Raw genomic sequence first — 57,671 nt, 5'->3', positions numbered from 1 at the left:
CGGTTCTGCTCGCGCTGAATGGTTTTGCGAATAATGTTGGCCACGCTGCGGGAGCTGATGGCCAGCTTCTGTTCGCGGTTTGTCAGCTCTTCGGTCAGGCGGCTGAGCTCAATCTCCATCTGCTCGATCGCTTCCACCGGATCATCGGTGCGGATAATATCCTGGCGGATACGCTCGCGCAGATGCTGGTAGACGGCAACGAAGAACTGAATTTTGCGCTCCGGGCGCTTCGGATCTTCCGAGATACGCAGCACGTCGCGCAGATGTTCGTTATCGGCGACCGCCAGACGCAGCGCACCGAGCGCCTTATCCGACATGGAGCGCAGCTCGTCGGCGGAGAGATAGGCCAGCTCGCGGCGGTGCAGACGACGCTCGACGCCGTTGTCTTTCACCAGGCGCATCACCGCGCACCAGCCCGCCTTGGCGGTCACTACCTGCTCGCGCATTTCGCAGTAATCGCGCTCCAGCTTGCGCAGTTTGCGGGTCAGGTTGTCCATTTCCGCTTCGCAGAAGGTCAACGCTTTCTCCAGCTGATTGCGACGGGAGCGGTTATTGCTCAGCTGCATGTGCAGCTCATCGCGACGCGCACGGGCACGCTCTTCCGCGCCGGCATCGGCGCGCACGCCAATGTCCTGCAGCTCTTTATACAGATCGTTGAGCAGCTCTTTCTTGGTGTCATACGAGCTCTTCAGCGAGGCCAGCACCTGATTGTACTGGCTAAGCTGCGCCGCATGGGCACGCATCGCGTCGCGCGCGCGGCTGCGTTCGGTTTCCGCCTGCTCCAGGCGCTGGCGCAGTTTCTCGTTGAGATCGCTGTTGCCGCTGAGCATTTCCGCCGAATCGGAGTAGCTGAAGTGGGCCCGGCGCTGGACGACTTCCGCCAGGGCAAAAGCCTGCTGGCGCGCATCGCGCTGGGTCTGCTGCGCATAGGCGTAATCTTCTTTCAGCTGCTCAAACTGCTCCGGATCGCTCTGCAGCACCGAAACAATCGGCTCCAGCTTCGCCAGCTGGTTGCCGTGCTGCTGAATAAAGCGCGCGGCCTCCTGCGCTTCGTCCAGACGTTCCTGGATCTCGTCCACGCGGTCGGCCAGCGTATCATCCGCCAGCAGATTCAGGCGCGGCAGCAGGCGGTTGAGCGCCGACACGCCCTCTTTCGCCTGCTCATACTGCACGCGGTTCTGTTGGTTATCGCTTTCATGGGCGCTCAGCGCGCGCTCCAGCTCGCCGCGGCGGCTGTTGAGTTTGCGGATCTCTTCTTCCGGATCGTCCTCAAAGGCCACTGCCAGATGGCTGCCAATGAAGCGGCTAAAGGCCTGATGCAGACGCTGAGTTTTCTGCACGTCAAACGACAGGGTCGCAAAACGCTCGGACAGCGATTCACGCTCGGCATGCAGGGTTTCAATGCGGTTTTCACGCGCGGCGCGGCCAAACAGCGGCAGCGACGGGAAGCGCGAATAACGCCACTGGCGGTCGGCGATCTTCACCACCACCGCTTTTTCCAGCTCATCCACGCTGAATACGCTATCGTCAAAGGACTGCGGATCGCCTTCGATCAGATAGAGATCTTCCGGACAATCTTCCAGTCCTTCAAGCTGCTCGGCAACCTGCGACAGATCCGGCACCACGATGGCATGGCGCGACGGACCGTACAGCGCGGAGAAGTACGGCGCATCGTCAAGGCTGACATCATCGTAGATCTCGGACAGCAGAACGCCGCCGAACCGTTCCGCCAGCGCGTTGAGGCGCGGATCTTCCGAACCGCCCGGCTGGCTGAGACGCTCAATTTCTTCGTCGATGGCGCGCTTGCGGGCGCCGACCTCGTCACGTTCAACGATAGCTTCGCGCTCGCGCTCCAGCAGCTGCTGCAGGTATTCGGTAACCTCCTGGCCGGACTCAAACTGCTCGCCGCTCTGCTCGCACAGCTGGTTAAGGCTGTTCTGCGCCGCCAGCCAGACCGGCGCCCGGCGCATCAGCGTCTGAGTGCGTGACTGCAGCTGCTCCAGTTCCTGGCGCAGGGTCATGCGCTGTTCCTGCGCGTTAGAAACGCTGTCGGCCAGCGAAGCGATGCGCGCTTCCAGCTCCTGATGCAGCGTTTCCAGATCGTCGATATCGTAGCGTTTGCCCTGGCGTTTGCAGAACTCAGCCAGCTGGCGCTCGGCGTCCTGCTGCTCGCGCAGGCGCTGCTCCAGCTCGTTGAGGCGGCTACGCAGCCCCTGCGCCTGCTCGGCCTGGTGACGCTGGTTCACGCCGTCGCGCAGCAATTCGCGCGCCACGTCCCAGGCTTCATTGCGCGCCAGCGGGCCGTTAATCGCCGCCACCAGCTGGTAGGCCTGTTCAAACTGGCTGTGCGCGGTTTGCGCCACGCTCATTTTCTGTTCCAGCGACAGCATTTTCTCCGTCGCTTCCTGCTCTTTCGCCTGGAAGGTTTCCAGCCACTCGTCGGCGCTCTCCGGCGTCAGATCCGGCAGATGACACAGCGCCTTCGCGCGCTCCAGCGCCTGCAGCGCCTGGTTATACTGAATGGCGCGGGTCTGCTGCACGTCGAGCGCCTGCTGATAGTCGGCGAGCTGGTTTTTCAGCTCATCCACTTCCAGCTCGGCGGCCTCGGCGCGGGCTTCGTTCTCTTCCTCGCGATCGATGGCTTCCGCCACCACTTCGTTCTGCTCTTCCAGACGGATCTGCAGCTCGTCGAGATCCGCTTCGTAGCGCTCGATTTTTTCCTGCTGACGCAGTGCGGTCTGCACCAGGTTCAGGTGGTCGCTGGCGGCCTGGTAATCCGCTTCCAGATCGCCTTCTGCGCCGTTATGCTCCTGCAGCTCGCGGGCCATGTCGACGTGCTTATACTGCTCTGCCGCCAGCTGTGAACGGGAGGTAAAGAGATCGCGACGATACTCCAGCGCCTTATCAAGATGAATGCGCCGCTCGTTGGCGTGACGCATATAGTCCGCCGCCACGTAGTTGGTGGCTTCGCTGATCAGGTGTTTGAACAGATCGCGATCGGACTGGGTGACGCGGATCGCCTCGAGGGTCATGCGGTTTTCCCGCAGCGCCGCTTCCATATCCTGGAATGCCTTACGCACGCCGCTGTTTTCCGGCAACAGGTAGTCGCGCAGCGAGCGGGTAATGGTGCTGGAGATCCCGCCGTACAGCGAGGCCTCGATCAGGCGATAGTATTTACTTCGATCGGAGGCGGAACGCAGACGACGCGCCACCACGCCCAGGTCGAACATCAGCGAGTGATACTCGGTGATCGAGTTGAACTGCTTAAACTGGACCCCTTCCATCGCCTCGAGCTTGTCTTTCAGCTCATTGAGACTAACCACGCGCGCCTGGCGATCGTTCAGCGTTTCGGTTAACAGCTGGGTCGGCAGGATAGCGGTGGGCAGCCCCTGAATGGCGAAAGGCTTGATGTCGACTTTGCGATCGCGCCCGGCAACCTGCTGCAGACGCACGCCGACCACCACGCGCTGATGGCGCGAGTTGATGACGTCGAGCACGGAGTAACAGACCCCGGCGCGCAGCTTCCCGTGCAGGCCTTTATCGCGTGAGCCGCTGGTGGCCCCCGCTTCGGTGGTGTTACGGAAGTGCAGCAGGGTTAAATCGGGGATCAGCGCCGTGACGAAGGCCGCCATGGTCGTCGACTTACCGGCGCCGTTCCCCCCGGAGAGGGTGGTGACCAGTTCATCAAGATCAAAGGTCCGGGCAAAGAAACCGTTCCAGTTAACCAGCGTCAGCGAGCGAAACTTACCGCGTTCAATCATTACTCTTCCTCCCCGCTATCCGGCTGGTTCTCTTCATTCTCATCATTGAGCTGCAGGTGATTTTCCAGGGCCATCGCTTCCCCGTCGCGGATCAGGCGGCGCTGCGCCTCGCGTGGGTCGTCGCCGGCGCGCACATCGGCGCCAAAGCGGAATACCGATTCGGTAATACGGAACTTGCTGCTGTCATGGCCCATAAACCACACCATCCCCAGACGGCGCAGGCGGTTAAGCGACGCGCGCATTTTTTCCTGCAGCTTCTGGCGGTCCAGATCCGAACCGGTGGAACGGTTGTTGACCAGCTTCAGCAGCCTGGATTCATCCGCCAGGGTCAGCAGCTCGTCATACAGCTCCTGCTGGGTGAAAATCCCTTCATTTGCCAGGCGCTCCGGGCTGAGATAGAGATAGCAAAGAATTTTGCCCACCATCATATCCAGTTCGGACAGCACCGAGCGTGAAATCAGGGTTGTGGAACGCGGGCGCAGGTAGAAGAAGCCCTCCGGCGCGCGGATCAGCTCGACGTTATAGCGAGCATAAAACTCTTCCAGATAATCCTGGAAATCCATCAAAAATGCGTGATTATCCAGCTCGTCGAGGCCGATATGTCGGCCCGCGCGCAGGGCGCTGTCCAGCGCCGGAAATAACGGATTGGCCAACGCCTGCGCCAGCTTAACCGGCATCACTTGTTCAATATTTGTCAATGACATGCGCCTGTACCTTGGCTCCGTAATCATTAATCGGCTGCCATTTGGCTGGCAGTCCGGTGAAATCTGCCTGGGCGACGCCCAGCTGTACCGCCTGATCCACGACGATCCGCGCCACGTCAAAGTGACGCCCGCGCGGATATTGCGCCAGGAACTCCCGCGCCACCAGGCCGAGATCCAGCGGTATTCCTTTCTCTTTATAGACCGCCAGCTGCGCTTCGATCAGCGCCGCCAGCTGCTCGCGAATTTCGTTAAACTCTTCAAATTCAAGGTCCGCAGGCAGCTCGCCGGTGACCTCTTCATCGCGCAGGGCCATCTCCTCGTCGCGCATATCCAGCAGACGGTCGGCGTTGGCGTAAGTCAGCGCCCACGGCTCATCAAAATAGGTCTGTACCGACTGGCGCAGACGCTGTGCGAAGACGCGGTTCTTATCCATATCGATAGCGGTACGGATAAACTTGTGCACGTGGCGGTCATAGCCGATCCACAGGTCAATCGCCTGCTGGCCCCAGCTGACGATGCGGTCGAGCTTGCTTTGCAGATCGAACACCAGCCGGTCGACAAAATGGAGATCGTCGCGCGCCATGGTCGAATCCTGAATGCGCAGCAGATTCGCCTGCAGCTTATCCCCCGCCGCATCCAGCGTATCCTGCAGTTCACGCAGGGTGCCGGAAGTTTCCGACAGCAACAGTTCACAGCTGGAAATCGCCGCGCGCCAGTCTTTGTTCAACAGTTGCGCGATATCGTCTTTCACCAGCTGCTGCTGCTCATCCATGATGCGCTGCGTCAGGTCGATGCTGTCGAAAATTTCCGCCACCGAATACTTCAGCGGGGCAAAAACGTTGCGATGCCAGTGAAACTCATCGCCGCCCTCTTCTGCCGCGTCCGCCGCGCGCTTCAGCTCGCCGGCGACGATCGACAACTGCATCGAGAGACGCAGCGTCGAAAATTCGCGCTGCCGGATATAATAATCGGTGATCCCGATCCCCAACGGCGTCAGACGATAGATTGCATTGCCTTCGGTAATTTCGCTGGTAAAGCGGTTCAGCAGACGCTGGCGCACCAAATCGTTGATGGCGTTATTGGCGCGCTGGCTGATGGTTTCGCTGGTCTGCTCAAACGCATCACTCACGTGGCGGAACGCATCCACCAGTTCTCCCTCGCTCATTTCTCCTTCCAGCCGTTCGCCATTCAGGGTGGCGATCGCCAGCAGGAAAGAGAGCCTGTCGACCGGCAGCGAGATAGAAAAATCATTTTTCCTGGCCCAGGCAACCAGTTCGGGGACTGTCTGGGAAAATTCACTCATACTTTATCCTTGCATCTGCGGCTATGAGCCTGGCTCTTAAGCGCGGTGACATGAATATAACGGCCCAGGCTGAGGTACGGCTCCTGACGACAGTAGCGCGTCTCCAGCTCCAGCAGCGCCGCATAGCTGTCATGCTGTTGGCGTTTTTCACGCAGATAATCATGAAACACCCGCACGCCGGTTTTGCTGACAATTTGCCAGCCAATCTCTTCCAGCCAGTGATAAACCTGCTGCGGCTCACGCGGATAATCCGGCGACAGCGTGCGTTTTTTCTTTTTTGGCATGCCCAGTTGTACGTAATCGAAATTACCGGCAACCATATTGTGCATCAGCAGGCCGTTAGCATTGTAGAACATCAACGACAAGCCGCCGCCAGGACGCAGCGTCGACCACAGGGTACGCAGCACCGCCTGGGGCTCCGCCACCCACTCCAGCACCGCATGAAACAGTACCAGATCGACCGGGCTTTCCAAGTGCTGCGCAATATCCTGAGCCGCGCATTGTACAAAATGCATGTTGTCGATCACACCTTTATCGACAGCAGCCTGGCGGGCGCGGGCCACCATTTCAGCAGAGAGATCGCACAGCGTCACGTGATGGCCCAGTTGCGCCACTTTAATGGCCGTTTGCCCTTCGCCGCCGCCGGCATCCAGTACCCTCAGCGGTCCCGGCCCCAGCTGCGCCAGCAGCGGCTCCAGATCCTGCCAGAGGATTGCCTGGCGCAGCTGGCCTTTTGTGGTGCCGTAAATATTGCGCGAAAACTTTTCAGCAATGTCATCGAAATTGCGATCCTGCACGGGCGACTCCACAAGCCAACACAAAACCGCTATTTTGTCATACCCGCGCCGAGAATGAAGCGATCTGTTATAAGATCCGAACATAACTTTGGTTATATGGTTAAAAAAGGAACCATCTGGCATGCTTTTCACGCTAAAAAAGATCGTCGGCGGTCTGCTGCTGCCGCTTCCTGCCCTGCTGTTGCTGATCGGTATCGGGATCGCCCTGTTATGGTTCAGCCGCTTTCAACGTACCGGGAAGCTATGCGTGAGCCTCGGCTGGCTGCTGCTGGCGCTGCTGAGCCTGCAGCCCGTGGCAGACAGCCTGCTTAAACCGATAGAAGATCGCTATCCCACCTGGCGCGGCGAGCAGCCGGTGAGCTACGTGGTGGTGCTGGGCGGCGGCTATACCTGGAACCCGGAGTGGGCGCCAAGCTCTAACCTTATCAGCAACAGCCTGCCGCGCCTGACGGAGGGCATTCGCCTGTGGCAAGAGAATCCGGGATCGAAAATGATCTTTACCGGCGCGGCGGCAAAAACCAACCCCGTCAGCACGGCGGAGGCCGGGGCGAGAGTGGCGGAGAGCCTCGGCGTACCGCGCAGCGATATCATCGTGCTCGATAAGCCGAAAGATACGGAAGAGGAAGCGCTGGCGGTGAAGGGCGCCATCGGTGACGCGCCCTTCCTGCTGGTCACCTCGGCGTCACACCTTCCGCGGGCGATGATCTTCTTTCGCCATGCCGGTCTGGACCCGCTGCCCGCACCGGCTAATCAGATGGCGATCACGTCACCGCTCAATCCGTGGGAGCGGGTCATTCCTTCTCCGGTGTGGCTGATGCACAGCGACCGGGTCGGCTATGAAACGCTCGGTCGCGTTTGGCAATGGCTGAAAGGCAGCTCAGGCGAGCCAGGGCAGGAGTGATTTTGCGGCGAGGTCGAAACGGGCGCGGTCAAAGCGCCCGGTATTGACCAGACTATCCACCTCATCCCACAGCAGGTAAAGCCAGCGCCGCCAGACAAAGGCCTCGGAAACCGGCGCCTGCTGCAGGTAGCGCCATAGCAGCTGCTCGGCCTGGCCCCCCTCCGCGAGACGGAACAGTTCGTACTCCCGCGGCGCCCACAGCATCATCCCCGGGCCGACCATCGCCAGCAGCTGGTCGCTGCGCGGATCTTTCAGCATGCAGCGCAGGGTGAAATTGCCGTGCACCAGCACGGCATTATCATTGAAATCGCGGAACAGCTCAGGCAGACACTCGCGAGAGCGGAACAAAACCCGCTTATCCTGCATGGTCAGGCCGGTGTCCTGATACAGGTTCAGGGTGCTCCACAACATCGCCACCCGCTGCCGGTACCAGTTCGGCCACAGATTGTCCTGGGTATTATCGACCATCCCCACGCAGCCGCCGCTGTCCTGACGATGCCAGGCCAGCAGCGCCTCGACGATCTGCTCCTGCAGCTGCTCCCAGCGCGCCGGGGTGCGGGTGGGCGCCTCCACCGGGACGCCGCGCAGGCGCTCAAGCAGCAGCACGTCCGGCCCGGGATGCTCTTCATGCGTCATCACGCCGTAGACCACCGGCATGCGCACCGTACCGCTGCGCGCCAGAGTGGAGATCTTCCAGGCCAGCTGCCGCGCCACCCCGGGCGTGGTGAAACTTCGCGCCAACAGCGGCATCGGATTTCCCTGCGCGTCATACAGGGACCACAGCGCCGTAGCGGCTTTTTCACTGACACACTCCACCCGGCTCAGCTTTTCGCCAAGCAGGTGACTGAGTTCGGTTCGCAACTGTTCCATTGTCGATTACCCCTATGATCACTACTGATTTCATAATGAGCGCCCGCACCTGGGTTGTCATCGGATAAGATCAAAAATGGGCAAAAAAAGCATAAAACTGGTGGGGATATCCCCTCCTGCAAGGAGGGGACAGAGGACTAGCGCAGTTCAGCGCGGACGCGCGCCAAATCTTCAGGGGTATCGACGCCGGTGCCGGGCACTTCGGCCGCCACGGCGACGTGGATCTTCTCGCCATACCACAGCACCCGCAGCTGCTCGAGCATTTCAATCTGCTCCAGCGGGCTTGGCGCCCAGCTGACGTAGCGGCGAATAAAGCCGGCGCGATAGCCATAGATGCCGATGTGGCGCAGCAGAGAATCACCAATGGCGTCGCGGGAGTGGGCAAAGCGATCGCGATCCCAGGGAATGGTGGCGCGGGAGAAATAGAGCGCATAGCCCTGCGCATCCATCACTACTTTGACCGCATTTGGATTAAACGCCTCTTCCGCATCGTGGATCGGTACCGCCAGCGTCGCCATTCCGCTGGTGCTGGCAGCCAGATTCTCCGCCACCTGGCGGACGATAGCCGGGGGGATCATCGGCTCATCGCCCTGGATATTGACGATGATGGTGTCATCGCTGAACGCGCACTTCTCCACCACCTCCGCCAGCCGTTCGGTGCCGGACTGATGGTCGGCGCGGGTCATGCAGACCTCGCCGCCGGCGGCTTCAACCGCCCGGGCGACATCTTCGTGATCGGTGGCGACAATAATGCGTTCCGCGCCGGATTCGCGGGCGCGCTCCAGCACATGGACAATCATCGGCTTGCCGTTAATGTCCTGCAGTGGTTTTCCCGGCAGGCGCGTGGAGGCGAAACGCGCAGGAATAATGACCACGAAACTCATGAGTGACTCTCTTCTACCGCCAGCGGACGCGCTTCTGTCTCCAGCAGCACAGGGATGCCGTCGCGGAGCGGAAACGCCAGACTATCAAGTTTGCAAATAAGTTCTTGCTTATCCTGACTGTAATACAGCTTACCGTTACAGACCGGGCAGGCGATGATTTCAAGTAAACGGTGATCCATGTTTCCTCCTGATGGACCGGATAGATTTCTCAGCAGCATAACACAGGAAGGTCGGCGCCGGGATCAATCGGCATCGATTTCCCACCCCTGCGTCTGGCCGACAAACAGCCCTTCCGGCAGGCGTCGGCACAGGATCCGCTCTGCCGATTGCCAGCGTGCGAAATCGTTGATCGCCCGGCGCAGCCCCTGCTCCAGACCACGGGTGATCTTCACCCCATCCTCCAGCCACAGGGCGAAGATCTCCAGTTCCCGGCTTTTGCGATGTATTTTACTGTCCATCCGCCCGACCAGTTTTCCCCGGTGCAGCAGAGGCAGTACGAAGTAGCCATACTGACGCTTCGGCGCAGGGGTATAGCACTCCAGGCGATAGCTGAAGTTGAACAGCTGCTCAGCGCGTTTCCGATCCCAGACCACCGGGTCGAAGGGCGAGAGCACGGCGCTATGGCTGGCGGTAAGTTTACCGCCGGGCGCGGACTCCAACTGCGCCAGCGCATCGCGATGCAGCCACATCTCGCCAAGCGCTTCCACGTTGGCCGGGGTCACCAGACCCTCTTCCTGCCAGGCCGCCAGCAGACCCGGTAGCGCCGGCTGACGTAAACGATAGTAATCCGCCAGCCACTGGGGACGAAAGATGCCGAGGCTGCGGGCGCTGTTGCGCAGCATAATGGCCTCTGCGGCGTCGCGGGACAGCGCATCGCGCTCGTCGTCCCAGTACGGCATCACCCGCCGGGTTAAATCATACACGCGGTGAAAGTTGCGCCGCTCTACCACCATCACTTCCCCGGCGGTAAACAGCCCTTCCAGGTGGCGCTTATGCGGTTTCCACTCCCACCAGCCGCTGGCGCCTTTGCGAGGGTGGGCAAAATCCGCCGAGCGAACCGGCCCGTTTTGGCCGATATGCGCCACCATCTCTGCAATACTGCCGGCATGCTCCTCCATCCACGCGCGATGATATTTCCAGCCCATCTTATCGGGGTTCAACATCCGGTGGCGCACAAGGGCGAAATCGCTGCGCGGCAGAAAACAGGCTTCATGCGCCCAGTATTCCATCAGCTCGCCGTTGCGCAGCGACTCATCCAGCCAGTGCTGCGGATAGCTGCCGAGGCGGCTGAACAGCACCAGGTAGGGGCTGCGGGCCACCACGTTGATGGTATCGATTTGCAGCAGCGACATCTGCTGGATGGTAGAAAGGATGTCATTTGGGCGAGCGCGACGCCGGGGCTTTTTTAATAACCCCTGCGCCGCGAGATGGAGGTGGCGCGCCTCATTAAGCGATAGTTGCAATACCGACATGCAGGTTCTCCGTCAGGATTTCCAGCACAGCGGCGAGCAAAACCGGCGCGTCGGTTAACGTTGCGCCAACATCGCTAAGTCCGCAAGCAACCGCTGTGCGCGTTCATCGGCCATTATGGCGTCGACCGGTAAATACCACCAGTTCGCAGCGGCGAAATCGCGACATTTCACGGCGTCTTTTTCGGTCATCAGCAGCGTCTGCCCGGCGGTTACCAGGGCGGCGACATCGGCCTGGCTCAGCGCCTGATGGTCCGCCAGAGCCACGGTTTTGACGGGTTGGACGCCGCAGCTTTCGAGGGTGGCGAAAAAGCGCGGCGGATGGCCGATGCCGGCCATTGCCACCATGTTAGTGAAGGTAGAGACATCGCGACGTTCACCGGTGAGCAGGTTGACCGCCATCCCGGGACGCAGCTGCATCGGGATCTCTCCCGGACGCGCCACGCCGCCGTTGACGATAACCGCATCAACGCTTTGCAAGCGCGACGCCCGCTCGCGCATCGGCCCGGCAGGCAGCCACCAGCCGTTGCCAAAGCGGCGCACGCCGTCGATGACGACAATTTCCCGGTCCCGCGCCAGCTTATAGTGCTGCAAACCATCGTCGGTCACGATAATCTGCAGATCGTGCGCGCTGAGCAGCGATTTCACCGCGTCGCTGCGCAGTGGGGAGACAGCCACCGGCGCGCCGGTGCGCTGATGGATGAGCACCGGTTCATCGCCTGCCTGCGCCGTACTGGTCCGGTCAGTTAACACCAGCGGGTAGCGTTCGGCTTTACCGCCGTAGCCGCGGGAGACCACCCCAACGCGAATGCCGCGCTGTTGCAGCTGCTCCACCAGCCAGATCACCACCGGCGTTTTACCATTGCCGCCGGCGGTCAGGTTACCGACCACCACCACCGGCACCGGCGCGCGCCAGGCTTTTTTCCACCCCAGCTGATAACTGAGGCGAATCACCGCGCTCACCAGGCCATACAGCCAGGAGAGCGGCAGCAGCAGGCGCCACAGCGGCGATTCACCGGACCAGATGCGTGCGATCATTCGCCGAATTGCATCTTATGCAGCTGGGCGTATACGCCTTTATGCTCCAGCAGGTCGTGGTGCGTACCGCGCTCCACAATCCGCCCGTCTTCAACCACCACGATCTCATCAGCCTGCTCAATGGTTGACAGACGGTGGGCGATAACCAGCGAGGTGCGGTTTTTCTGCAGCTCATCCAGCGCCGCCTGAATCGCACGTTCGGACTCGGTATCCAGCGCCGAGGTGGCTTCATCGAGGATCAGGATCGGGCTGTTACGCAGTAGCGCACGGGCGATAGCAATACGCTGGCGCTGGCCGCCGGACAGCATCACGCCATTTTCGCCGATGATGGTATCCAGGCCATTGTCCATCTTGTTGATGAAGTCCATGGCGTAGGCCATCCGCGCAGCCTCTTCAATTTGCTCGCGGCTGTACTCTTCGGTACGGGCATAGGCGATGTTATTAGCGACGGTATCATTGAACAGGTGCACGTTCTGTGAAACCAGCGCGACCTGGTCGCGCAGCGAGCTCAGCTTGTACTCGCGCAGGTCGTGGCCATCCAGCAGGATCTGCCCGTCGTCGACATCGTAGAAGCGTGTGATCAGGCTGGCGATGGTCGATTTACCCGACCCGGAGCGTCCCACCAGCGCCACGGTTTTCCCTTCCGGGATATCGAGATTGATATTGCGCAGCGCGGCCACTTCGCGACCCGGATAGGTAAAGGTGACGTTCTCGAACTTGAGATTGCCTTTCGCCCGCTCAATGACGCGCGTACCTTCGTCTTTTTCCTGCTCGGAATCGAGGATCGCAAACAGCGTCTGGCATGCCGCCATCCCGCGCTGGAACTGGGCATTGACGTTGGTCAGCGACTTCAGCGGACGCATCAGCGCAATCATGGAGGAGAAGACCACGGTAATGGTCCCGGCGGTCAGGGTATCCATCACGCTCGGGAAGCTGGCGGCGTACAGGACAAAGGCCAGCGCCAGGGAGGCGATAAGCTGAATGATCGGGTCGGAGATAGACGAGGCGGAAACCATCTTCATCCCCTGCAGGCGCATTTTATTGCTGACCTTATCAAAACGTTTGGTTTCCACTTCCTGGCCGCCAAACATCAGCACCTCTTTGTGCCCTTTCAGCATCTGCTCGGCGCTGGTGGTGACCTGCCCCATCGTGTTCTGCATATTCTTACTGATATTGCGAAAACGCTTGGAGACCACGCGGATTGCTACCGACACGATAGGCGCCAGTACGATCAGGATCAGCGACAGCTGCCAGCTGTAATAGAACATCATCACGAACAGGCCGATAATCGATGCCCCTTCGCGGACCACGGTGATCAGCGCGCTGGAAGAAGAGGAAGCGACCTGCTCGGAATCATAGGTGATACGTGACAGCAGCGTCCCGGTAGACTGCTTGTCAAAGAATGCCACCGGCATACCCATCATGTGGCCGAACAGGCGACGACGCATGGTCATCACCACTTTGCCGGAAACCCAGGAGATACAATAGCTCGAGATGTAGCTGGTGATCCCACGCAGCACCATCAGCCCGATAACCACCAGCGGCATCCATAGCAGCACTGAGCGATCCGTTTTACCAAAACCATCATCCAATAACGGTTTAAGAAGCGATAACATGAAGGTGTCACTGCCCGCGTTAAGCACTAACGCCACCGCCGCTACGATTAGCCCGGCTTTAAACGGTGCAATAATCGGCCAAAGTCGGCGGAAGGTCTGCCACGTGGAGAGATCTTTATCGTTCTGCATTCAATAAACCAGCTTGTGTTGAAATAGCCGCATATTCTACCCGTTATCGGCGGGCGCGCCAAACCACTGATGATACCAACGTGGTAAAACTTGATCCCGTAAGCTATGGATTTGCCACCCTTCTGCAGAAAAAACCACCGTTATCTGCCCATGCTGCGGCGTGGCGAACCAGCGATACCCCCGCTGGCGATAACGCTGAACGACCTTGTGCGAGGGCATCCGCCACGCATTGTAGCGCGAAGCGGAAACCAGCGCGGCCGCGCCATCCACCCGCCGGATCAGCAGTTCGCTGGAGGAGGTGTTGCTGCCGTGATGGGGAACCTGAATAAGTGTAGACGCCAGATGCTGCCAGTAGCGGCTGATCATCGCCTGCTCCGCCTGACGTTCTATATCGCCGGTCAGCAGGATGCTGGAGCGACCGTCATCGATCCGCACCACGCAGGAGTGATTGTTTCCCTTTGCCGTGCTGCCCGGCAGCGGCCACAGCGCCTGGAAAGTGAGTCCCTGCCACTGCCAGCGCTCGCCGCGATGGCACGGCAGATGACCCGACTAGCCTGGCGGGCTGCGCACCCACGCCTGCGGCCATGCCTGCAGCACCGATTCGAGGCCGCCGCGATGGTCAAGATGCTCGTGGCTCAGCATAATCCCCTGCAGCTGCAGATGGTGCCAGCGCAGCCACGGGATAATCACCTGTCGACCGCTGTCGCCCTGCGGCCATGCCGGCCCGGTATCGTACAATAACGCCTTGCCGTAACGCTCGATCACCATCGCCAGCCCCTGCCCGACATCCAGCATCGTCACCTGCCATTGGTCCGCGGGCGGTTGCCGGCTGAATGGCCGCGTCAGCAAAAACAGCACGCTCAGACACAGCGCCGGCGAATGTCGCCAGCTCTGAAAACGCCAGCCCATCACCAGCAGCCACGGCAGGCTACTGATCCAGAGCCAGCGGGCATCCAACGTCAGCCAGCCGTCCGGTAAACGTCGTAACCCCCAGAACAACACCGCCAGCACGCGATCGGCTGCCAGCCAGATCAGCGACGCCACCATCTCCGGTCCAGTGAGATGCAGCAGCATTCCGGCGAGAATGAGCGGCACCGCCAGCAGGGTCACTAACGGTACCGCCAGCAAATTGGCGGCCATCGATGTCAGGCTTATACCGTGGAAGAGCAGCAGTTGCAGCGGCATCAGCAGCAGCGTCACGCCAGCCTGCAAATGCGCGAGGGCGAACAGGGCTTTCCACGGCCAGCGCCAACGGCTGTCAGGCAGCGGTAACCACTGGTACCAGAAGATCAGCCCCGCCACGGCGAAGGCGGATAGCCACAAGCTTTGCGACAACACCGCTAACGGATCGGCAACCAGTATCGCCCCCAGACAGCAGAGCCACACCTGCCACGCCGTCCAGCGTTGACCCGACAAACGTAAAGCACAGCAGACCGCAAGCCCTACGCAAGTGCGCAGGGCCGGCGGCTGCATACCGGTCAGCCAGGCATAGCCGACGGCGCCCGCCAGTCCGGCCAGCAGCGGTAGCCGCCAGCCGATCCAGCGCCCTGGTAAAAGGGACTGTAATCCACGCAGCAGGAGCACGATCAGGGAAGCCGCGAGGGCAATATGCAAACCGGAGATAGCCATCAGATGGGAGGTGCCTGTGTTCTGCATCAGGACTTTTATCTCCGCCGGCAGCGCCAGCCGCTCCCCCATTCCCAGCCCCAGCATCACCGGATGCCAGGGATAAGTCTGCAATCGCCGGGTCAGCGACGCCAGGTAGCGGGCGCGCAGACTGCAGCGGGTATCCAGCGCGGAAGCGGCGACGATCCCCCCGCTCAGCGGCCGATGCTGAGCCAGCGCATAGCGCTGGCTGTCGAAGCCCCCGTCATTGAGCTGCCCATGCACCGGCCGCAGGCGCAGCGTCATCATCCAGCGCTGCCCCTCGCAGACGGGCGCAGGTGCAAGTTCCCCGTATAAAGTCACGCCAACCGGAGGGAACAGGAAGCGACCCGCCAGGCGCACAATCTGCCCGCGGTGCAGGGTCTGACCATCCGTCTCGTGAAGGATCACTTCCGCCTGACGGACGGCGCCGGTGAGGTGCTGCGTTGGCCACAGCGCCTGATACGCGCTTAAAACTCCCCAGACCATCAGCAGAAGCGTCACCGCCACAACGGCGACGACCGTCCCGCGCAGACGGGTCAGCAACATCGCCAGTACGCCGGCGACCGCCAGAATGCCCGACCCCGGCAACGCGGGTAGCCAGAGTAGCGGCAGTATTGCGATGATGGCGCATCCGGCAAGCCATGGTAGACGCATAAACACCTCCCTGTGAGCGGGCAGTGTTACGCAAAGCGAGGCTGGCGTCCTGGGGCAGTATTCAGGCGCGCGCGCAGCGTTCCAGACAATCGTCACGCTTGCAGTCAGGCACTTTTGTTTTGCGAGGCGGGACGCAAATGGCGGGTACAAAAAAAGCACCCAAAGGTGCTTTTATCGTCAGGCAGGTTGCACGTCGTGCAACTCACCCTTCATAAATATTGGCGCGGTCACGTAATTCTTTCCCGGGCTTAAAGTGCGGAACGTACTTACCTTCCAGTTCGACTTTATCACCAGTTTTCGGGTTACGTCCGGTGCGAGGTGCTCGATAGTGCAGAGAGAAGCTGCCGAAACCGCGGATTTCAATGCGCTCACCTTGAGCAAGCGTTGAGGCCATATGTTCCAGCATTTCTTTAACAGCATCTTCCACCGCTTTCGCCGGAATGTGAGATTGCTGGCTGGCAAGTCTTTCAATCAATTCTGACTTGGTCATTATTCCTCCGGTTTCCTTCAAGGCAAAAATTAGCTAACAGCTTAAACAAGGGCGGCCGTAGCCGCCCTTTGTGCTTGATTACAGGACGAATCCTGCAATCTGTCAAGTAAACTCGTCACTATTCAGGTTGTTATTACCTGAATGACAAAGATTACTCGCCTTTCGCTGCTTTGAACGCTTCAGCCATGGCGTTGTTGGAGAAGTTCGCGTCTTCCTGCTTGTTCACGGTAGCGATAGCGTCTTTTTCTTCCGCTTCGTCTTTCGCACGTACAGACAGGCTCACTACGCGGTTCTTACGATCCACGCCAGTGAATTTCGCTTCAACTTCGTCGCCAACGCTCAGAACCAGAGTTGCGTCTTCAACGCGGTCACGGGATGCTTCAGAAGCACGCAGGTAACCTTCTACGCCGTCAGCCAGTTCTACGGTTGCGCCTTTAGCGTCAACTGCAGTCACTTTACCAACAACGATAGCGCCTTTCTTGTTCAGAGCAACGTAGTTGTTGAACGGATCTTCCGCCAGCTGTTTAACGCCCAGGGAGATACGCTCACGCTCTGCGTCAACCTGCAGAACAACTGCTGCGATTTCGTCGCCTTTTTTGTATTCACGAACTGCTTCTTCGCCTGCAACGTTCCAGGAGATGTCAGACAGGTGAACCAGGCCGTCGATGCCGCCGTCCAGGCCGATGAAGATACCGAAGTCAGTGATAGACTTGATTTTACCTTCAACACGGTCGCCCTTGTTGTGGGTTTCCGCGAACTGCTGCCATGGGTTAGATTTGCACTGCTTCAGACCCAGGGAGATACGACGACGTTCTTCGTCGATATCCAGAACCATTACTTCCACTACGTCGCCAACGTTAACAACTTTGGACGGGTGGATGTTTTTGTTGGTCCAATCCATTTCGGAAACGTGAACCAGGCCTTCAACGCCTTCTTCGATTTCAACGAAGCAGCCGTAGTCGGTCAGGTTGGTCACGCGACCGGTCAGTTTGGTACCTTCCGGATAACGTTTAGCGATAGCTACCCACGGATCTTCGCCCAGCTGTTTCAGGCCCAGGGATACACGGGTACGCTCGCGGTCGAACTTCAGCACTTTAACAGTGATTTCGTCGCCAACGTTTACGATTTCGCTCGGATGCTTAACGCGTTTCCAGGCCATATCGGTGATGTGCAGCAGGCCGTCAACGCCGCCCAGATCAACGAATGCACCGTAGTCAGTGAGGTTCTTAACGATACCTTTGACTTCCATGCCTTCCTGCAGGTTTTCCAGCAGCTGATCGCGCTCTGCGCTGTTTTCGGATTCGATAACGGCACGACGAGAAACAACAACGTTGTTACGCTTCTGGTCCAGCTTGATGACTTTGAACTCAAGCTCTTTGCCTTCCAGGTGCAGCGTGTCGCGCACCGGACGAACGTCTACCAGGGAACCTGGCAGGAACGCACGAATACCGTTCAGCTCAACAGTGAAGCCACCTTTAACTTTGCCGTTGATAACACCGGTAACAGTTTCAGCGTCTTCGTAAGCTTTTTCCAGCGTGATCCAAGCTTCGTGACGTTTAGCTTTCTCACGGGACAGCAGAGTTTCACCGAAGCCGTCTTCTACTGCATCCAGAGCAACGTCAACTTCGTCACCAACCTGGATTTCCAGCTCGCCCTGGGCGTTTTTGAACTGCTCAGCCGGGATGGCGGACTCAGATTTCAGACCGGCGTCAACCAGTACTACGTCTTTGTCGATAGCAACAACAACACCACGAACGATGGAACCCGGGCGGGTTTCGATTTCTTTTAAGGATTCTTCAAACAGTTGAGCAAAAGATTCAGTCATGTTTAATCTTCAGGTTAATATTAACGTCCACCTGGCTCCGTGCCGGATGGGGTTGTTTCACATACCCGCTGACCATCCATTGCCGCGGGGTACTGCTATAATTCGGAGGCTTCGGCGCGTGACCGGTTAAGGCTTACGCAACGGCCAATTTTTCGCGCGCATATTGTAGCGCTTTTTCAATCACTTGCTCAATGTTTAGTTCGGTTGAATCGAGAACTAATGCATCGGCAGCCGGGACAAGCGGCGCCACGGCGCGATTTCTATCGCGATCGTCACGCTCTTTTATCTCGGACAAAAGACGTTCAAAGTTAACATCAAAGCCCTTTTCCTGCAACTGCCGCATGCGGCGATGCGCCCGCTCATCGGCCGAGGCATCGAGGAAAATTTTCACCGGCGCGTCCGGGAAAACCACCGTGCCCATATCGCGCCCGTCGGCAATCAGCCCCGGCAGTTCACGAAAGGCGCGCTGGCGGCGCAGCAGCGCTTCGCGAACGCGAGGGAAAGCCGCCACTTTCGAGGCGGCGTTCGCGACCTCCTGGGTGCGAATTTCGCCGCTGACATCTTCCCCTTCCAGCACCACTTCCAGGTTGCCGTCAGTAGAAATAAAGCGCACGTCAAGATGGGCAGCCAGGGGCACCAGCGCCTCTTCGGACTCCACGTCAACATGATGATGCAGCGCCGCCAGCGCCAGAACGCGGTAGATCGCGCCTGAATCTAACAGATGCCAGCCCAGCGCTTCCGCCATTGCCTTGCACAACGTACCTTTACCCGCACCGCCAGGCCCATCAATGGTGATTACCGGAACTGTTGCCGTCATCTTTTTCTCCTTCAGCAAGGCGCATAAATATCTAAACGCCGCGCATTATACGCATCTCTTCGGCGGAAAGTGAGTCTTGCTTTTAAATTACAGATAACTGGAAATCTCATGCGGAAGAATTGAGCAATTATAGCGGGCTGATTGAGCATCAGCCCGGAAGATGAGGCAGTTTTACTTTTTATCTGCAGCGATACGGTCGCGGATATGCTGCGCGCGTTCAGCTGAAGGCGGGTGTGAATCGAACAGAGATTTACTGTGGCCGGCGTCAAGGCTGGCCAGCTTGTCGAAGCTGCCCACCAGCCCCTGAGTGCTGATGTTGCGTTTTTTCAGCAGATCGTAAGAGAAATCATCAGCATCCGACTCCTGCGAGCGGGAGAACGCAGAGTTGATCATTCCCTCAGCGATATCGCCCAACTGAGATTTAGACAAGCTTGCAGCCGCTTCGCTGGTCGCTGAAATTGCATCGCGTGCGGCAATAGTCGCATACGCGGTTTGCATCGCTTTGCGCGAGTGTCCGAGCGCTACGTGACCCAGCTCATGGCCCAGAACCGCTTCAACTTCATTATCGGTCATCATGTCCATCAGGCCGCTATAGACGCGGACGCAGCCGTTGGCCATTGCCCAGGCGTTGACGTCGGATGTCATGTAAACCTTATAGGTTACCGGCGTGCCGTTGATATTATTTCCTAACGCTTTGGCAATTTTATTCAGACGTTTGGTGTACTTACTTGATGCACTAGCCAGTTTATTTTCACTATCCATTTGCTTACAGGCATCGTCGGAAAGCGTTTTGACTTCAGAGTCAGAAAGCGTCGCCGCTTTGTAAGCCGTCATTCCTGAATTGACGAGGGCGTTGGTGTCCATCCCCTGCATATTTTTACAACCTGCCAACAACGTGGCGGAAACGGCCAAAGCCAGCATTACTTTTGTATTTCTCATATCAATCATCCATTGATTAGCATAATAAACGCTTATAAATCCTATATTTACAAGCAAGCAAGGCTAGCATTTAGTTTCCTGTCCGACAAGCAGAGATAAAAAAACGCCGACCTGAGGGTCGGCGTTGTTACCTTAAATTCGCGTCATTCAGGCCGGCGTACTGATCCGCGCCAGTTGCTCAAAATAGTCGGGGAAGGTTTTCGCCGTACACTTCGGATCAAGGATGGTCACCGGCGTATCAGACAGCGCCACCAGCGAGAAGCACATCGCCATCCGGTGGTCGTTATAGGTGCCGATTTCAGCAAACCTCAGCGTCGCCGGCGGGGTGATGCGAATATAATCTTCACCCTCTTCCACCTCGGCGCCCACTTTACGCAACTCGGTCGCCATGGCGAACAGACGGTCCGTCTCCTTGACCCGCCAGTTGTAGATATTGCGCAGCGTGGTGGTCCCTTGCGCGAACAGGGCGGCGGTGGCGATGGTCATCGCGGCGTCCGGGATATGGTTCATATCCATATCGATAGCCTTGAGCTCGCCCCGGGTACAGGCGATGAAATCGTCGCCCCAGGTGACGGTGGCGCCCATTTTTTCCAGTACGTCGGCGAAACGAATATCGCCCTGTACGCTGCCGCGGCCAATACCGGTGACTTTCACCGTGCCGCCCTTAATGGCGCCAGCGGCAAGGAAATACGAGGCCGATGAAGCATCCCCTTCCACCAGGTAATCCCCCGGCGACTGATACTGTTGCTTGCCGCGCACCACAAAGCGCTGATAAGACTGGTTGTCCACCTCAACCCCGAAGGTTTTCATCAGGTGCAGCGTAATGTCGATATAGGGTTTTGACACCAGATCGCCCTTAATGGCGATCACGGTATCCTGCGGCGCCAGCGGCGCGGTCATCAGCAGCGCGGTCAGGAACTGGCTGGAGACGCTGCCGTCAACTTCAACGTTGCCCCCCTGGAATCCCCCGCGCAGGCGCAGCGGCGGATAATTTTCCTGCTCCAGATAGTCGATCTGAGCGCCGCCCTGACGCAGGGCATCCACCAGATGGCCGATCGGGCGCTCTTTCATTCGCGGCTCACCGGTCAGCACGATATCGTTGCTGCCAAGGCACAGGGCTGCCGCCAGCGGGCGCATCGCGGTACCGGCGTTGCCGAGGAACAGCTCCAGCGCCGCTGCGGCATGCAGCGGGCCGCCGTTGCCGGTCACTTCACAGCGGGTACGGTCAGCAGACAGGGTGTATTGAACCCCCAGCGCACTCAGGGCATTCAGCATATGGCGCACATCGTCGCTGTCCAGCAGGTTGGTCAGCACCGTCGTGCCGCGGGCCAGGGCGGCCAGCAGCAGCGCGCGGTTGGAGACGCTTTTCGAACCTGGCAGGTTCACGGTGCCCTCTACGCGTGCGATGGGTTGTAACGTCAGGGAATCCATCAAACTTCACTCTCAAACAAACAGAATAAAAACCCCGCAGACAGGCCGCGGGGAGGAAGAAAGGAACGGGCGATTAACCGTGGCGGCGTTCGAAGTCCAGCATAAAATCGGTTAACGCCTTCACGCCGTCTAACGGCATCGCGTTGTAGATGGAGGCACGCATGCCGCCCACCACCCGGTGGCCCTTGAGCGCGTGCAGCCCGGCGGCAAACGACTCTTCAAGGAACAGTTTATCCAGCGCGCTGTCCGCCAGCTGGAACGGCACGTTCATACGGGAGCGGTTGGCTTGCGCCACATCGTTACGATAGAAGCCGCTGTTATCGATCACGCCATACAGCAGTTCGGCTTTCTGCTGGTTGATCTTGTCCATCGCGGCAACGCCGCCCTGCTGTTTCAGCCACTTAAACACCAGACCGGCCAGATACCAGGCAAACGTCGGCGGCGTGTTAAACATCGAGTCATTCTCGCTTAACACGGTGTAGTCGAGGATTGACGGGCAGGCCACGCTGGCTTTACCCAGCAGATCTTCACGCACGATGACCAGCGTCAACCCTGCCGGGCCGATATTTTTCTGCGCGCCGGCATAGATCACGCCGAAGCGGTTGACGTCAATTTCGCGGGACAAAATGGTGGAGGAGAAATCGGCGGTCACGATGACGTCGTCGCCGAAGTTCGGCGTATCGTCAATCGCGATACCGTCAATGGTTTCGTTCGGGCAGTAGTGCAGATACGCCGCGCCCGGCGTCAGCTGCCACTCGCTCATTGGCTTGACCGCGCGCTTGCCGTCGACGGTGATTTTCGCGTCGATGACGTTAGGCGTGCAGTATTTCTTCGCCTCTTTGACCGCGCTGGCGGCCCAGTAGCCAGCGTCCACATAGTCAGCGACGTTTTTATCGCCGAGGATGTTCAGCGGGATCCCGGCGAACTGGCCGCGACCGCCGCCATGACAGAACAACACTTTATAGTTGGAAGGGATATTCAGCAGAGAACGGAAGTCCTGTTCTGCCTCTTCTGCCACCTGGATGAACTCCTTACCACGGTGACTGATTTCCATGACCGACGTACCCAGACCGTGCCAGTCGCACAGTTCCTGCTGAGCCAGTTTGAGTACTTCCGCCGGCAGCATTGCCGGGCCCGAACTGAAGTTATAGACCTGAGCCATTTCCCCTCACCACGTTGCTATGTTGTTTTGCCCGCGAACCGCCGCGGGCATAAGTTATTCCTGTGGCTATCGGTTTTATCATTCAGTGACACGGTCCGCAATGGCTAAAACTCGCCGACGGCAAAACGCGGCAGCCGTCACACAACAGAATCTATCGGCTTGACGTAATAAAACCGACATATTTGCTGTCAGGTGAGTCGTTTCGCCCGGCTGGCCTTCGACCATTCTGCATTTGCGCAGCGGGAACATATTCGCTTTTCTCCCGCCTGCATCGCCATCACGATGCTGCAGCGTACGCAGGCGTAGATCCCCTCCTGAGGAATAGTGGTATAGCGCGTGGTGCAGTGCGTCGGGAGAATCGACAACCCGGCCCTCACCTCGTCATCGGGATAATAAAACACGCTGATCTGGCCATTGGTTTCAAGGATCGCCAGCCGCACCTGGCCGAGCTGCTCGACGCTGTTGACCCGTAGCTCCATAAAAAATTCGAATTCGGTCATATTTTCCGCATGCAGTTTCTCCCATGCCAGTTGCCCCTCCTCCACCACCACGATAGGCTTGCCCTCCAGCAGATCCTCCAGCTTTTCACTATGCCCCATCAGCCACATGATGCCGCGATAAAGCAGCGCCAGCGTGACGAAAACCACCAGCACCGGCAACAGCGGGACATCGTCATAAAACGCCACGTCCCCCGCCGCCGAGCCGAGGGTCAGAATAATCAGCACCTCAAACAGTGACATCTGCCGCACGCCGCGCCGTCCGGTAATTTTGAGGAAAATAAAGACCAGAACGAAGGTGTAGAGGCTGCGCAACGCCACCTCGCCGAGAAATTCCACCGGTACTTTATCGAGCGCCATCCTCTGCCAGTCAAAGGCTTTCATTATCATCTCCCTGAGCATTAAAAGATGTCTCTAAGCATAGCCAGATGATGGAGATAGCACCTGTCAGATAAAAGCCGTATCATTGCGCGCTTTCCGTACGACAAAAGTGATCGCCATGACCCAAACGTTTATTCCCGGCAAAGATGCCGCCCTGGAAGATTCCATCGCTCGCTTCCAGCAAAAATTGCTCGACCTCGGATTTGATATCGAAGAGGCCTCATGGCTGAACCCGGTGCCGCACGTGTGGTCCGTTCACATTCGCGATAAGGAATGCGCGCTGTGCTTTACCAATGGTAAAGGCGCCACCAAAAAGGCAGCCCTCGCCTCCGCGCTGGGCGAATATTTCGAGCGCCTGTCCACCAACTATTTTTTCGCTGACTTCTGGTTAGGCGACACTATCGCTAACGGCCCGTTCGTTCACTACCCGAACGAAAAGTGGTTCCCGCTGACCGAAAACGACGACGTCCCGGAAGGTCTGCTGGATGCCCGCCTGCTCGCGTTCTACGATCCGGACGATCAGCTGACGGCCAGCATGCTGGTGGATCTGCAATCCGGTAACGATGAGCGCGGCGTGTGCGGCCTGCCCTTTACCCGCCAGTCCGACGGCGAAACGGTCTATATTCCTATGAATATCGTCGGCAACCTGTATGTCTCCAACGGCATGTCCGCCGGCAACACCCGTAATGAAGCTCGCGTGCAGGGCCTGTCCGAAGTCTTTGAGCGCCATATCAAAAACCGCATCATCGCCGAAAGCATCAGCCTGCCGGAGATCCCGGCGGAGGTCATGGCGCGCTATCCGGGCGTTGTGGAGTCGATCGCCAAACTGGAAGCCGAAGGTTTCCCGATCTTTGCCTATGATGGCTCGCTGGGCGGCAAGTATCCGGTTATCTGCGTCGTGCTGTTTAACCCGGCAAACGGCACCTGCTTCGCCTCTTTCGGCGCCCATCCGGACTTCGGCGTGGCGCTGGAGCGTACGGTCACCGAACTGCTGCAGGGCCGCAGCCTGAAAGATCTCGACGTCTTCACGCCGCCGACCTTCGACGACGAAGAAGTCGCCGAGCATGCTAACCTCGAAACCCACTTTATCGACTCCAGCGGCCTGATTTCCTGGGATATGTTCAAGCAGGATGCCGACTATCCGTTCGTTGACTGGAGCTTCTCCGGCACCACAGAAGAAGAGTTCGCCACCCTGATGGCCATCTTCAAGGCCGAAGATAAAGAAGTGTATATCGCCGACTACGAGCACCTGGGCGTTTACGCCTGCCGTATCATCGTCCCGGGGATGTCGGATATTTACCCGGCGGAAGATCTGTGGCTGGCGAACAACAGCATGGGCGCTCATCTGCGCGACACCATTCTGTCCCTGCCGGGCAGCGAGTGGGAAAAAGAAGATTACCTGGCGCTGATCGAGCAGATGGACGATGAAGGCCTGGATGATTTCACCCGCGTTCGCGAACTGCTGGGCCTCGCCACCGGCAAAGACAACGGCTGGTATACCCTGCGCGTCGGCGAGCTGAAAGCCATGCTGGCCCTGGCCGGCGGCGATCTGGAGCAGGCGCTGATCTGGACCGAGTGGACCATGGAGTTCAACGCTTCGGTCTTCAGCGCGGAACGCGCTAACTACTATCGCTGCCTGCAGACCCTGCTGCTGCTGAGCCAGGAAGAGGAGCGTCAGCCGCTGCAATACCTGAACGCCTTTATCCGTATGTACGGCGCCGAAGCGGTCGAAGCCGCCAGCGCGGCGCTGAGCGGGGAAGCGCCGTTCTATGGCCTTCAGGCTGTCGACAGCGATCTGCAGGCCTTCCCGGCCCATCAGTCGCTGCTGAAGGCTTATGAAAAACTGCAGCGAGCGAAGGCGGCGTTCTGGGCAAAATAAGCCCTAAGCGCGCCATCGTGGTGACCAGCAACGGAGCCCAATGCGGCTCCGTTGATTTCACCTGACGAGGCGGCCACTATAGTTTGTAGTTGCAAAGTTAATTAATAGTAAATAATGCGCTTATAAGATTTACCATTCGTTAATTTTAAATAAAATACTCCATATTAATTAACTCAAAAAATGGCGTGAAAACGAAAAAATTCAACATAACTTATAAATTTTAAAATTTATTTTCTTCATGATATTCAATCACTTAACCACTAAAAACACAAAAACCACACACTAAAAAGGCATATAGTTCCGGTGAGATATGATCTATATCAATTTCCCTTCTATAATGCTTTGTTAGTATCTCACCGCCAACTTATATAAAGAGAGAGTTAGTGTGAAAGCTGACAACCCTTTTGATCTTTTGCTCCCTGCCGCGATGGCGAAAGTCGCCGAAGAAGCAGGTGTCTATAAAGCAACGAAGCATCCGATGAAGACCTTTTATCTGGCGATCACCGCTGGCGTTTTCATCTCCATCGCTTTCGTATTCTATATCACCGCGACCACCGGCACTGCCGCGATGCCTTATGGGATTGCCAAGCTTATCGGTGGGGTCTGTTTTTCCCTGGGTCTGATTCTGTGCATTATCTGCGGCGCTGACCTCTTTACCTCTACGGTATTGATCGTGGTGGCGAAAGCCAGCGGTCGAATTACCTGGGGGCAACTGGCAAAAAACTGGCTCAACGTCTATTTTGGTAACCTGGTGGGCGCACTGCTGTTTGTGCTGCTGATGTGGTTATCAGGCGAATATATGACTGCCAACGGCGGTTGGGGGCTCAATGTCCTGCAGACCGCTGACCACAAAATGCACCATACTTTTGTGGAGGCCGTGAGCCTGGGTATCCTCGCTAACCTGATGGTTTGTCTCGCCGTATGGATGAGCTATTCCGGTCGTAGCCTGATGGATAAAGCGATGATCATGGTCCTGCCGGTAGCGATGTTCGTTGCCAGCGGCTTTGAGCACAGCATCGCCAACATGTTTATGATCCCGATGGGTATCGTAATCCGCAACTTTGCAAGCCCGGAATTCTGGACCGCAATCGGTTCGACTCCGGAAAGTTTCTCTCACTTGACCGTTATGAACTTCATCACTGATAACCTGATTCCGGTAACTATCGGGAACATTATCGGCGGGGGTCTGCTGGTCGGGTTGACATACTGGGTCATTTACCTGCGTGGCAACGACCATCACTAAGGGTTGTTTCAGGCAGTAAATAAAAAATCCACTTAAGAAGGTAGGTGTTACATGTCCGAGCTTAATGAAAAGTTAGCCACAGCCTGGGAAGGTTTTGCGAAAGGTGACTGGCAGAATGAAGTCAACGTCCGTGACTTTATTCAGAAAAACTACACCCCATATGAAGGCGACGAATCCTTCCTGGCTGGCGCGACTGAAGCGACCACCAAGCTGTGGGACAGCGTAATGGAAGGTGTAAAACAGGAAAACCGCACTCACGCGCCTGTTGATTTTGACACTGCCCTGGCCTCCACCATCACCTCTCACGACGCAGGCTATATCGAGAAAGGTCTGGAAAAAATCGTTGGTCTGCAGACCGAAGCGCCGCTGAAACGTGCGATCATCCCGTTCGGTGGTATTAAAATGGTTGAAGGTTCCTGCAAAGCGTACAATCGCGAGCTGGACCCGATGCTGAAAAAAATCTTCACTGAGTACCGTAAAACTCACAACCAGGGCGTTTTCGACGTCTATACTCCGGACATCCTGCGCTGCCGTAAATCCGGCGTGCTGACCGGTCTGCCGGATGCTTACGGCCGTGGTCGTATCATCGGTGACTACCGTCGCGTTGCGCTGTACGGTATCGACTTCCTGATGAAAGACAAATTCGCCCAGTTCAACTCTCTGCAAGCGAAACTGGAAAGCGGCGAAGATCTGGAAGCGACCATCCGTCTGCGTGAAGAAATCGCTGAACAGCACCGCGCGCTGGGCCAGATCAAAGAGATGGCGGCTAAATATGGCTACGACATCTCCGGTCCGGCGACCACCGCTCAGGAAGCTATCCAGTGGACCTACTTCGGTTACCTGGCTGCCGTTAAATCTCAGAACGGCGCGGCAATGTCCTTCGGTCGTACCTCCAGCTTCCTGGATATCTACATCGAACGTGACCTGCAGGCGGGTAAAATCACCGAGCAAGACGCGCAGGAAATGGTTGACCACCTGGTCATGAAACTGCGTATGGTTCGCTTCCTGCGTACCCCGGAATACGATGAACTGTTCTCCGGTGACCCGATTTGGGCAACAGAATCCATCGGCGGTATGGGCGTTGACGGCCGTACTCTGGTGACCAAAAACAGCTTCCGCTTCCTGAACACCCTGTACACCATGGGGCCGTCTCCGGAGCCGAACATCACTATCCTGTGGTCTGAAAAACTGCCGCTGAGCTTCAAGAAATTCGCTGCTAAAGTGTCCATCGATACCTCTTCTCTGCAGTATGAGAACGATGACCTGATGCGTCCGGACTTCAACAACGACGACTACGCTATCGCATGCTGCGTAAGCCCGATGGTTGTTGGTAAGCAAATGCAGTTCTTCGGTGCTCGCGCCAACCTCGCAAAAACCATGCTGTACGCTATCAACGGCGGCGTGGATGAAAAACTGAAAATGCAGGTGGGTCCGAAATCTGAACCGATCAAAGGCGACGTTCTGAACTTCGACGAAGTGATGGAACGCATGGATCACTTCATGGACTGGCTGGCTAAACAGTACGTCACTGCGCTGAACATCATCCACTACATGCACGACAAGTACAGCTACGAAGCCTCTCTGATGGCGCTGCACGACCGTGACGTTATCCGCACCATGGCGTGTGGTATCGCGGGTCTGTCCGTTGCTGCTGACTCCCTGTCTGCAATCAAATATGCGAAAGTTAAACCGATTCGTGACGAAGACGGTCTGGCTGTCGACTTCGAAATCGAAGGCGAATACCCGCAGTTTGGTAACAACGATGCTCGCGTCGATGACATGGCCGTTGACCTGGTTGAACGTTTCATGAAGAAAATTCAGAAACTGCACACCTACCGCAACGCGATCCCGACTCAGTCTGTTCTGACCATCACCTCTAACGTGGTATATGGTAAGAAAACCGGTAACACCCCAGACGGTCGTCGCGCTGGCGCGCCGTTCGGACCAGGTGCTAACCCGATGCACGGCCGTGACCAGAAAGGTGCTGTTGCCTCTCTGACCTCCGTAGCGAAACTGCCGTTTGCTTACGCGAAAGATGGTATCTCTTACACCTTCTCTATCGTACCGAACGCGCTGGGTAAAGATGACGAAGTTCGTAAGACCAACCTGGCGGGTCTGATGGATGGTTACTTCCACCACGAAGCGTCCATCGAAGGTGGTCAGCACCTGAACGTGAACGTAATGAACCGCGAAATGCTGCTCGACGCGATGGAAAACCCGGAAAAATATCCGCAGCTGACCATCCGCGTATCTGGCTACGCTGTACGTTTTAACTCCCTGACTAAAGAACAGCAGCAGGACGTTATTACCCGTACCTTCACTCAGACCATGTAATTCCCTGTCTGACTGAAAAAGCGTACAATAAAGGCCCCACATCAGTGGGGCCTTTTTAACAAGCAATCCCCGCCCTAGCCTGCTTTGCCAGTTATCTATACTTTGGGTATCTGTCAAAACAGACTCGACACAGCCGCTGAGCTGTGCACCAACACGGCCCCGGATGGGCCACATCTGGAGAAAACACCGCAATGTCAGTTATTGGTCGCATTCACTCCTTTGAATCCTGTGGCACCGTTGATGGCCCAGGCATCCGCTTTATTACCTTTTTCCAGGGCTGCCTGATGCGCTGCCTGTACTGCCATAACCGTGACACCTGGGATACCCACGGCGGCAAAGAAATCACCGTTGAAGAGTTAATGAAAGAGGTGGTGACCTATCGTCACTTTATGAATGCTTCCGGCGGCGGCGTCACCGCATCGGGCGGCGAAGCGATCCTGCAGGCGGAGTTTGTTCGCGACTGGTTCCGCGCCTGTAAGAAGGAAGGTATTCATACCTGTCTCGATACCAATGGCTTTGTTCGTCGCTACGATCCCGTTATCGACGAACTGCTGGAGGTAACAGACCTGGTGATGCTGGATCTCAAGCAGATGAACGATGAGATTCACCAGAACCTGGTCGGTGTCTCTAACCATCGTACGCTGGAATTCGCCCAGTATCTGGCGAAGAAGAATATCAATGTCTGGATCCGCTACGTGGTGGTTCCGGGCTGGTCAGACGATGATGATTCCGCGCACCGCTTGGGCGAATTTACCCGCGATATGGGCAATGTCGAAAAAATCGAGCTGCTGCCCTACCATGAGCTGGGCAAACACAAATGGGTAGCGATGGGCGAAGAGTACAAGCTGGACGGCGTCCATCCGCCGAAGAAAGAGACCATGGAGCGAGTCAAAGGCATCCTTGAGCAATATGGGCACAAAGTGATGTACTAATCCCACCGGGCCGGTGATGCGCTTATGCCGGCCTGCAACGGCGTGGGAAGCTGTTACCGTCCAGCCGTTGCATTCTTATGCAAGACGGCTCTACTGCAGTAAGCACAGGCTATTAAAACGGATGACGCGCAGCATGCGCTGCGCGCTACAGGGTCAGGCGTGCGCCACCGGCGTTGGATGATGCCCGGCTTTGCGCAGCAGGGTCAGCAGATAGATAAACGACACGCTGGCGATCATAATAAACAGCAGGTTATCCGAGAAGTTCTGCATCAGCATCGCCGTCAGCGTCGGGCCCAGCAGGCTGCCGATGGTATAGCTCATCAACAGCGCCTGGTTCATTGCCACCAGCTGATGGTGCTCCACTTTTTCACAGGCCCAGGCCATCGCCACCGGATAGAGGGTAAAGCCCGAAGCGCCCAACACAAACAGCGCCGGCGCCATCGCCGCCTGGCTGAGCATCGCCATACATCCCAGAATCACCACAAAAACCTGCACCCGCAGCACCAGCAGGCGACCGTAGCGGTCTGCCAGGCGCCCTACCGGCCACTGGCCGAGGATCCCGGCGCTAACCATCACCGCCATCCAGAAGCCAATGCCGGCGTCGCTGACGCCCTGATGGTTCAGCCACAGCGGCATCAGACCATACAGCGAGCCGAGGACAATCCCTGAGATAATGCAGCCATTGACCCCATGGCGCGCCTGGCGCAGCTTCAGCATCGGCCAGATACGTACCGTTTCATGCGGCTCTTCGGCCTGCCCCATGATGCGGGTAAACAGCAGCGGCAGGATCGCCGCCAGCGCCAGACCCGTCACCCACGGCAGGACGCTCATTAAATCGGTGGGGAGTTTACTGACCATCAGCTGGCCCAGTACGGTACCGACGTAATAGACCATCATGTACGCCGCCAGCAGACGACCGCGGCTGCGTGAAGTGCCGCTGCAGACCAGCGCGCTTTCCACCACCACCCAAATCATCGCGCAGCCTACGCCGGCGATAAAACGCCAGCTCAGCCACGTCCAGAAGCCCACGGTGATCCCCAGCCCTACGCAGCCGACGGCGAATATTAACGACGCGAGATAATAGCTGCGGTTAAACCCCAGGCGCTTGATCACCCAGCCGGCAAGCAACGTACCGGCCAGGTTGCCGGTAAAATAGGATGACCCCACCATGCCGACCTGCCAGGTTGGCATATTTTCATGGGCGAGCCAGAGCGGGACGAGCGTATTCAGCACCGCTATCGCCAGGGTCAGTAAAAGCAGGCCACAGAGCAGCATTTGCACTGGCCGGGTGTAGATGGTCATGGGTAAAAACCGTGAGGAATGTTCAGATCGCGAGCGCATCATGCCACCGCTAAAAACATTGTCAATCCACCTGAAATCAGGCCTGACGCGGTTTTGCCGGGCACGATAGAAGTTTTTTATCCACAGAAGGGATAAAGATGAGGCAACAGATAATACGCTGTTGTTTTTCTTAATTTATTAATAAATCTCGCTGTTAATTTCAGTCGAAAAATTTCATCTATCGACAGCACGTTTTCATCATGCCGGCACGCCTGCGCCGGCATGATGACGCTGATTAACTGGCGATAGCCATCCCGACGGTCATATGCAGACCATAGAATACGCCGCGGCCAATCATCTCTCCTGCCAGCACCAGAACAAACGCCAGGCCGAGCAGCGAGACCGCCGGCTTGCGGCCGCGGATCTGCGGCACGCACCAGCAGGCCAGGGCCAGCGCCAGCAGCACCACGCGCCAGGCCATAAGCAGCCCATAATCCGGCACCAGGGCGGAGGCCTGCTGAATTGAGCTGCGGATAGTGGCGAGTTCACTCCCCTGCATCAGGACCACCACGATACTCACCAGCAGCGCCAGTAAAGTGACCACCGGCAGCAGGCGCAGCGCCCAACCGTCGACGCCTGCGACGCGCAGCAGCAGGTAGCCCAGCAGCGGGCCGCCGATAAACAGCGTGAGGAAGAAGCTCAGCGGCGTCCAGACGGTATACCAGGTCGGCACTGTGTCGATGGTGTTATAGACCCGCACCATCATCCAGACGAAGATCACCCCAAGCGCCATGGTCGCTACCAGCCACAGGCTACGCAGTCCGGCAGGCAGCTTTTTACACACGGCCAGCAGCCAGCCAATCCCGCCGACGGCGAAGAAGATCGCCCCGCTGGCTATCTCATTACTCAGCGATGAGGCCCCTACGCGATTGAGCGAGTTAAAGGCCCGCAGCGGCGAACCGAGGTGCATTGTCGAGGCGATAAACCCGATCCCCATCAATACCCACAGGCCGAACATGCTACCCACCACGCGCTGCTCCTGCTCACGGGAAAGCTTGCCCGTCATGAGCGCCAGCGCCAGGACGATGAAGCCGCCCGCGACGCACTGGCCGAAGACCGTAAAGATCATCAGCGGCCATTCATGCCATCCGTTTCCCATCTTACACCTCCTTCGGGTTTGCCAGGTAACCGGTGGTATCGCCACACGGCCGGGCATTGGCGTTAGGTTTGATCACGATGCTCGGCCGGGTAAAGTGCGCTGAAGGCAACGGCGCCACTGCCGCCAGCTGGCCGTGCTTAGCGCGCAGTTCGGCAATCGGCCCGAAATCCAGCGCCCGCAGCGGGCAGGACTCGACGCAGATCGGCTTTTTCCCGTCGGCGACGCGCTCGTGGCAGCCGTCACACTTGGTCATATGGCCTTTGTCGGCATTATATTGCGGCGCGCCGTAAGGACAGGCCATATGGCAGTAACGGCAGCCAATGCACACCTCTTCGTTGACCACCACAAAACCGTCTTCGCGCTTGTGCATCGCTCCGCTCGGACAGACCTTGGTGCAGGCCGGATCTTCGCAGTGGTTACAGGCGATGGAGAGGTAATAGGCGAAAACGTTCTGATTCCAGACGCCGTTATCCTCCTGCCAGTCGCCGCCGGCATATTCATAAATGCGGCGGAAGCTGACCTCCGGGGTCAGATTTTTGTAGTCCTTACAGGCCAGTTCGCAGGTCTTGCAACCGGTGCAACGGGCGGAATCAATAAAAAATCCATACTGAGTTGTCATCGGTTACTCCTTACAGCTTCTCAACCTGGACGAGGTTGGTATGCGACGGGTTCCCCTTCGCCAGCGGCGAGGGGCGCTGGGTGGTCAGCACGTTAATGCTGCCCGCCTGATCCACGCGCGAGGCGTCCGGGTTATACCAGGCCCCTTCCCCCAGCGCGACCACGCCCGGCATCATGCGCGGGGTCACCTTCGCTTCGATATGCACTTCCCCACGGTCGTTGAAGATGCGAATGCGATCGCCGTTGGCAATGCCGCGCTGGCGGGCATCGATCGGGTTAATCCACATCTCCTGCCGACAGGCAGCCTTCAGTACATCGACGTTGCCGTAGGTTGAATGGACGCGCGATTTATAGTGGAAGCCGGTCAGCTGTAGCGGGTATTTCGCCGTCAGCGGATCGTTGTAGTTTTCGAAGCCCGGGGTGTAGATCGGCAGCGGATCGATGACATCGCCTTCCGGCAGCTCCCAGGTGGCGGCGATTTTCGCCAGCGCCTGCGAATAGATTTCAATCTTGCCCGAAGGCGTGGTCAGCGGATTAGCCTGCGGATCCTCACGGAAGGCTTTATAAGCCACATGGTGCCCTTGCGGATCGCGCTGCTTATAGATGCCCTGCTGACGGAAGGTGTCGAAATCCGGCAGGTCGGGAATCGCTGTACGCGACTGCTCATACAGATAGCGCATCCAGCCTTCCTGGGTACGGCCTTCGGTAAATTTTTCCTCGACGCCGAGGCGCTTCGCCAGCTCGCTGGTCATCTCATAGATAGTTTTGCATTCGAAACGCGGCTTGATGGCCTGGTCGGCAAAGATGACGTAGGACATGTTGCCGCAGGAAGCATCCAGCGCGAAATCCATCTGCTCAGAGGCGGTGCAGTCCGGCAGCAGAATATCGGCGTATTTCGCTGACGAGGTCATATGGCAGTCGATGACCACAATCATCTCGCACTTCTTGTCGTCCTGCAGGATCTCGTGGGTGCGGTTAATCTCTGAGTGCTGGTTGATCAGGCAGTTGCCCGCATAGTTCCAGATCATTTTGATCGGCACATCGAGCTTATCTTTGCCACGCACCCCATCGCGCAGGGCGGTCATTTCCGGGCCGCGCTCAATCGCATCGGTCCACATAAACATCGATATGCTGGTCTGAACCGGATTCTCCAGCGTCGGCATGCGCTCAAACGGCAGGCTGTAGGAGCCCTCGCGCGCGCCGCTGTTACCGCCGTTGATCCCGACGTTACCGGTCAGAATGGCGAGCATCGCGATAGCCCGGGTGGCGATTTCGCCGTTGGCGTGACGCTGCGGCCCCCAGCCCTGGCTGATATAGGCCGGTTTGGCGCTGGCAATTTCGCGCGCCAGTTTAACAATGCGTTCGCGCGGAATACCGGTTATGGTCGAGGCCCACTCCGGCGTTTTGGCGATACCGTCGGCGCCCTGGCCAAGTATCCAGGCTTTATAGTGGCCATTGGCCGGGGCATCGGCAGGCAGAGTTTTCTCGTCGTATCCCACACAGTATTTATCGAGGAACGGCTGATCGACCAGATTCTCGGTGATCATCACCCACGCCAGACCCGATACCAGCGCCGCATCGGTACCGGGGCGAATCGGGATCCATTCATCTTCGCGTCCGGCGCCGGTGTCGGTATAGCGCGGATCGATAATGATCATCCGGGCATTGGATTTCTGGCGCGCCTGCTCAAGATAGTAGGTCACCCCGCCGCCGCTCATCCGCGTTTCGCCGGGGTTGTTGCCGAACAGCACCACTAACTGGCTGTTTTCAATATCCGACGGGCTGTTGCCATCCGCCCAGCCGCCGTAGGTGTAATTCAACCCTGCGGCAATCTGCGCAGATGAATAGTCGCCGTAATGATTGAGATACCCACCGCAGCAGTTCATCAGACGGGCAATCAGGGTTTTCCCCGGCGGCCAGGAGCGGGTCAGCGTGCCTCCCAGCGTGCCGGTGCCGTAGTTCAGATAGATGGACTCGTTGCCGTAGTCTTTAATCAGGCGCTGCGTCGTGCTGGCGATGATATCGAACGCCTCTTCCCAGCTGATTTGCTCGAATTTACCCTCACCGCGTTTGCCTACGCGCTTCATCGGATATTTCAGCCGATCGGGGTTATAAACCCGGCGGCGCATAGACCGCCCGCGCAGGCAGGCGCGCACCTGATGCAGGCCGTCATAGTTATCGTCACCGGTATTATCGGTTTCGACGTATTTAATCGCGCCATCCACCACGTGCATGCGCAGCGGGCAGCGGCTACCGCAGTTGACGGTGCAGGCGCTCCAGACCACCTTCTCACTGGCCGGGGCTGGCGTGTCGGCGGCGTGGGCCATACGGGAAAAGGGTAACGTTAGTGCGTTGCTGGCCAGCGCCAGGCCGCCTATTGCCGTGGTTTTCATCAGACCACGGCGGCTTACCTCAGCAGCCAGTAAAGCATCGGGGGCTTTAATTTTCATGGATACTCGCTTTGGTTGCTCACAATAAACTGACAAGCGCTATATAGTGATATATATAAGGCTTTGAAATATTATTGGTTTTTTATGCTGGTTTAATCCAAAGGGAGTATCACTGCATTCGCGGATGGGATTATTGCCCGGTATCAATAAGGATGTAAAAAAAGCGCCCGCAGGCGCTTTTAAGGGAGAAGGTAAAAATTAACCGATATATTCGAGGCCGCGCATATACGGGCGCAGGATTTCCGGGATCTCGATACGGCCATCAGCCTGCTGATAGTTTTCCATCAGCGCCACCAGGGTACGACCGACCGCCAGGCCAGAACCATTCAGGGTATGAACGAGACGGGTCTTCTTGTCGGACTTGCTGCGGCAGCGAGCCTGCATACGACGCGCCTGGAAATCCCAGACGTTGGAGCAGGAAGAGATCTCACGGTAGGTGTTCTGCGCCGGGACCCACACTTCGAGGTCATAGGTTTTGCAGGCGCTGAAGCCCATATCGCCGGTGCACAGCGCGACCTTACGGTAAGGCAGGCCCAGCAGCTGCAGCACTTTCTCGGCGTGGCCGGTCATCTCTTCCAGCGCCGCCATCGAGTCTTCCGGACGGACAATCTGCACCATTTCAACTTTATCGAACTGGTGCATACGGATCAGACCGCGGGTGTCGCGACCATAAGAACCTGCTTCGGAACGGAAGCACGGCGTATGGGCGGTCATTTTTATCGGCAGATCCTCTTCATCGATAATTTCATCACGCACCAGGTTGGTCAGCGGCACTTCCGCCGTCGGGATCAGCGCGTAGTTGCTGCTGTCAGCCTCTTCTTCCAGCGGACGGGTATGGAACAGGTCGCCGGCGAATTTCGGCAGCTGACCGGTGCCATACAGGGTGTCCTGGTTAACCAGGTACGGGACATAGTTTTCGCTATAGCCATGCTGTTCAGTGTGCAGATCCAGCATGAACTGCGCCAGGGCGCGGTGCAGACGGGCCAGCTGGCCTTTCATCACCACGAAGCGCGAACCGGTGAGCTTAACGGCGGCGGCAAAATCCAGCCCCCCGTGCATTTCACCCAGCGTCACGTGATCGCGCACGTCGAAATCGAACTGGCGCGGCGTGCCCCAGCGGCTGACTTCAACGTTGTCGTTTTCGTCACGGCCAACCGGCACGTCATCGTGAGGAATATTCGGGATCGCCAGCGCGATATCGCGGATTTCCGCCAGCAGCGCTTCCAGCTCGGATTTTGCGGCATCCAGCTGTTCGCCGAGTTTGTTCACTTCCAGGCGTAATGGCTCGATGTCTTCCCCGCGCGCTTTCGCCTGGCCAATGGATTTCGATCGGGAGTTGCGCTCCGCCTGCAGGTTTTCCGTTTGCACCTGCAGAACTTTACGACGCTCTTCAAGCGCGCGAAGTTTATCTACATCCAGCTTAAAGCCCCGGCGTGCCAGTTTTTCTGCGACTGCGTCTGGCTCGGTACGCAGCAGATTGGGATCGAGCATGCTTATCCTGTGCTTATCGAATTAAAAAAAGAATAGTGGCCGCAGACTACGACCACGGAAATAGTGTAATAACCTTACCGCAACGCCTCAATTAGCGGTAGCGTTTTATCGGGCTATTTTGATCCTGTTCAGCGAGCCAGGCGAGCTTTTCGCCAATTTTGCCCTCAAGCCCCCGGTTTGTCGGGCGATAATAGCGCGTTTGCGCCATTTCCTGCGGGAAGTACTGCTCACCGGCGGCGTAGGCGTTAGGTTCGTCATGAGCGTAACGATACTCCTGCCCGTAGCCCATCTCTTTCATCAGCTTCGTCGGCGCATTGCGCAGATGCACCGGAACGTCATAGTCCGGACGGTCTCGCGCGTCGGCCAGCGCCGCTTTAAAGGCGGTGTAGACCGCATTGCTCTTCGGCGCGCAGGCCAGATAGACAATGGCCTGGGCAATCGCCCGCTCGCCTTCCGCCGGCCCGACGCGGGTAAAGCAGTCCCACGCCGAAATGGCCACCTGCATCGCCCGCGGGTCGGCGTTGCCGACGTCTTCCGAGGCAATCGCCAGACAACGGCGGGCAACGTACAGCGGATCGCCCCCGGCGGTGATGATCCGCGCGTACCAGTAGAGCGCCGCGTCCGGCGCGCTCCCGCGCACTGACTTATGCAGGGCGGAAATCAAATCGTAGAAACGGTCGCCTTTATTATCAAAGCGCGCGCTGCGCTCGCCGGCGATCTCGGTCAGCAGTTCCGCCTTCAGCACCCGCTTGCCCGCATCATCGCTCTCGGCCATATCGGCCATCATTTCCAGGGTATTCAGCGCCCGCCGCGCATCGCCGTTCACCAGTTCGGCGATGGCCCTGCGGGTCTCATCCGGCAAAACGATATCCTGGCCGCCGTAGCCGCGGGTTTTATCGTGCATCGCCTGGTCAAGCACCTGCTCGATATCGTTGGTGGTGAGCGATTTCAGTAAGTAGACGCGGGCGCGGGAGAGCAGCGCCGAGTTAAGCTCAAAGGAGGGATTTTCGGTGGTCGCGCCAATAAAGGTGATGGTGCCATCTTCAATATGCGGCAGAAAGGCATCCTGCTGGCTTTTATTGAAGCGATGCACTTCGTCAACAAACAGAATCGTTCGTCGGCCGGCGTTGCGATTCTGCCGCGCGCGCTCAATGGCCTCGCGGATCTCTTTCACCCCGGAGGTCACCGCCGAGATCCGTTCGACATCGGCGCTGGCATAGCGGGCGATCACTTCCGCCAGGGTAGTCTTGCCGGTGCCCGGCGGCCCCCAGAGGATCATCGAATGCAGGTGCCCGGCTTCGATCGCCCGCGGCAGGGGTTTGCCCGGCGCCAGCAGGTGCTGCTGGCCAATATACTGCGCTAAATTTTCTGGCCGCATGCGAGCGGCCAGAGGTTGAAACGCGTTGTCGGAAAAATCGAGCGACAGATTGCTCACTTTCGCCTCTACTTACGTTGATCGTCCACCGTCACCCCTTTCGGCGGCGTAAAGGTGAACTTAGATGCGTCGACGGCGCCGTTCTGCTGCGATTTCAGCTGATAGCTGCTGCGCTGATCATCCTGCTCGACGGCGCTGAACTGATGGATGGTGCCGTCCCGACCGACGTTGATCGTGAACTGCTTCAGGTTGCCGCTGCCGCTTTTCGGCGTCAGCACAAAATCATCGCCGTTTTGTTTGATATTGTACTGCTGCCAGTCGCTGGACTGGTTGCGGGCAATCAGCATAAACGGCGTGTTGCTGGTCGCGTCTTTCAGCCAGGTCGCCGTGGCCTGCTCGACGAACGGGTTATAGAACCACAGGGTTTTACCATCCGAAACGAGGACGCTCTCATCCGGCTGGGTCATATGCCAGTTAAACAGATTCGGGCGTTTTACCCACAGGTCGCCCTGTCCGTCCTGCACGGCGTTGCCGCTGCCGTCGGTGACTTTTTGCGTGAAGCTGGCATGGAAGCTGCTCACTTTATCAAGACGGCTTTTTAAGTCACTGGCCGCATCTGCCCAGACCTGGCTGACGACCATTCCAGACAGTAATGCACAGGTGATTGCGAGTTTTTTCATTGTTCTTCCTTAATGTGCGTCACTCCCGACGCGGGAGCCTCTTCTGCCCCTAATGTAGGACCGCCGACGGCGGCGGGACAGAAGAATTGGCTGATTTTGCGCTTATTTACCCAACTTTGCACTCATTCAAAGGGCGGCGGCGCCAGTACTTCGCGGTTACCGTTATGGCCCTGCTCGCTGACAATGCCCTGCGCTTCCATCTGTTCGATAATACGCGCGGCACGGTTATAGCCGATGCGGAACTGGCGCTGCACCCCGGAAATCGACGCTTTACGCTTCTCGGTCACAAAGCTGACCGCCTGATCGAACAGCGGATCCAGCTCTTCACCACCGTCGAAGCCACCGCCGCCGCCTTCGCTTTCGCTGTCGGAGGTAATGCCGTCTACATACTGCGGACGACCGCGGGCTTTCCAGTCCTGAACCACGGCGTGGACTTCCTGGTCGCGAACAAACGCCCCATGGACGCGCACCGGCGTGGTGGAGTTCGGCCCGGAGTAGAGCATGTCCCCCATCCCGAGCAGCGATTCCGCACCGCCCTGATCCAGAATGGTACGCGAGTCAATTTTGCTCGACACGGTAAAAGCGATGCGCGTCGGAATGTTGGCCTTAATCAGACCGGTAATGACATCCACCGACGGACGCTGCGTCGCCAGCACCAGGTGGATCCCCGCCGCACGCGCTTTCTGCGCCAGGCGAGCGATCAGCTCTTCCACCTTCTTACCGACGGTCATCATCAGGTCGGCGAATTCGTCCACCAGCACCACAATATACGGCAGCTTTTCCAGTACCGGGTGCACGGCGTCCATACTGTCGCCTGGCTTCCAGTACGGATCCGGGATCGGACGCCCCATGCGCGCCGCTTCTGCAATCTTCTCGTTATATCCCGCCAGGTTACGCACGCCCAGCGCCGACATCAGCTTGTAGCGACGCTCCATCTCGTTGACGCTCCAGCGCAGCGCATTGGCGGCGTCTTTCATGTCGGTAACCACTTCCGTCAGCAGGTGCGGAATTCCTTCGTAGACCGACAGCTCCAGCATTTTCGGGTCGATCATGATGAAACGCACATCTTCCGGCTGCGCCTTGTAGAGCATGCTGAGGATCATGGCGTTGACGCCGACCGACTTACCGGAACCGGTGGTACCGGCCACCAGCAGGTGCGGCATTTTCGCCAGATCGGCCACCACCGGATCGCCGGCGATGTCTTTACCCAGCACCACGGTCAGCGGCGACGGGTTATCACGGAACTTGCTGTTGTCGAGCACTTCACGCAGGTAGACGGTCTGGCGCTTTTTATTCGGCAGCTCAAGCCCGACATACGGTTTACCCGGGATCACCTCCACCACGCGCACGGCGACCGTGGACAGCGAACGCGCCAGATCCCGTGACAGGTTAGAGATTCGCGCCGCTTTGACGCCAGGCGCCAGATTCAGTTCGAAGCGGGTGATCACCGGCCCCGGCGAGTAGTTCACCACATCCGCTTTAATGCGGAAATCGGCGAGTCGCGCTTCCACCAGTCGTGCCATCTGCTCGAGAGCAAAGGTATCCACCGGCTCGACTTCACTGGGCGGCGGCGTAAGCAGATCCAGCGACGGCAGCGGCGTCGTCGGCTTTTGCAGCGGTCGACTATCGCCATTGCGCATCAGCAGCGGGTGGATCAGGCTCTCCTGCGGCGCAGGCGCGGCAGGCTGATGCCCCTGCGGGGTAACCGGTTGGTGCTGCGGCACGGACTGCGGCGCAGTCTGGTAAGGCTGCGGCGGCACTGGCTGATGATGTACCGGCTGGTGCTGCGCAGGTTGATAACCCTGCTGCGGAGCGGCGGCCGGTTGTTGATAGTGCTGGGCTGGCTGCTGCGGCTGTACTTCCGGTGTCGGCGTAAACAGCGGCTCGCTCGGCCCCTCATTGACCAGAGTTTTCATCGGCGAGAATTCGTAATCCGCCGGCGAGAACGGATTGGCGCCCGGCGGCTGCTCGGAGGCGTAGCGCTGCTGCTGGGTGGCGGCAAACTGGCGCGCCAGCTCCGCTTCCGCCGCAGCGTCGGCATCATCGTCATCAGTCGCGTTATCGTCTTCCCAGCGATGGCCATAACGCTGCTGTTGAGTGGCGGCGAACTGGCGAGCCAGTTCATCCTGCTCCATAGCATCCGCTTCCTCATCCGAGAGTAGCCCATCATCATAATGGGGGTCGCGCTCTGCCTGCCGCGCGCGCTGTTCTGCTTCACGCTGCGACGGTAGCTTGATGCCGTAGGAGGCCAGTTCCCGACGCGTCGGGACGCGAACGCGATTAGGCCGCGGTAGTTTTGGACCAATGCCCTCTTTCACCTGTACCCGCGGTCCGCTGGAGGCCGGGCTGAACAATGGCGCCGTCGCTGCGGACGCGGCGGTCGCCGTCGTCGCGGCCGCTGAGCCGCCGCTGGCAGCCGTTGCCTGATGCACCCCGGCCGCCACCGCAGAAACCACGGTTGACTCCACGGGCGGTTTGGACGGGGCGGCTGGCGGCGTCAGCGGTTTGGTGGCGATCGGGCTTTCCGGCTCCGGAATAGGCTGATACCAGGAAGCCAGCAGCTCGCGTTCGCGCGCCCGCTTCTCTTCCACTTCCTCGAAGTAATAGAGCGGCGGACGTTTCACTTCTTCCTGCACGACCTCAGGCTCTGGCTGCGCGGCAGGTACCGGCGCGGGCTCAGGCTGATACGCCTGCGGCGCGGGCTGGCCGGCATGCGGATCGTAACTCGGCTGCTGATAAGGCGCAGTCTCGGGTTGATACCCCTGCGGCGCGGGCTGGCCGGCATACGGATCGTAAACCGGCTGCTGATACTGTGCAGGCTCGGGTTGATATCCCTGCGGCGCGGGCTGTTGCCCGGCATATGGATCGTAAACCGGCTGCTGGTGCGGCGCATGCTCGGGTTGATACCCCTGCGGCGCGGGCTGACCGGCATGCGGATCGTAAACCGGCTGCTGATACTGTGCAGGCTCGGATTGATACCCCTGCGGCGCAGGCTGTTGCCCGGCATATGGATCGTAAACCGGCTGCTGATACTGTGCAGGCTCTGGTTGATACCCCTGCGGCGCAGGCTGTTGTCCGGCATATGGATCGTAAACCGGCTGCTGGTGCGGCGCATGCTCGGGTTGATACCCCTGCGGCGCAGGCTGTTGTCCGGCATGCGGATCGTAAACCGGCTGTTGATACTGCGCCGGCTCTGGCTGATACGCCTGCGGCGCGGGTTGCCCCGCTGGCGGCTGATAAGCAGCCTGCTGGAACGGGGCGGGTTCAGGCTGGTAGGCCTGCTGCGGCGGATAGCTGGCTTCTGGCTGATAAGCCGGCGCAGCGCCCTGATGGCCCGCCGTCGACTCGCCCCACGCCTGCGGCGCGGCAGTGGCCGCCGCCGCTGCGCCCACCGGCTCAGCGATACTGTGGCCGTTCAGCAACGGATCGTAAGGGTCGAAATCGCCCGGGCGCGCGGCGCTGGCGCCGGAAAATAGCACATCATTCTCTGCGGGACGCGCGGCGCTGGCGCCGGAAAACAGTACATCGTCGGCGGCGACAGGCGCACCGCTGGCGCTGTACTGCACGGCCTCTTCCCCGTCGTCCATCCGTTTGCCGGAGAAAAGCGCCGCGTCGGTTTTACGCCCCATAGGGTTGGTAAACTTCTCGGCCAGACGTTTACGCCGCGCCAGCGCGCTGCGCAAGATACGGGCCCGACGCGATTCCTGGGGGGTTGCCGCCTCTTCGTCGTCGTACTCTTCATCGTCGTCTTCGTATTCGCCTTCATCGACCCAGGTATCATCCCGACGGGTGCGGTTGCTGGCAAAGGTGAGTACGGACAGGATGCCGCCGCCCAGTTTTTCCGCAATGCTGACCCACGACCAGCCGGTAAACAGCGTCAGGCCGGCCGCCCAGATGCACAACAGAGCGATGGTGCCGCCGCTGCTGTGCAGCAGCGGTTGCAGGGTGGTGCTCAGCAGGCTGCCAATCACCCCGCCAGAGGCGAAGTACCAGATATCATCGGCGTTAATCGCCGCCAGACCGCAGGAGGTCAGGATCAGGGCTAACGCACCGATGAGACGCAGAGAAACGGCGAAATAATCAATGTATTCGTCGTTTTCCTGATGCCGCCAGGCAAACCAGCATCCGCCGATGATGATCACCGGGATGGTATAGGCCATGACGCCAAAAATGAAAAACAGGGTATCGGCAAGCCACGCGCCGGGGGCGCCGCCTAAATTATGAATAGGCTCATGCCATGCCGTTTGCGACCAGCTTGGGTCCGAGGGGTTAAAGCTCAGTAATGCCGCCATCAGCCAGATGGCGAAGAGGGAGCAAAGGATGAGCATCGCCTCAAGGAGTCGGCGCCCGCTGCTGAGTTTGGTAAGTTTGACTTCTTTGTCTTCGGTGTATTCCTGGCTCAAGAAAGGCTCTCCAGGTATCAGGCTGTTTCCTGCCTGCTGCTAAAACGGACAACAGCGCCGGGTCTCCCCGGCACTGTTGCTGTATGGATTAACAGGAGTGTAATCAAACTACGTCGAGTTTGCACCTGTTCCGTGTTAGCGCGTCTTAATAACCAGGCGATTACTTTGCTTGACTTCTTCCATTACCACATAGGTACGGGTGTCGTTAACGCCCGGCAGGCGCAGCAAGGTCTCGCCCAGTAATTTACGATACGCTGACATATCCGGTACACGGGTTTTCAACAGATAGTCGAAATCACCGGAAACCAGATGACACTCTTGAATTTCTTCAAGTTTTTGCACTGCGGCGTTAAATTGCTCAAACACATCCGGTGCGCCACGATTCAGAGTAATCTCAACAAATACCAGAAGTGATGCATCCAGATAATGCGGGTTGAGCAGCGCCGTATAGCCCTGAATAAAACCCTGTCTTTCAAGACGACGCACACGCTCAAGGCAAGGCGTCGGAGAAAGTCCCACCCGTTTAGAAAGCTCGACGTTAGAAATTCGCCCATCTTTTTGCAATTCATTCAGGATGTTACGATCAATGCGGTCGAGATCTTTGCCAGGGCGCTTCTTGCTATCTACCATTATTATTGTCTCTCTGTATTCCTTCCCTACTCCTGTTCCGGCTCTGTGCCTTCACTGCCAGAGCCCATCCTGTTATTACCCGTACGACATTAGGTAACCCAGGGGTACGTGAGAAGCCCGTTGCCTGACGGCAGTCACCGATATCACGCATGGCGTCTGTCCACACCATGCGTAGATTTCGTTAACCCGGATAAAAATGGCATTTGCGTGCATGAAAATTCGCCGCACGCCAAATACTGCTTTTCTTCTTCCTTGAATGTTTTCGCAAAAGCACAGGGGATTGTCAAAGCAAAACATCGATTTTTAGTACAAGATGCCAGATATTCATCATCCACCCTGGTTGATTCTCATTTTTTCGTCTTATAATTGTCCCGCCAACAGTAGAAATAGTTATATTCCTTGCCGGGAAAATCGCCAATTCATCGGCCGCTTCTATTGCACACATCGTTAACAAAATCGCTGCGCTCTTTTTTTACGACAACAAATTCCCTACAATCCCAGCCCAATGTATGCCAATTATTATGGGGATCTCATGGGCACAGCCAAACACAGTAAACTGCTTATTCTTGGTTCTGGACCTGCGGGATACACCGCGGCGGTCTATGCCGCGCGCGCCAACCTGCAGCCGGTGCTGATCACCGGGATGGAAAAAGGCGGTCAGCTGACCACCACGACGGAAGTGGAAAACTGGCCAGGCGATCCGAACGATTTGACCGGTCCGCTGCTGATGGAGCGCATGCACGAGCATGCCGCGAAATTTGAAACCGAGATTATTTTCGACCATATCAGCCGCGTCGACCTGCAAAACCGGCCGTTCCGTCTGACCGGCGACAGCGGCGAATACACCTGTGACGCGCTGATTATCGCCACCGGCGCTTCAGCCCGTTACCTGGGTCTGCCTTCCGAAGAAGCCTTCAAGGGCCGCGGCGTTTCCGCGTGCGCCACCTGTGACGGATTCTTCTATCGCAACCAGAAAGTGGCGGTAATCGGCGGCGGCAACACCGCGGTTGAAGAGGCCCTGTATCTGTCGAACATCGCCTCTGAGGTACATCTGATCCACCGTCGCGATTCCTTCCGTGCGGAAAAAATCCTCATCAAACGCCTGATGGACAAAGTGGCAAGCGGCAACATCGTGCTGCATACCGATCGCACCCTCGAAGAGGTGACCGGCGACCAGATGGGCGTTAGCGGCCTGCGTCTGCGCGATACCAAAAACAGCGACAACGTCGAGTCCCTGGAAGTAGCCGGTCTGTTTGTCGCCATCGGCCACAGCCCGAACACCGCCATCTTTGAAGGTCAGCTGGAGCTGGAGAACGGCTACATCAAAGTGCAGTCCGGTATCCACGGCAATGCGACCCAGACCAGCATCCCGGGCGTGTTTGCCGCCGGCGATGTCATGGACCATATTTATCGTCAGGCTATCACCTCCGCCGGCACCGGCTGCATGGCGGCGCTGGACGCTGAACGTTACCTCGACGGTCTGGCTGACGCGTGCAAATAATCTTTACAAGTCAGTAACAAAGGTAAAGAAGGCGACGAAAAGTCGCCTTTATTTTTGCCGCGATGTAACATTGCCGTGCCCAATATTCCCATAACGACACCTGCTAAGCGCGCAATGAATAAAACCCGTCAACAAGAGTTAACCCGCTGGTTAAAACAGCAAAGCATTATCTCCCGTCGCTGGTTGATGATTTCCCGCCTCCTCGGCGTGGCGAGCGGTCTGCTGATCGTGGCGCAGGCCTGGTTCCTGGCGCGGATCCTGCACCGGATGGTGATGGAGAATATTCCTGCGACCGCCCTGCTGCTGCCGCTGACCCTGCTGGTGCTGACCTTTGTGCTGCGCGCCTGGGTGGTCTGGCTGCGTGAACGGGTCGGCTTTCAGGCCGGACAGCATATTCGCTATGAAATTCGCCGCCAGGTGCTCGACCGTCTCCAGCAGGCGGGCCCGGCGTGGATCCAGGGTAAACCGGCCGGCAGTTGGGCGACGCTTATCCTCGAGCAGATCGACGATATGCATGACTATTATGCCCGCTACCTGCCGCAGATGACGCTGGCGGCCTGCGTGCCGCTGCTGATCGTTATCACTATTTTCCCGATCAACTGGGCCGCCGCGCTGATCCTCCTCGGCACCGCGCCGCTGATCCCCCTGTTTATGGCCCTGGTTGGGATGGGCGCCGCCGATGCCAACCGGCGTAACTTCCAGGCGCTGGCCCGCCTCAGCGGCCACTTCCTCGACCGTCTGCGCGGCATGGAAACCTTGCGTATTTTTCACCGTGGTCAGGCCGAAACGGATAATATTCGCGACGCCTCGCAGGACTTTCGCCAACGCACCATGGAAGTCCTGCGCCTGGCGTTCCTCTCCTCCGGAGTACTGGAGTTTTTCACCTCGCTCTCCATTGCGCTGGTAGCGGTTTATTTCGGCTTCTCATACCTGGGCGAGCTTAACTTCGGCCACTATGGCGCAGGCGTCACGCTGATGGCGGGTTTCCTGACGCTGATCCTCGCCCCGGAGTTTTTCCAGCCATTACGCGACCTGGGCACTTTCTACCATGCCAAAGCCCAGGCCGTCGGCGCTGCGGACAGTCTGAAAACGTTTATGGAAACCCCGCTGACCCAGGTGGAGCGTGGCGAAAAAACCTTAAATGATAACGATCTGATTGGCGTGGAAGCGCGCGATCTGCTGATTAAATCTCCCGACGGGAAAGTCCTCGCCGGGCCGCTGAATTTTTCACTGCCTGCAGGCGCGCGGGTGGTGCTGGTGGGGCAGAGCGGCTCAGGGAAAAGTTCCCTGCTGAACACCCTGCTCGGCTTTTTGCCCTATGAAGGTTCGCTGAAGGTCAACGGCGTGGAGCTGCGCGAGCTGGACGCCGATCGCTGGCGTCCCCTGTTAAGCTGGGTGGGGCAGAATCCCCAGCTTCCTGCCGCCACGCTGCGGGAAAATGTGCTGCTGGCGTGGCCGGAAGCCAGCGATGCCCAGCTTCGGCTGGCGCTGGACAAGGCCTGGGTGAGCGAGTTTATCGCTCTGCTGCCGGATGGGATCCATACCGCCGTGGGCGATCAGGCGGGCCGTCTGTCGGTCGGCCAGGCGCAGCGTATCGCGGTCGCCCGCGCGCTGTTGGTGCCGTGCCGCCTGCTGCTGCTGGATGAACCCGCCGCCAGCCTCGACGCCCATAGCGAACAACGGGTCATGCAGGCATTGACCCACGCCTCCACCCAGCAAACCACGCTGCTGGTTACCCATCAGCTTGAGGGACTGGCGGACTGGGATGCCGTCTGGGTGATGCAGGACGGACAGATTATCGAACAAGGCGACTACGCCACGCTGGCCCGCGCCGGCGGGGTCTTCTCGGCGCTGTTGGCCCATCGTCAGGAGGAGATTTAAATGCGCGCGCTCTTACCCTATCTGGCACTGTATAAACGCCACAAATGGATGCTGCTGCTCGGCATCGTACTGGCTATTGTGACCCTGCTGGCCAGTATCGGCCTGCTGACGCTCTCCGGCTGGTTTCTCTCCGCCTCTGCGGTGGTGGGCGTCGCCGGGATCTACAGTTTTAACTATATGCTGCCCGCCGCGGGCGTACGCGGCGCAGCGATTATCCGTACCGCCGGACGCTATTTCGAGCGTCTGGTCAGCCACGATGCCACCTTCCGCGTGCTGCAGCACCTGCGCGTCTTCACCTTCAGCAAACTGCTCCCCCTCTCTCCGGCGGGGCTGGCGCGCTTTCGCCAGGGTGAACTGCTCAACCGCGTAGTCGCCGACGTCGACACCCTGGATCATCTCTACCTGCGGGTCATTTCGCCGCTGGTCGGCGCGCTGGTGGTGATTGTGGTGGTGACCTGCGGATTAAGCCTGCTCGACGTTACCCTCGCGCTGACGCTCGGCGGCATCATGCTGGTGACCCTGCTGGTTATGCCGCCGCTGTTCTATCGCGCCGGTAAACCGGCCGGAGAGAGTATGACCCAACTGCGCGGCCAGTATCGGCAACAGCTTACCGCCTGGCTGCAGGGCCAGGCGGAGCTGATGGTGTTTAACGCCAGCGACCGCTATCGCGTGCAAATGGAAAAAACCGAGCTCAGCTGGCAGGACGCGCAGCGTCGCCAGGCCGAGCTGACCGCGCTTTCACAGGCGCTAATGCTGTTAATCGGCGGAATCGCCGTGGTGGCCATGCTCTGGCTGGCCTCAGACGGCGTCGGCGGCAACAGTCAGCCCGGGGCGCTGATCGCCCTGTTCGTCTTCTGCGCCCTGGCGGCTTTCGAAGCCCTGGCGCCCGTCACCGGCGCTTTCCAGCATTTAGGTCAGGTGATCGCCTCCGCGCTGCGGATCTCGCAGATCACTGACCAGCAGCCGGAAGTCTCCTTCGTTGAGGGCGAGGCCAGCAGGCCTGCGCAGGTGGCCTTAACCTTCAGGCAGGTCACCTTCCGCTACCCGCAGCAGCCCTCCCTCGCCCTGGAGAACATCTCCCTGCAGATTGCCGCCGGGGAACATATCGCTATTCTTGGCCGAACCGGCTGCGGAAAGTCGACGCTTTTGCAGTTGCTCACCCGCGCATGGGATCCGGCGCAGGGAGAGATATTGCTCAACGACCAGCCGCTGTCCGGGCTGAGCGAAGCCACCCTGCGGCAGTCAATGAGCGTGGTGCCGCAGCGCGTGCATCTGTTCAGCGCCACCCTGCGCGACAACCTGCGGCTGGCGGCGCCTGAGGCTGATGACACTCTGCTCTGCGCCACCCTTGAGAAGGTAGGCCTGGAAAAACTGCTGGAAGATGGCGGACTCAACGGCTGGCTGGGCGAAGGCGGACGCCAGCTTTCCGGCGGCGAACTGCGCCGGCTGGCCATCGCCCGCGCGCTGCTCCACGATGCGCCGCTGATGCTGCTGGATGAACCGACAGAAGGTCTGGATGCCGCCACCGAAAGCCAGATCCTGCATCTGCTGGCGGAAGTCATGCGCGAGAAAACCGTGCTGATGGTCACCCACCGCCTGCGAGGCCTGGCGCGTTTTAATCAGATAATAGTCATGGACAACGGCCAGATAATTGAGCAAGGTAGTCACGCGGAGCTGCTCGCTAAACAGGGCCGGTACTTCCAGTTTAAACAGCGTCTGTAGGCTATTATCTAATTTTTGCTGATGCGTATTGAGGTTAAAATGCGTCTGGTTCAGCTCTCCCGGCATTCTATCGCCTTCCCTTCTCCGGAAGGCGCCCTGCGTGAACCTAACGGCCTGCTGGCGCTCGGCGGCGATCTAAGCCCCGCGCGTCTGCTGATGGCCTATCAGCGTGGTATTTTTCCCTGGTTTTCCCCCGGCGACCCGATCCTCTGGTGGTCGCCCGATCCCCGGGCAGTGCTTTGGCCGGAACAGTTCCATCTCAGCCGCAGCATGAAGCGCTTTCATCAGCGCTCCCCCTACCGCGTCACGCTCAATCATGCCTTTGGCGCGGTGATTGAGGGCTGCGCCAGCGATCGTGACGAAGGCACCTGGATAACCAGCAGCATCGTTCGCGCCTATCACCAGCTGCATGAGCTGGGCCATGCCCACTCCATTGAAGTCTGGCAGGAGAATACCCTGGTGGGGGGAATGTACGGCGTGGCGCAGGGGGCATTGTTTTGCGGCGAGTCGATGTTCAGCCGGGCGGAAAATGCCTCTAAAACCGCGCTGCTGGTATTTTGCCAGGACTTTGCGCAGAGCGGCGGTAAATTAATTGACTGTCAGGTGCTGAACAACCACACCGCGTCATTAGGCGCAGTGGATATTCCCCGCCGCGATTATCTGGACTATCTCTCGGTATTACGCGGCTACCGTCTACCCGAGCGATTTTGGGTACCACGGGTGCTATTTCCGGGCGGATAATAAAATGTTTTCAGCACATTTTGCGTCAGGATGGTATAATTGCGCGGTAGAGTAGCTTCTGCCTGTTGCCCCGCCGCCGTTTGGGAATAATAAGAGTCAGATAACGCCCATCGTTCTGTCACTCCCCTTTACGTTTGCGCCTGTCACGCGGCATGGCCGTGTGTGTCCCGGGCAATGCGCCAAAACTACTTCGGCGATTCATACCCGTCATATTTCCATTGCCGGCGTGCTGACTGCGCGCCTTGCGGTAAGGTGAATGATTCAGGGTAGACACGTAAAACTTTACTTACATGATGAACTTCGGCATTATCTTGCCGGTTCAAAACTACGGTAGTGATACCCCAGAGGACTAGATGGCCAAAGAAGACAATATTGAAATGCAGGGCACCGTACTTGAAACGTTGCCTAACACTATGTTCCGCGTAGAACTGGAAAACGGTCACGTGGTAACCGCGCATATCTCCGGTAAAATGCGTAAAAACTACATCCGCATTCTGACGGGCGACAAAGTGACTGTTGAGCTGACCCCGTACGACCTGAGCAAAGGCCGCATTGTCTTCCGTAGTCGCTGATTGTTTTCGCCACTAAGGCGTCAGATGCTGAAGGCCGGGATAATTCCCGGTCTTTTCATTTCTCCCGCCAGCCAGCAAAAAAAAACCGGCCAATGGCCGGTTTTTACATGCAAGATATCGCCTTAGTGGGCGGCTTCCGGTTTGTGCTTCGGCGCGCTCTGGAAATCGTAAGTCAGCGTATTTTTCACGCTGTCCAGAGAGACCGTCACCTGCCCCCCGTCGACCAGCGAGCCAAACAGCAGCTCGTTCGCCAGCGGTTTTTTCAGGTTGTCCTGAATGACGCGTCCCATCGGACGTGCTCCCATCGCCCGGTCGTAGCCTTTTTCCGCCAGCCAGTCGCGCGCTTCCTGGCTGACTTCCAGGGAGACGCCTTTCTGATCCAGCTGAACCTGCAGCTCGACGATAAACTTGTCGACAACCTGATGGATCACCGTGGTGGAGAGGTGATCGAACCAGATAATGTTGTCGAGACGGTTACGGAACTCCGGCGTAAAGATCTTCTTGATCTCATCCATTGCATCCGGACTGTTGTCCTGCTGGATAAGGCCAATCGATTTACGCTCGGTTTCCCGCACCCCGGCGTTGGTGGTCATCACCAGCACCACGTTGCGGAAGTCCGCTTTACGTCCGTTGTTATCGGTCAGCGTTCCGTTATCCATCACCTGCAGCAGCAGGTTGAACACGTCCGGATGCGCTTTTTCGATCTCATCGAGCAGCAGCACCGCGTGCGGATGTTTAATCACCGCATCGGTCAGCAGCCCGCCCTGGTCGAAGCCGACGTAGCCCGGAGGCGCCCCGATTAAACGGCTGACGGTATGACGTTCCATATATTCGGACATATCAAAACGCAGCAGCTCGATACCCAGCGCCTTCGCCAGCTGCACGGTCACTTCGGTTTTCCCCACCCCGGTCGGCCCGGCGAACAGGAATGAACCCACCGGCTTGTGCTCATGGCCCAGCCCGGCGCGCGCCATTTTGATGGCTTCCGTTAGCGCCTCGATGGCCTTATCCTGACCAAAGACCAGCATTTTCAGTCGATCGCCAAGGTTTTTCAGCGTGTCGCGATCGCTGCGGGAGACGCTCTTCTCAGGGATCCGCGCAATGCGCGCCACCACTGACTCGATATCCGCCACATTAACCGTTTTCTTACGCTTGCTGACCGGCATTAAGCGCGCCCGCGCCCCTGCCTCGTCAATCACGTCAATCGCCTTATCCGGCAGATGACGATCGTTAATGTATTTCACCGCCAGCTCAACCGCGGCACGCACCGCCTTGGCGGTATAACGCACATCGTGGTGCGCTTCGTACTTCGGCTTCAGGCCGTTGATAATCTGGACGGTCTCTTCCACCGACGGTTCGGTAATATCAATTTTCTGGAAACGGCGGGCCAGCGCACGATCTTTCTCAAAGATGTTGCTGAATTCCTGGTAAGTGGTTGAGCCAATCACCCGGATCTTGCCGCTGGAAAGCAGCGGTTTGATCAGGTTAGCCGCATCGACCTGACCGCCAGACGCCGCCCCCGCACCGATGATGGTGTGGATCTCATCAATGAACAGGATGCTGTTGGTATCCTGCTCCAGCTGTTTGAGCAACGCTTTAAAGCGTTTTTCAAAATCGCCACGGTATTTCGTCCCGGCCAGCAGAGAACCAATATCGAGCGAGTAGATGGTGCAGTCAGCCATGACTTCCGGCACATCGCCCTGCACAATACGCCAGGCAAGGCCTTCGGCGATGGCGGTTTTACCGACGCCGGATTCCCCCACCAGCAGCGGGTTATTTTTACGCCGACGGCACAGAACCTGAATGGCGCGTTCCAGCTCTTTTTCACGGCCGATCAGGGGATCAATGCCGCCGACGCGAGCAAGCTGATTGAGGTTGGTGGTGAAGTTTTCCATACGTTCCTCCCCGCCGGCTTGCTCTTCATTGCCAGGCTGGCTTCCGCTGTTATCGGAAGACTGGCTCGGCTCGTCTTTGCGTGTACCATGAGAAATGAAGTTCACCACATCGAGTCGGCTCACTTCATGTTTACGCAGCAGGTAGGCGGCCTGCGACTCCTGCTCGCTGAAAATCGCCACCAGCACGTTGGCGCCGGTCACTTCGCTGCGGCCAGAAGATTGCACGTGGAAGACGGCGCGCTGCAGCACACGCTGGAAGCTCAGCGTCGGCTGGGTGTCGCGCTCTTCTTCCGTGGCTGGCAGGACGGGTGTGGTTTGTTCGATGAAGGCTTCAAGTTCCTGACGCAATGCCACCAGGTCCACTGAACACGCTTCCAGGGCCTCACGGGCCGAGGGGTTGCTTAGCAGAGCCAGCAGCAAGTGCTCGACGGTCATAAACTCATGACGGTGCTCGCGCGCTCTGGCGAAAGCCATATTTAAACTGAGTTCCAGTTCTTGATTGAGCATAGGCACCTCCCCCAATTTTCATGCCTGTATTCAGGCTTTTTCCAGCGTACACAGCAATGGATGCTCGTTCTCCCTCGCGTACTGATTCACCATAGCGACTTTGGTCTCCGCCACTTCCGCGGTAAACACGCCACAAATCGCCTTACCTTCATAGTGAACCGTGAGCATCAGTTGCGTTGCACGTTCAACATCATAAGAAAAGAATTTTTGTAACACGTCAATAACAAACTCCATTGGAGTGTAGTCATCATTGACCAATATCACTTTATACATAGATGGCGGTTTAATCGCATCACGAACTTCGTCGTCAACCAGGTGCTCGAAGTCCAGCCAATCTCTCTTACTCATCGTCAGTGTTCATCATCGGTTGCTGTTGCCAACAGGCGGAGGCCTGTCGATGACCAGAGGTTATGCTCATCACAAATCTACAACAGATCATAGATAACTATCATCTATCGCTTCTATCCGCGACGGCTGTCACATTCCCCGGCAATAGCGTTAACTGCTTCAAATTTTGACGCATTTTTCGCCGCTCCCCCTCCTCAATCGCTTGACGCGTTTTCGTATTTCTCTAAATTGTAGTGGCGAGAGTTGGCGAGCAATTGAACAACTCGTCACTCCACCACCGGTTCATTCCATCTTACTAATAAAGATTTACGAAGGATGTCGAAGTATGGAAATGGGTACTGTTAAGTGGTTCAACAATGCCAAAGGGTTCGGTTTTATCTGCCCTGAGGGCGGCGGCGAAGACATTTTCGCCCATTACTCCACCATCCAGATGGATGGTTACAGAACGCTAAAAGCCGGACAAGCCGTTCGGTTTGATGTTCACCAGGGGCCAAAAGGCAACCACGCCAGCGTGATCGTCCCTGTGGAAGCGGAAACGGCTGCATAACTCTTTTGCTTCATTGTGTACATCCTGCTAATAAAATGCCAGTCCTTCTGACTGGCATTTTTATTTCTCATCCCGACTACTCCCGCGCCAGGGCATCCACAGGATCGAGCCGCGCCGCATTGCGCGCCGGCAGCCACCCAAACAGCACCCCGGTTAACGTCGAACAGAGAAACGCTGTCACCAGCGCCAGCGGCGAAAAACCGATCTCCCAGCCGGGGAGAAACAGCTGCAGAATAAACGCAATCATCAGCGACAATGTCACCCCCAGCGCGCCGCCGACCAGGCAAACCAGCACCGCTTCGATGAGAAACTGCTGCAGCACATCGCTGGCCCGGGCGCCAACCGCCATGCGGATGCCTATCTCACGCGTCCGTTCGGTCACCGACACCAGCATAATATTCATCACGCCAATCCCGCCGACCACCAGGGCGATCACCGCCACCAATGTCAGGAACAGCTGTAAGGTATGTGTGGTCCTTTCGGCGGTTTTCAAGATGCTGTCCATATTCCAGGTGAATACATCTTTTTTACCATGCCGCAGCTCCAGCAAACGCAGCAGCTGCTTTTCAGCGGTGTCGCTGTCATAGCCTTCATGAACGCGGACGGTGATCGAGTTCAGCCACGACTGGCCCATCACCCTTCCCGCCATGGTGGTGTAGGGCAACCAGACGCGGAGAATTTTACTGCTGCCGAACATCGACTGCTTTTCATCCGCAACGCCAATCACCGTGGCCGGCATATTGCCCACCAGAATCACCTCGCCCACCACTTTCGCTTTATTGGGAAACAGCTGGCGACGGGTATTGCTGTCGAGCACCACCACCTGCGCCCGGCTGTTGAGCTGCAGCTCATTAAAGGTATTGCCCTCGCTAAAGGTCATGCCGTAAACATTAAAGTATTGCGGCCCCACCCCTTCCGCGCTGGCGGCTACGTCAATATTGTTGGCGCGCAGACGCAGGCTTTTTGACACCGCCGGCGTAGCGGAACGCACCCACGGCTGTTTCTGGATCGCCAGCAAGTCGTCATACTTCAGCGCCTGCTGATAGCGCGGGTCGTCATCGCCAAAATCCTTGCCAGGGTAGACGTCAATGGTATTGGTGCCTATCGCGCGAATATCTGCCAGCACCATCTGTTTGGCGGCATCGCCCACCACGACGATCGACACCACCGAGGCAATCCCAATAATAATGCCGAGCATGGTCAGCAGGGTGCGCATTTTATTCGCCGCCATCGCCCGCCAGGCCATGACCAGCGCCTCGCGAAAGCCGCTGGTGAACTGACGCCACGCCGAGGGCTCCTCCTGCTGACGGGCGCGCAGCCCACCGCCCTGGCGGCTGGCGGAGGGGTTGCGGACGATTTCGCCATCGCGGATCTCGACGATCCGCTCCGCCTGAGCGGCGACCTGCGGATCGTGAGTGACAATGATGACCGTGTGCCCCTGCGCTTTCAGCTGGTGCAGGATCGCCATCACCTCTTCGCCGGAATGGCTGTCCAGCGCGCCGGTCGGCTCATCGGCGAGGATCACTTCCCCACCGTTCATCAGGGCGCGGGCGATACTGACCCGCTGCTGTTGGCCGCCGGACAGCTGCGACGGCTGATAGTCGGCGCGATCGCCAAGCCCCAGGCGCGCCAGCAGCTCATGAGCGCGCGCCAGGCGCGCCCGCCGTTCACTGCCGGCATACACCGCCGGCACTTCGACGTTCTGCGCGGCGGTCAGATGCGACAGCAGGTGATAGCGTTGAAAGATAAAACCAAAGTGTTCCCGCCGCAGACGGGCCAGCGCATCACCATCCAGCTGCGCAATATCGGTTCCCGCCACCCGATAGGTGCCGCTGGTGGGTTTATCAAGGCAGCCAAGGATGTTCATCAGCGTTGATTTACCCGAGCCGGAGGCGCCCACGATCGCCACCATCTCCCCGGCATGGATACTGAGGGTGATCCCCTTGAGGACCTCAACGCTGCCGTCGCCGGAAGGATAGCTGCGACGAATATCACGCAGCTCGAGCAGGGCCGTCATTTTGCCGCCCCGCTCGCGCTCTCGCCGACGATCACCTCATCCCCCTCTTCAAGTCCCTGCACCACCGCGACGTCGGTATCATTGCGCGCGCCAATGACAATTTCACGCTCTTTGACCTCGCCGGTACGCAACAGCCGGACGTGGTAGCGGTTATCACCGACCGCATCGCCCAGGGCGCTCAGCGGGATGGTGATCACGTTCTTCACCTCGGCCAGTTGAATATGCACCTGCGCGGTCATGTCGAGGCGCAGGATCCCCTGCGGGTTCGGGACCTCGAAGCGGGCATAATAGAAGATGGCGTCGTTGACTTTTTCCGGCGTCGGCAGAATGTCCTTCAGCTTGCCTTCATAGCGGGTTAACGGGTCGCCCAGCACGGTAAACCACGCTTTTTGCCCCGGTCTGAGATGGATGACATCCGCTTCGGAGACCTGCGCTTTAACCAGCATGGTGCTGAGGTCCGCCAGGGTCAGAATGTTCGGCGCCTGCTGGGCAGCGATCACCGTCTGTCCCTGCAGGGTAGTAATTTGCGTCACTTCGCCAGCCATCGGCGCCAGGATCCGCGTGTAGTCGAGGTTGGTCTTCGCCGTGTCGAGCGTCGCCTGGTTGCGCTTAATTTGCGCTTCAATGGTGCCGATTTGCGCCTGTTTCACCGCCAGGTCGGTGGTCGCGGTATCGAGGTCCTGTCGCGAGACCAGCTGGCGCTGCGCCAGCTGCTGCTGACGGGCCAGGGTCACCTGCGCCAGCTTACTCTCCGCGCGCGCCTGATTGAGCTGGGCGCGCAGTTCCATCAACGTCGCTTCCACCTCTTTGATCTGGTTTTGCGCCTGCTCAGGATCGATAACCCCCAGCAGTTGGTCCTTTTTGACCTTATCGCCGATATTCACGTGCAGCGTCTTCAGCTGTCCGCTGACCTGGGCGCCGACGTCAACTTTTCGCAAGGCATCCAGCTTGCCGGTAGCCAGCACGCTCTGCTGGAGGTCGCCTTTGCGCACCACCAGTGTCTGGTAGTGCGGCAGCGGCGCGTTGAGGATCCGCCATCCCCAGACAGCCAGACCCAGCACCACGATCGCCAACAGCCACCAGACGGTCCTGCGTTTTCCCTTCACTTTCATATTCCGATTCCTGCTGTTTCCCTGCCGATCCAGGCGGTGATTCTATCGAAACCCGTTGGCAACAGAACATCCATTTTTCGCGCCAATGACGTTTTGTTTAGCTGCCGGAGAGCTTTGCGCCGCCGAGCCCCCCGACGGCGAAGAGATTAATCGGCGCGACCGCGGGCCAGCCACAGTACCCGCGAGAACATTTTTTTCAGCAGCGTCGGCACTGCGTCCACCCCACGGCGGCCGGCTTCCATTGCCACCTCAATCGCCAGGTCCGGCTTGGATGAACGATGAATGGCCTTGGTGATCACCCGCCGCATATTCATGGGCACATTATCCGGGATCTGCGCCACCCGGTGGTAAACGTCATCAAATCCCTGACGATACATAAAGTGTTCCATATCCAGCGCCGGCAGAGTGGTCAGATGGTCGCGCTCCAGTTCGCGATCGTTATTCAGCAGGCCGCGTACGGTCGCGGCATATTTTTTCCCTGCCTCATCGCCGTCCACCAGCACGTGCCACTGGATCCCCATCCGGCGGGCGAATTTGATCAACGGCTTCAGGCCCGACTGGGCGAATTCAATGACTTTCACCCCTTCAGCATCAAAATGATGGCCGCACTGGCGGGCCAGTTCGTTGATAACCCAGGTTTCCGTCTCCCCCTCCACCAGCAGCCAACAGCGGGCGAAGAGCGATGAGGCGCGATTGAAGCGGATATGAAAGGCAATGCGCCGACTCTCTTCGGCATTCATTCCGCCGGGCCCCAGCCGCCATGCCGACACCCGCGCCGATTCACGCACCAGCCGACACACCTGCTCCACCGGCGTCAGGGACAGCAGCTCTCCGGAGTTGGTGGTGGTCACCCGCTGCAACGGCAGCAAATTCAGCAGATGCCAGGCGACGGAGAGCATGATCGGATGCAGGCGGGTCTCGGGATCTTCAATCAACAGCAGCGGCCGCGCGTCGCGATCGAGGCGCACCGTCCCTTTCGCCTGCAGCAGGGTGGCGAACAGTCCCAGCAGGATCACCCGATGGCTGCGCCCGCCGGGC

Annotated in this window: 42 protein-coding genes and 1 pseudogene (2 of these 43 only partly in view); 11 read left to right on the top strand and 32 right to left on the bottom strand. The window is 58.3% G+C overall.

Annotation, left to right across the window (positions count from 1 at the left end; genetic code table 11):
* The 4 genes in view from mukB to cmoM are tightly spaced (each overlapping or abutting the next) and all read right to left on the bottom strand, a layout consistent with a single transcriptional unit that may run on beyond the window.
* Positions 1-3,761 carry the 5' portion of a chromosome partition protein MukB gene (gene mukB / locus MKR05_RS20105; RefSeq protein WP_238875035.1) on the bottom strand. Its footprint begins 688 nt before the window's first position, so the window shows 3,761 of its 4,449 coding nt (coding positions 1-3,761); the start codon lies at positions 3,759-3,761; its stop codon lies beyond the left edge, outside the window.
* Complete coding sequence (mukE, locus tag MKR05_RS20100; protein ID WP_004150840.1) at positions 3,761-4,465, bottom strand: chromosome partition protein MukE; 705 nt, start codon at positions 4,463-4,465, stop codon at positions 3,761-3,763. The genes mukB and mukE overlap by 1 nt, the downstream gene beginning before the upstream one ends.
* The gene (gene mukF / locus MKR05_RS20095; protein WP_002898189.1) at positions 4,446-5,768 is read right to left on the bottom strand and encodes a chromosome partition protein MukF; all 1,323 of its coding nucleotides are present in this window, start codon (positions 5,766-5,768) and stop codon (positions 4,446-4,448) included. Before mukF ends, mukE begins: the two co-directional genes overlap by 20 nt.
* Positions 5,765-6,565, bottom strand: coding sequence for a tRNA uridine 5-oxyacetic acid(34) methyltransferase CmoM (gene cmoM / locus MKR05_RS20090; protein ID WP_017899447.1), 801 nt, complete (start codon positions 6,563-6,565; stop codon positions 5,765-5,767). Before cmoM ends, mukF begins: the two co-directional genes overlap by 4 nt.
* 121 nt (positions 6,566-6,686) lie before the next feature.
* Here cmoM and elyC point away from each other — a divergent pair, with 121 nt between their 5' ends.
* The gene (gene elyC, locus MKR05_RS20085) at positions 6,687-7,466 is read left to right on the top strand and encodes an envelope biogenesis factor ElyC (protein WP_032455272.1); all 780 of its coding nucleotides are present in this window, start codon (positions 6,687-6,689) and stop codon (positions 7,464-7,466) included.
* Here the strand turns inward: elyC and MKR05_RS20080 are convergent.
* From MKR05_RS20080 to MKR05_RS20015, 14 genes and pseudogenes are all read right to left on the bottom strand, one after another.
* Positions 7,443-8,336, bottom strand: coding sequence for a YcbJ family phosphotransferase (locus MKR05_RS20080; RefSeq protein ID WP_238875037.1), 894 nt, complete (start codon positions 8,334-8,336; stop codon positions 7,443-7,445). The genes elyC and MKR05_RS20080 overlap by 24 nt on opposite strands.
* Before the next feature lie 137 nt (positions 8,337-8,473).
* Positions 8,474-9,220 carry a 3-deoxy-manno-octulosonate cytidylyltransferase gene (kdsB, locus tag MKR05_RS20075; protein WP_023289025.1) on the bottom strand — a complete coding sequence of 249 codons (747 nt, stop codon included), beginning with the start codon at positions 9,218-9,220 and terminating at the stop codon, positions 8,474-8,476.
* Entirely contained in the window at positions 9,217-9,399 is a 183-nt protein-coding gene (gene ycaR, locus MKR05_RS20070; protein ID WP_004201390.1) for a protein YcaR, read from the bottom strand. Before ycaR ends, kdsB begins: the two co-directional genes overlap by 4 nt.
* Positions 9,400-9,462: 63 nt before the next feature.
* Positions 9,463-10,692, bottom strand: coding sequence for a winged helix-turn-helix domain-containing protein (locus MKR05_RS20065; RefSeq protein WP_104467263.1), 1,230 nt, complete (start codon positions 10,690-10,692; stop codon positions 9,463-9,465).
* A 54-nt stretch (positions 10,693-10,746) separates the two neighbouring features.
* Positions 10,747-11,727, bottom strand: a complete 981-nt coding sequence (gene lpxK, locus MKR05_RS20060) for a tetraacyldisaccharide 4'-kinase (RefSeq protein WP_238875039.1) — start codon at positions 11,725-11,727, stop codon at positions 10,747-10,749.
* Positions 11,724-13,472 (bottom strand): lipid A ABC transporter ATP-binding protein/permease MsbA, encoded by a 1,749-nt coding sequence (gene msbA / locus MKR05_RS20055; RefSeq protein ID WP_004201387.1) that lies wholly within the window; start codon positions 13,470-13,472, stop codon positions 11,724-11,726. Before msbA ends, lpxK begins: the two co-directional genes overlap by 4 nt.
* Before the next feature lie 36 nt (positions 13,473-13,508).
* Positions 13,509-15,773, bottom strand: a pseudogene (locus MKR05_RS20050) (ComEC family protein).
* Positions 15,774-15,975: 202 nt separating this feature from the next.
* Positions 15,976-16,263: an integration host factor subunit beta gene (ihfB, locus tag MKR05_RS20045; protein ID WP_002898165.1), complete on the bottom strand. Its 288-nt coding sequence runs from the start codon at positions 16,261-16,263 to the stop codon at positions 15,976-15,978.
* 151 nt (positions 16,264-16,414) lie between these two features.
* Positions 16,415-18,088 carry a 30S ribosomal protein S1 gene (gene rpsA, locus MKR05_RS20040; protein WP_002898162.1) on the bottom strand — a complete coding sequence of 558 codons (1,674 nt, stop codon included), beginning with the start codon at positions 18,086-18,088 and terminating at the stop codon, positions 16,415-16,417.
* Between the two features lie 133 nt (positions 18,089-18,221).
* A complete protein-coding gene (gene cmk, locus MKR05_RS20035) occupies positions 18,222-18,905 on the bottom strand; it encodes a (d)CMP kinase (RefSeq protein ID WP_023289021.1) in 684 nt (227 codons plus the stop codon).
* 171 nt (positions 18,906-19,076) lie between these two features.
* Positions 19,077-19,844 (bottom strand): M48 family metallopeptidase, encoded by a 768-nt coding sequence (locus MKR05_RS20030; RefSeq protein ID WP_044521916.1) that lies wholly within the window; start codon positions 19,842-19,844, stop codon positions 19,077-19,079.
* Between the two features lie 147 nt (positions 19,845-19,991).
* Complete coding sequence (aroA, locus tag MKR05_RS20025; protein WP_032455267.1) at positions 19,992-21,275, bottom strand: 3-phosphoshikimate 1-carboxyvinyltransferase; 1,284 nt, start codon at positions 21,273-21,275, stop codon at positions 19,992-19,994.
* Between the two features lie 73 nt (positions 21,276-21,348).
* Positions 21,349-22,437, bottom strand: a complete 1,089-nt coding sequence (serC, locus tag MKR05_RS20020) for a 3-phosphoserine/phosphohydroxythreonine transaminase (RefSeq protein ID WP_023289018.1) — start codon at positions 22,435-22,437, stop codon at positions 21,349-21,351.
* Positions 22,438-22,625: 188 nt separating this feature from the next.
* The gene (locus MKR05_RS20015; protein WP_023289017.1) at positions 22,626-23,318 is read right to left on the bottom strand and encodes a DUF421 domain-containing protein; all 693 of its coding nucleotides are present in this window, start codon (positions 23,316-23,318) and stop codon (positions 22,626-22,628) included.
* Positions 23,319-23,433: 115 nt separating this feature from the next.
* Here MKR05_RS20015 and ycaO point away from each other — a divergent pair, with 115 nt between their 5' ends.
* The 4 genes from ycaO to pflA all read left to right on the top strand — a co-directional run bounded on the left by ycaO (position 23,434) and on the right by pflA (position 29,703).
* Positions 23,434-25,194: a 30S ribosomal protein S12 methylthiotransferase accessory factor YcaO gene (gene ycaO / locus MKR05_RS20010; protein ID WP_044521954.1), complete on the top strand. Its 1,761-nt coding sequence runs from the start codon at positions 23,434-23,436 to the stop codon at positions 25,192-25,194.
* 385 nt (positions 25,195-25,579) lie between these two features.
* Positions 25,580-26,437, top strand: coding sequence for a formate transporter FocA (gene focA / locus MKR05_RS20005; RefSeq protein WP_023289015.1), 858 nt, complete (start codon positions 25,580-25,582; stop codon positions 26,435-26,437).
* A gap of 51 nt (positions 26,438-26,488) precedes the next feature.
* Positions 26,489-28,771 (top strand): formate C-acetyltransferase, encoded by a 2,283-nt coding sequence (pflB, locus tag MKR05_RS20000; protein WP_023289014.1) that lies wholly within the window; start codon positions 26,489-26,491, stop codon positions 28,769-28,771.
* Between the two features lie 191 nt (positions 28,772-28,962).
* Positions 28,963-29,703 (top strand): pyruvate formate lyase 1-activating protein, encoded by a 741-nt coding sequence (pflA, locus tag MKR05_RS19995; protein ID WP_002898145.1) that lies wholly within the window; start codon positions 28,963-28,965, stop codon positions 29,701-29,703.
* A 153-nt stretch (positions 29,704-29,856) separates the two neighbouring features.
* Here the strand turns inward: pflA and MKR05_RS19990 are convergent, their stop codons facing one another.
* The 9 genes from MKR05_RS19990 to lrp all read right to left on the bottom strand — a co-directional run bounded on the left by MKR05_RS19990 (position 29,857) and on the right by lrp (position 43,790).
* The gene (locus MKR05_RS19990; RefSeq protein ID WP_008805851.1) at positions 29,857-31,005 is read right to left on the bottom strand and encodes an MFS transporter; all 1,149 of its coding nucleotides are present in this window, start codon (positions 31,003-31,005) and stop codon (positions 29,857-29,859) included.
* Positions 31,006-31,279: 274 nt separating this feature from the next.
* The gene (locus MKR05_RS19985) at positions 31,280-32,143 is read right to left on the bottom strand and encodes a dimethyl sulfoxide reductase anchor subunit family protein (protein WP_023289013.1); all 864 of its coding nucleotides are present in this window, start codon (positions 32,141-32,143) and stop codon (positions 31,280-31,282) included.
* Position 32,144: 1 nt separating this feature from the next.
* Entirely contained in the window at positions 32,145-32,762 is a 618-nt protein-coding gene (locus MKR05_RS19980) for a DMSO/selenate family reductase complex B subunit (protein WP_048334592.1), read from the bottom strand.
* Positions 32,763-32,772: 10 nt separating this feature from the next.
* Positions 32,773-35,211: a dimethylsulfoxide reductase subunit A gene (gene dmsA, locus MKR05_RS19975; RefSeq protein WP_048297151.1), complete on the bottom strand. Its 2,439-nt coding sequence runs from the start codon at positions 35,209-35,211 to the stop codon at positions 32,773-32,775.
* Between the two features lie 198 nt (positions 35,212-35,409).
* Positions 35,410-36,702, bottom strand: a complete 1,293-nt coding sequence (serS, locus tag MKR05_RS19970; protein ID WP_072413633.1) for a serine--tRNA ligase — start codon at positions 36,700-36,702, stop codon at positions 35,410-35,412.
* Between the two features lie 91 nt (positions 36,703-36,793).
* Entirely contained in the window at positions 36,794-38,137 is a 1,344-nt protein-coding gene (gene rarA, locus MKR05_RS19965) for a replication-associated recombination protein RarA (protein WP_238875046.1), read from the bottom strand.
* An 8-nt stretch (positions 38,138-38,145) separates the two neighbouring features.
* A complete protein-coding gene (gene lolA / locus MKR05_RS19960) occupies positions 38,146-38,757 on the bottom strand; it encodes an outer membrane lipoprotein chaperone LolA (protein ID WP_004201368.1) in 612 nt (203 codons plus the stop codon).
* Positions 38,758-38,879: 122 nt separating this feature from the next.
* The gene (gene ftsK / locus MKR05_RS19955) at positions 38,880-43,160 is read right to left on the bottom strand and encodes a DNA translocase FtsK (RefSeq protein WP_044521909.1); all 4,281 of its coding nucleotides are present in this window, start codon (positions 43,158-43,160) and stop codon (positions 38,880-38,882) included.
* Between the two features lie 135 nt (positions 43,161-43,295).
* Positions 43,296-43,790 (bottom strand): leucine-responsive transcriptional regulator Lrp, encoded by a 495-nt coding sequence (gene lrp, locus MKR05_RS19950; protein ID WP_000228469.1) that lies wholly within the window; start codon positions 43,788-43,790, stop codon positions 43,296-43,298.
* Positions 43,791-44,322: 532 nt separating this feature from the next.
* Here lrp and trxB point away from each other — a divergent pair.
* The 5 genes from trxB to infA all read left to right on the top strand — a co-directional run bounded on the left by trxB (position 44,323) and on the right by infA (position 50,207).
* Positions 44,323-45,291 (top strand): thioredoxin-disulfide reductase, encoded by a 969-nt coding sequence (gene trxB / locus MKR05_RS19945; protein WP_002898019.1) that lies wholly within the window; start codon positions 44,323-44,325, stop codon positions 45,289-45,291.
* A 114-nt stretch (positions 45,292-45,405) separates the two neighbouring features.
* Positions 45,406-47,172, top strand: a complete 1,767-nt coding sequence (gene cydD, locus MKR05_RS19940) for a heme ABC transporter permease/ATP-binding protein CydD (RefSeq protein WP_072421955.1) — start codon at positions 45,406-45,408, stop codon at positions 47,170-47,172.
* Entirely contained in the window at positions 47,173-48,894 is a 1,722-nt protein-coding gene (cydC, locus tag MKR05_RS19935; RefSeq protein WP_238875048.1) for a heme ABC transporter ATP-binding protein/permease CydC, read from the top strand.
* A gap of 39 nt (positions 48,895-48,933) precedes the next feature.
* Positions 48,934-49,635 carry a leucyl/phenylalanyl-tRNA--protein transferase gene (gene aat, locus MKR05_RS19930; RefSeq protein ID WP_049014702.1) on the top strand — a complete coding sequence of 234 codons (702 nt, stop codon included), beginning with the start codon at positions 48,934-48,936 and terminating at the stop codon, positions 49,633-49,635.
* 353 nt (positions 49,636-49,988) lie between these two features.
* On the top strand, positions 49,989-50,207 hold the full coding sequence (gene infA / locus MKR05_RS19925; protein ID WP_001040187.1) for a translation initiation factor IF-1: 219 nt from the start codon (positions 49,989-49,991) through the stop codon (positions 50,205-50,207).
* 122 nt (positions 50,208-50,329) lie between these two features.
* Here infA and clpA read toward each other — a convergent pair whose 3' ends face one another.
* Complete coding sequence (gene clpA / locus MKR05_RS19920; protein WP_032455257.1) at positions 50,330-52,609, bottom strand: ATP-dependent Clp protease ATP-binding subunit ClpA; 2,280 nt, start codon at positions 52,607-52,609, stop codon at positions 50,330-50,332.
* 30 nt (positions 52,610-52,639) lie between these two features.
* Positions 52,640-52,957 carry an ATP-dependent Clp protease adapter ClpS gene (clpS, locus tag MKR05_RS19915; protein ID WP_002896520.1) on the bottom strand — a complete coding sequence of 106 codons (318 nt, stop codon included), beginning with the start codon at positions 52,955-52,957 and terminating at the stop codon, positions 52,640-52,642.
* A gap of 325 nt (positions 52,958-53,282) precedes the next feature.
* Between clpS and cspD the strand changes: the two genes are divergently transcribed.
* Entirely contained in the window at positions 53,283-53,504 is a 222-nt protein-coding gene (gene cspD, locus MKR05_RS19910) for a cold shock-like protein CspD (RefSeq protein WP_002896516.1), read from the top strand.
* A 76-nt stretch (positions 53,505-53,580) separates the two neighbouring features.
* On the opposite strand, the gene macB is transcribed toward cspD, so the two are convergent.
* From macB to MKR05_RS19895, 3 genes are all read right to left on the bottom strand, one after another.
* Entirely contained in the window at positions 53,581-55,521 is a 1,941-nt protein-coding gene (macB, locus tag MKR05_RS19905; protein WP_044521907.1) for a macrolide ABC transporter ATP-binding protein/permease MacB, read from the bottom strand.
* Positions 55,518-56,633, bottom strand: a complete 1,116-nt coding sequence (macA, locus tag MKR05_RS19900; protein ID WP_124074211.1) for a macrolide transporter subunit MacA — start codon at positions 56,631-56,633, stop codon at positions 55,518-55,520. The genes macB and macA overlap by 4 nt, the downstream gene beginning before the upstream one ends.
* A gap of 146 nt (positions 56,634-56,779) precedes the next feature.
* Positions 56,780-57,671, bottom strand: the 3' portion of a protein-coding gene (locus tag MKR05_RS19895; protein WP_023289003.1) for an ATP-dependent endonuclease. 767 nt of this gene lie beyond the right edge of the window; 892 of the gene's 1,659 nt are visible here — the last part of the coding sequence; its start codon lies beyond the right edge, outside the window — the gene reads right to left on this strand; the stop codon is at positions 56,780-56,782.

The sequence above is a fragment of the Klebsiella sp. K5-204 genome (genome assembly GCF_030128585.1).
In the GTDB taxonomy this organism is placed as follows: Bacteria; Pseudomonadota; Gammaproteobacteria; order Enterobacterales; family Enterobacteriaceae; genus Klebsiella; species Klebsiella quasipneumoniae.
This window is presented reverse-complemented; position numbering and strand designations above follow the sequence as displayed.

Coding starts and splice junctions, on each gene's coding strand:
- kdsB (WP_023289025.1), bottom strand. CDS start 9,220: ATGAGTTTCGTGGTCATTATTCCTGCGCGTTTCGCCTCCACGCGCCTG.
- MKR05_RS20030 (WP_044521916.1), bottom strand. CDS start 19,844: ATGAGAAATACAAAAGTAATGCTGGCTTTGGCCGTTTCCGCCACGTTG.
- ihfB (WP_002898165.1), bottom strand. CDS start 16,263: ATGACCAAGTCAGAATTGATTGAAAGACTTGCCAGCCAGCAATCTCAC.
- trxB (WP_002898019.1), top strand. CDS start 44,323: ATGGGCACAGCCAAACACAGTAAACTGCTTATTCTTGGTTCTGGACCT.
- infA (WP_001040187.1), top strand. CDS start 49,989: ATGGCCAAAGAAGACAATATTGAAATGCAGGGCACCGTACTTGAAACG.
- lrp (WP_000228469.1), bottom strand. CDS start 43,790: ATGGTAGATAGCAAGAAGCGCCCTGGCAAAGATCTCGACCGCATTGAT.
- cydC (WP_238875048.1), top strand. CDS start 47,173: ATGCGCGCGCTCTTACCCTATCTGGCACTGTATAAACGCCACAAATGG.
- MKR05_RS19985 (WP_023289013.1), bottom strand. CDS start 32,143: ATGGGAAACGGATGGCATGAATGGCCGCTGATGATCTTTACGGTCTTC.
- MKR05_RS19980 (WP_048334592.1), bottom strand. CDS start 32,762: ATGACAACTCAGTATGGATTTTTTATTGATTCCGCCCGTTGCACCGGT.
- pflB (WP_023289014.1), top strand. CDS start 26,489: ATGTCCGAGCTTAATGAAAAGTTAGCCACAGCCTGGGAAGGTTTTGCG.
- MKR05_RS20015 (WP_023289017.1), bottom strand. CDS start 23,318: ATGAAAGCCTTTGACTGGCAGAGGATGGCGCTCGATAAAGTACCGGTG.
- serS (WP_072413633.1), bottom strand. CDS start 36,702: ATGCTCGATCCCAATCTGCTGCGTACCGAGCCAGACGCAGTCGCAGAA.
- dmsA (WP_048297151.1), bottom strand. CDS start 35,211: ATGAAAATTAAAGCCCCCGATGCTTTACTGGCTGCTGAGGTAAGCCGC.
- msbA (WP_004201387.1), bottom strand. CDS start 13,472: ATGCAGAACGATAAAGATCTCTCCACGTGGCAGACCTTCCGCCGACTT.
- ycaO (WP_044521954.1), top strand. CDS start 23,434: ATGACCCAAACGTTTATTCCCGGCAAAGATGCCGCCCTGGAAGATTCC.
- MKR05_RS20065 (WP_104467263.1), bottom strand. CDS start 10,692: ATGTCGGTATTGCAACTATCGCTTAATGAGGCGCGCCACCTCCATCTC.
- cspD (WP_002896516.1), top strand. CDS start 53,283: ATGGAAATGGGTACTGTTAAGTGGTTCAACAATGCCAAAGGGTTCGGT.
- cydD (WP_072421955.1), top strand. CDS start 45,406: ATGAATAAAACCCGTCAACAAGAGTTAACCCGCTGGTTAAAACAGCAA.
- lolA (WP_004201368.1), bottom strand. CDS start 38,757: ATGAAAAAACTCGCAATCACCTGTGCATTACTGTCTGGAATGGTCGTC.
- MKR05_RS20080 (WP_238875037.1), bottom strand. CDS start 8,336: ATGGAACAGTTGCGAACCGAACTCAGTCACCTGCTTGGCGAAAAGCTG.
- elyC (WP_032455272.1), top strand. CDS start 6,687: ATGCTTTTCACGCTAAAAAAGATCGTCGGCGGTCTGCTGCTGCCGCTT.
- aat (WP_049014702.1), top strand. CDS start 48,934: ATGCGTCTGGTTCAGCTCTCCCGGCATTCTATCGCCTTCCCTTCTCCG.
- pflA (WP_002898145.1), top strand. CDS start 28,963: ATGTCAGTTATTGGTCGCATTCACTCCTTTGAATCCTGTGGCACCGTT.
- mukE (WP_004150840.1), bottom strand. CDS start 4,465: ATGTCATTGACAAATATTGAACAAGTGATGCCGGTTAAGCTGGCGCAG.
- mukF (WP_002898189.1), bottom strand. CDS start 5,768: ATGAGTGAATTTTCCCAGACAGTCCCCGAACTGGTTGCCTGGGCCAGG.
- aroA (WP_032455267.1), bottom strand. CDS start 21,275: ATGGATTCCCTGACGTTACAACCCATCGCACGCGTAGAGGGCACCGTG.
- clpS (WP_002896520.1), bottom strand. CDS start 52,957: ATGAGTAAGAGAGATTGGCTGGACTTCGAGCACCTGGTTGACGACGAA.
- lpxK (WP_238875039.1), bottom strand. CDS start 11,727: ATGATCGCACGCATCTGGTCCGGTGAATCGCCGCTGTGGCGCCTGCTG.
- ycaR (WP_004201390.1), bottom strand. CDS start 9,399: ATGGATCACCGTTTACTTGAAATCATCGCCTGCCCGGTCTGTAACGGT.
- rpsA (WP_002898162.1), bottom strand. CDS start 18,088: ATGACTGAATCTTTTGCTCAACTGTTTGAAGAATCCTTAAAAGAAATC.
- macA (WP_124074211.1), bottom strand. CDS start 56,633: ATGAAAGTGAAGGGAAAACGCAGGACCGTCTGGTGGCTGTTGGCGATC.
- cmk (WP_023289021.1), bottom strand. CDS start 18,905: ATGACGGCAACAGTTCCGGTAATCACCATTGATGGGCCTGGCGGTGCG.
- clpA (WP_032455257.1), bottom strand. CDS start 52,609: ATGCTCAATCAAGAACTGGAACTCAGTTTAAATATGGCTTTCGCCAGA.
- serC (WP_023289018.1), bottom strand. CDS start 22,437: ATGGCTCAGGTCTATAACTTCAGTTCGGGCCCGGCAATGCTGCCGGCG.
- macB (WP_044521907.1), bottom strand. CDS start 55,521: ATGACGGCCCTGCTCGAGCTGCGTGATATTCGTCGCAGCTATCCTTCC.
- MKR05_RS19990 (WP_008805851.1), bottom strand. CDS start 31,005: ATGACCATCTACACCCGGCCAGTGCAAATGCTGCTCTGTGGCCTGCTT.